At 58.8% G+C, this 57,423-nt stretch carries 52 protein-coding genes, 1 other RNA gene and 2 riboswitches (1 of these 55 only partly in view); of the genes, 37 read left to right on the top strand and 16 right to left on the bottom strand.

Annotation, left to right across the window (positions count from 1 at the left end):
• Positions 1–528 carry the 3' portion of a permease gene (locus AC2FD8_RS00265; protein ID WP_496853935.1) on the top strand. 504 nt of this gene lie to the left of the window's left edge, so only the last 528 of its 1,032 coding nucleotides appear in the window; its start codon lies off the left edge, out of view; the stop codon is at positions 526–528.
• A 53-nt stretch (positions 529–581) separates the two neighbouring features.
• Here the strand turns inward: AC2FD8_RS00265 and AC2FD8_RS00260 are convergent, their stop codons facing one another.
• Complete coding sequence (locus AC2FD8_RS00260) at positions 582–971, bottom strand: hypothetical protein (RefSeq protein ID WP_496853936.1); 390 nt, start codon at positions 969–971, stop codon at positions 582–584.
• A 52-nt stretch (positions 972–1,023) separates the two neighbouring features.
• Complete coding sequence (locus AC2FD8_RS00255; protein ID WP_496853938.1) at positions 1,024–1,785, bottom strand: DUF1013 domain-containing protein; 762 nt, start codon at positions 1,783–1,785, stop codon at positions 1,024–1,026.
• 130 nt (positions 1,786–1,915) lie between these two features.
• Here AC2FD8_RS00255 and AC2FD8_RS00250 point away from each other — a divergent pair, with 130 nt between their 5' ends.
• On the top strand, positions 1,916–2,557 hold the full coding sequence (locus AC2FD8_RS00250; protein WP_496853939.1) for a ribonuclease T2 family protein: 642 nt from the start codon (positions 1,916–1,918) through the stop codon (positions 2,555–2,557).
• Here the strand turns inward: AC2FD8_RS00250 and AC2FD8_RS00245 are convergent.
• The gene (locus AC2FD8_RS00245) at positions 2,554–3,042 is read right to left on the bottom strand and encodes a hypothetical protein (protein ID WP_496853941.1); all 489 of its coding nucleotides are present in this window, start codon (positions 3,040–3,042) and stop codon (positions 2,554–2,556) included. The two genes, AC2FD8_RS00250 and AC2FD8_RS00245, sit on opposite strands and share 4 nt — an antisense overlap.
• 208 nt (positions 3,043–3,250) lie before the next feature.
• Between AC2FD8_RS00245 and AC2FD8_RS00240 the strand changes: the two genes are divergently transcribed.
• On the top strand, positions 3,251–3,748 hold the full coding sequence (locus tag AC2FD8_RS00240) for a lactoylglutathione lyase family protein (RefSeq protein ID WP_496853942.1): 498 nt from the start codon (positions 3,251–3,253) through the stop codon (positions 3,746–3,748).
• A gap of 73 nt (positions 3,749–3,821) precedes the next feature.
• On the opposite strand, the gene recR is transcribed toward AC2FD8_RS00240, so the two are convergent.
• The 3 genes from recR to AC2FD8_RS00225 all read right to left on the bottom strand — a co-directional run bounded on the left by recR (position 3,822) and on the right by AC2FD8_RS00225 (position 6,808).
• Positions 3,822–4,415, bottom strand: coding sequence for a recombination mediator RecR (recR, locus tag AC2FD8_RS00235; RefSeq protein WP_496853943.1), 594 nt, complete (start codon positions 4,413–4,415; stop codon positions 3,822–3,824).
• 61 nt (positions 4,416–4,476) lie between these two features.
• Positions 4,477–4,821, bottom strand: coding sequence for a YbaB/EbfC family nucleoid-associated protein (locus AC2FD8_RS00230; RefSeq protein WP_170706351.1), 345 nt, complete (start codon positions 4,819–4,821; stop codon positions 4,477–4,479).
• Positions 4,822–5,053: 232 nt separating this feature from the next.
• Positions 5,054–6,808, bottom strand: a complete 1,755-nt coding sequence (locus tag AC2FD8_RS00225; RefSeq protein ID WP_496853945.1) for a DNA polymerase III subunit gamma/tau — start codon at positions 6,806–6,808, stop codon at positions 5,054–5,056.
• 169 nt (positions 6,809–6,977) lie between these two features.
• On the opposite strand from AC2FD8_RS00225, the gene AC2FD8_RS00220 reads away from it, so the two are divergent.
• Positions 6,978–7,481: a protein-tyrosine phosphatase family protein gene (locus tag AC2FD8_RS00220; protein WP_496853946.1), complete on the top strand. Its 504-nt coding sequence runs from the start codon at positions 6,978–6,980 to the stop codon at positions 7,479–7,481.
• Positions 7,482–7,581: 100 nt separating this feature from the next.
• Here AC2FD8_RS00220 and AC2FD8_RS00215 read toward each other — a convergent pair whose 3' ends face one another.
• Complete coding sequence (locus AC2FD8_RS00215) at positions 7,582–7,896, bottom strand: hypothetical protein (protein ID WP_496853947.1); 315 nt, start codon at positions 7,894–7,896, stop codon at positions 7,582–7,584.
• Between the two features lie 179 nt (positions 7,897–8,075).
• A riboswitch (cobalamin riboswitch) is annotated at positions 8,076–8,297 on the bottom strand.
• A gap of 159 nt (positions 8,298–8,456) precedes the next feature.
• Between AC2FD8_RS00215 and AC2FD8_RS00210 the strand changes: the two genes are divergently transcribed.
• On the top strand, positions 8,457–9,314 hold the full coding sequence (locus tag AC2FD8_RS00210; RefSeq protein ID WP_496853948.1) for an alpha/beta hydrolase family protein: 858 nt from the start codon (positions 8,457–8,459) through the stop codon (positions 9,312–9,314).
• Positions 9,315–9,357: 43 nt separating this feature from the next.
• On the opposite strand, the gene rsgA is transcribed toward AC2FD8_RS00210, so the two are convergent.
• The 3 genes from rsgA to AC2FD8_RS00195 form a co-directional block, all read right to left on the bottom strand.
• Positions 9,358–10,386 (bottom strand): ribosome small subunit-dependent GTPase A, encoded by a 1,029-nt coding sequence (gene rsgA / locus AC2FD8_RS00205; RefSeq protein WP_496853949.1) that lies wholly within the window; start codon positions 10,384–10,386, stop codon positions 9,358–9,360.
• Between the two features lie 157 nt (positions 10,387–10,543).
• Positions 10,544–10,642: signal recognition particle sRNA small type (gene ffs, locus AC2FD8_RS00200), an RNA gene on the bottom strand.
• 39 nt (positions 10,643–10,681) lie between these two features.
• Entirely contained in the window at positions 10,682–12,508 is a 1,827-nt protein-coding gene (locus AC2FD8_RS00195) for a bifunctional 2',3'-cyclic-nucleotide 2'-phosphodiesterase/3'-nucleotidase (RefSeq protein ID WP_496874278.1), read from the bottom strand.
• Positions 12,509–12,714: 206 nt separating this feature from the next.
• Here AC2FD8_RS00195 and nudC point away from each other — a divergent pair, with 206 nt between their 5' ends.
• Both nudC and AC2FD8_RS00185 read left to right on the top strand, forming a co-directional pair.
• Positions 12,715–13,698 (top strand): NAD(+) diphosphatase, encoded by a 984-nt coding sequence (gene nudC, locus AC2FD8_RS00190; RefSeq protein WP_496853951.1) that lies wholly within the window; start codon positions 12,715–12,717, stop codon positions 13,696–13,698.
• A 39-nt stretch (positions 13,699–13,737) separates the two neighbouring features.
• Positions 13,738–14,205 carry an SRPBCC family protein gene (locus AC2FD8_RS00185; protein ID WP_496853952.1) on the top strand — a complete coding sequence of 156 codons (468 nt, stop codon included), beginning with the start codon at positions 13,738–13,740 and terminating at the stop codon, positions 14,203–14,205.
• A 25-nt stretch (positions 14,206–14,230) separates the two neighbouring features.
• On the opposite strand, the gene AC2FD8_RS00180 is transcribed toward AC2FD8_RS00185, so the two are convergent.
• Entirely contained in the window at positions 14,231–15,064 is an 834-nt protein-coding gene (locus AC2FD8_RS00180) for a prephenate dehydratase (RefSeq protein WP_496853953.1), read from the bottom strand.
• A 120-nt stretch (positions 15,065–15,184) separates the two neighbouring features.
• On the opposite strand from AC2FD8_RS00180, the gene AC2FD8_RS00175 reads away from it, so the two are divergent.
• The 5 genes from AC2FD8_RS00175 to AC2FD8_RS00155 all read left to right on the top strand — a co-directional run bounded on the left by AC2FD8_RS00175 (position 15,185) and on the right by AC2FD8_RS00155 (position 21,540).
• Positions 15,185–15,700 carry a c-type cytochrome gene (locus AC2FD8_RS00175; RefSeq protein WP_496853954.1) on the top strand — a complete coding sequence of 172 codons (516 nt, stop codon included), beginning with the start codon at positions 15,185–15,187 and terminating at the stop codon, positions 15,698–15,700.
• A gap of 167 nt (positions 15,701–15,867) precedes the next feature.
• Positions 15,868–17,775 (top strand): extracellular solute-binding protein, encoded by a 1,908-nt coding sequence (locus AC2FD8_RS00170; protein ID WP_496853955.1) that lies wholly within the window; start codon positions 15,868–15,870, stop codon positions 17,773–17,775.
• A gap of 1 nt (position 17,776) precedes the next feature.
• Entirely contained in the window at positions 17,777–18,859 is a 1,083-nt protein-coding gene (locus tag AC2FD8_RS00165) for a microcin C ABC transporter permease YejB (protein WP_496853957.1), read from the top strand.
• Positions 18,860–19,966 (top strand): ABC transporter permease, encoded by a 1,107-nt coding sequence (locus AC2FD8_RS00160; RefSeq protein ID WP_496853959.1) that lies wholly within the window; start codon positions 18,860–18,862, stop codon positions 19,964–19,966. It begins immediately after the preceding gene.
• Positions 19,963–21,540 (top strand): ABC transporter ATP-binding protein, encoded by a 1,578-nt coding sequence (locus AC2FD8_RS00155; RefSeq protein WP_496853960.1) that lies wholly within the window; start codon positions 19,963–19,965, stop codon positions 21,538–21,540. The genes AC2FD8_RS00160 and AC2FD8_RS00155 overlap by 4 nt, the downstream gene beginning before the upstream one ends.
• A gap of 19 nt (positions 21,541–21,559) precedes the next feature.
• Here AC2FD8_RS00155 and AC2FD8_RS00150 read toward each other — a convergent pair whose 3' ends face one another.
• Together AC2FD8_RS00150 and hemN are read right to left on the bottom strand one after the other, a co-directional pair.
• Positions 21,560–23,488, bottom strand: a complete 1,929-nt coding sequence (locus AC2FD8_RS00150; protein ID WP_496853961.1) for an elongation factor G — start codon at positions 23,486–23,488, stop codon at positions 21,560–21,562.
• A gap of 213 nt (positions 23,489–23,701) precedes the next feature.
• Complete coding sequence (gene hemN, locus AC2FD8_RS00145; RefSeq protein WP_496853962.1) at positions 23,702–25,057, bottom strand: oxygen-independent coproporphyrinogen III oxidase; 1,356 nt, start codon at positions 25,055–25,057, stop codon at positions 23,702–23,704.
• A gap of 61 nt (positions 25,058–25,118) precedes the next feature.
• On the opposite strand from hemN, the gene fnrL reads away from it, so the two are divergent.
• A complete protein-coding gene (fnrL, locus tag AC2FD8_RS00140; protein ID WP_496853963.1) occupies positions 25,119–25,862 on the top strand; it encodes a transcriptional regulator FnrL in 744 nt (247 codons plus the stop codon).
• A gap of 77 nt (positions 25,863–25,939) precedes the next feature.
• Here fnrL and AC2FD8_RS00135 read toward each other — a convergent pair whose 3' ends face one another.
• Entirely contained in the window at positions 25,940–26,779 is an 840-nt protein-coding gene (locus AC2FD8_RS00135; protein ID WP_496853964.1) for a universal stress protein, read from the bottom strand.
• 193 nt (positions 26,780–26,972) lie between these two features.
• Here AC2FD8_RS00135 and ccoN point away from each other — a divergent pair, with 193 nt between their 5' ends.
• The 14 genes from ccoN (at position 26,973) to rplA (ending at position 39,505) form a co-directional block, all read left to right on the top strand.
• Positions 26,973–28,580, top strand: coding sequence for a cytochrome-c oxidase, cbb3-type subunit I (ccoN, locus tag AC2FD8_RS00130; RefSeq protein WP_496853965.1), 1,608 nt, complete (start codon positions 26,973–26,975; stop codon positions 28,578–28,580).
• Positions 28,581–28,594: 14 nt separating this feature from the next.
• The gene (ccoO, locus tag AC2FD8_RS00125; RefSeq protein WP_496853966.1) at positions 28,595–29,323 is read left to right on the top strand and encodes a cytochrome-c oxidase, cbb3-type subunit II; all 729 of its coding nucleotides are present in this window, start codon (positions 28,595–28,597) and stop codon (positions 29,321–29,323) included.
• An 11-nt stretch (positions 29,324–29,334) separates the two neighbouring features.
• A complete protein-coding gene (locus tag AC2FD8_RS00120) occupies positions 29,335–29,541 on the top strand; it encodes a cbb3-type cytochrome c oxidase subunit 3 (protein WP_496853967.1) in 207 nt (68 codons plus the stop codon).
• Positions 29,538–30,401, top strand: a complete 864-nt coding sequence (gene ccoP / locus AC2FD8_RS00115) for a cytochrome-c oxidase, cbb3-type subunit III (RefSeq protein ID WP_496853968.1) — start codon at positions 29,538–29,540, stop codon at positions 30,399–30,401. Before AC2FD8_RS00120 ends, ccoP begins: the two co-directional genes overlap by 4 nt.
• Before the next feature lie 382 nt (positions 30,402–30,783).
• Positions 30,784–31,662, top strand: a complete 879-nt coding sequence (locus AC2FD8_RS00110; RefSeq protein ID WP_496853969.1) for a LysR family transcriptional regulator — start codon at positions 30,784–30,786, stop codon at positions 31,660–31,662.
• 99 nt (positions 31,663–31,761) lie between these two features.
• Positions 31,762–33,189, top strand: a complete 1,428-nt coding sequence (gene ccoG / locus AC2FD8_RS00105) for a cytochrome c oxidase accessory protein CcoG (RefSeq protein ID WP_496853970.1) — start codon at positions 31,762–31,764, stop codon at positions 33,187–33,189.
• Between the two features lie 2 nt (positions 33,190–33,191).
• Positions 33,192–33,650: a FixH family protein gene (locus AC2FD8_RS00100; protein ID WP_496853971.1), complete on the top strand. Its 459-nt coding sequence runs from the start codon at positions 33,192–33,194 to the stop codon at positions 33,648–33,650.
• A 4-nt stretch (positions 33,651–33,654) separates the two neighbouring features.
• Positions 33,655–35,832, top strand: coding sequence for a heavy metal translocating P-type ATPase (locus AC2FD8_RS00095; protein WP_496853972.1), 2,178 nt, complete (start codon positions 33,655–33,657; stop codon positions 35,830–35,832).
• Between the two features lie 5 nt (positions 35,833–35,837).
• On the top strand, positions 35,838–35,996 hold the full coding sequence (gene ccoS / locus AC2FD8_RS00090) for a cbb3-type cytochrome oxidase assembly protein CcoS (protein ID WP_170375394.1): 159 nt from the start codon (positions 35,838–35,840) through the stop codon (positions 35,994–35,996).
• Between the two features lie 101 nt (positions 35,997–36,097).
• Positions 36,098–36,295 carry a preprotein translocase subunit SecE gene (gene secE, locus AC2FD8_RS00085; protein ID WP_050605011.1) on the top strand — a complete coding sequence of 66 codons (198 nt, stop codon included), beginning with the start codon at positions 36,098–36,100 and terminating at the stop codon, positions 36,293–36,295.
• 211 nt (positions 36,296–36,506) lie between these two features.
• Positions 36,507–37,040, top strand: a complete 534-nt coding sequence (gene nusG, locus AC2FD8_RS00080) for a transcription termination/antitermination protein NusG (protein WP_496853973.1) — start codon at positions 36,507–36,509, stop codon at positions 37,038–37,040.
• Between the two features lie 146 nt (positions 37,041–37,186).
• Positions 37,187–37,329, top strand: a riboswitch (cobalamin riboswitch).
• Between the two features lie 53 nt (positions 37,330–37,382).
• Positions 37,383–38,063, top strand: coding sequence for an energy-coupling factor ABC transporter permease (locus AC2FD8_RS00075; RefSeq protein WP_496853974.1), 681 nt, complete (start codon positions 37,383–37,385; stop codon positions 38,061–38,063).
• 292 nt (positions 38,064–38,355) lie between these two features.
• A complete protein-coding gene (gene rplK / locus AC2FD8_RS00070) occupies positions 38,356–38,805 on the top strand; it encodes a 50S ribosomal protein L11 (RefSeq protein WP_113791694.1) in 450 nt (149 codons plus the stop codon).
• 1 nt (position 38,806) lies between these two features.
• Entirely contained in the window at positions 38,807–39,505 is a 699-nt protein-coding gene (rplA, locus tag AC2FD8_RS00065) for a 50S ribosomal protein L1 (RefSeq protein ID WP_496853975.1), read from the top strand.
• A gap of 62 nt (positions 39,506–39,567) precedes the next feature.
• Here the strand turns inward: rplA and AC2FD8_RS00060 are convergent, their stop codons facing one another.
• Entirely contained in the window at positions 39,568–40,527 is a 960-nt protein-coding gene (locus AC2FD8_RS00060; protein ID WP_496853976.1) for a phosphotransferase family protein, read from the bottom strand.
• 434 nt (positions 40,528–40,961) lie between these two features.
• Between AC2FD8_RS00060 and rplJ the strand changes: the two genes are divergently transcribed.
• From rplJ to AC2FD8_RS00030, 6 genes are all read left to right on the top strand, one after another.
• Entirely contained in the window at positions 40,962–41,480 is a 519-nt protein-coding gene (gene rplJ / locus AC2FD8_RS00055) for a 50S ribosomal protein L10 (RefSeq protein WP_496853978.1), read from the top strand.
• A gap of 79 nt (positions 41,481–41,559) precedes the next feature.
• On the top strand, positions 41,560–41,934 hold the full coding sequence (gene rplL / locus AC2FD8_RS00050) for a 50S ribosomal protein L7/L12 (RefSeq protein ID WP_037314964.1): 375 nt from the start codon (positions 41,560–41,562) through the stop codon (positions 41,932–41,934).
• A 250-nt stretch (positions 41,935–42,184) separates the two neighbouring features.
• Positions 42,185–46,318 carry a DNA-directed RNA polymerase subunit beta gene (gene rpoB, locus AC2FD8_RS00045; protein ID WP_496853979.1) on the top strand — a complete coding sequence of 1,378 codons (4,134 nt, stop codon included), beginning with the start codon at positions 42,185–42,187 and terminating at the stop codon, positions 46,316–46,318.
• A 49-nt stretch (positions 46,319–46,367) separates the two neighbouring features.
• Positions 46,368–50,609, top strand: coding sequence for a DNA-directed RNA polymerase subunit beta' (rpoC, locus tag AC2FD8_RS00040; RefSeq protein ID WP_496853980.1), 4,242 nt, complete (start codon positions 46,368–46,370; stop codon positions 50,607–50,609).
• Positions 50,610–50,752: 143 nt separating this feature from the next.
• Complete coding sequence (locus AC2FD8_RS00035) at positions 50,753–51,826, top strand: PLP-dependent cysteine synthase family protein (protein WP_496853981.1); 1,074 nt, start codon at positions 50,753–50,755, stop codon at positions 51,824–51,826.
• A gap of 128 nt (positions 51,827–51,954) precedes the next feature.
• A complete protein-coding gene (locus tag AC2FD8_RS00030) occupies positions 51,955–52,824 on the top strand; it encodes a DMT family transporter (RefSeq protein WP_496853982.1) in 870 nt (289 codons plus the stop codon).
• On the opposite strand, the gene AC2FD8_RS00025 is transcribed toward AC2FD8_RS00030, so the two are convergent.
• Positions 52,809–53,624, bottom strand: coding sequence for a putative rhamnosyl transferase (locus AC2FD8_RS00025; protein WP_496853983.1), 816 nt, complete (start codon positions 53,622–53,624; stop codon positions 52,809–52,811). The two genes, AC2FD8_RS00030 and AC2FD8_RS00025, sit on opposite strands and share 16 nt — an antisense overlap.
• Positions 53,625–54,019: 395 nt before the next feature.
• On the opposite strand from AC2FD8_RS00025, the gene rpsL reads away from it, so the two are divergent.
• The 4 genes from rpsL to AC2FD8_RS00005 all read left to right on the top strand — a co-directional run.
• A complete protein-coding gene (gene rpsL / locus AC2FD8_RS00020) occupies positions 54,020–54,391 on the top strand; it encodes a 30S ribosomal protein S12 (protein ID WP_005621086.1) in 372 nt (123 codons plus the stop codon).
• Positions 54,392–54,406: 15 nt separating this feature from the next.
• A complete protein-coding gene (gene rpsG, locus AC2FD8_RS00015) occupies positions 54,407–54,877 on the top strand; it encodes a 30S ribosomal protein S7 (protein ID WP_008756926.1) in 471 nt (156 codons plus the stop codon).
• An 18-nt stretch (positions 54,878–54,895) separates the two neighbouring features.
• Complete coding sequence (fusA, locus tag AC2FD8_RS00010) at positions 54,896–57,013, top strand: elongation factor G (protein ID WP_496853985.1); 2,118 nt, start codon at positions 54,896–54,898, stop codon at positions 57,011–57,013.
• A gap of 60 nt (positions 57,014–57,073) precedes the next feature.
• The coding region (locus tag AC2FD8_RS00005) for a GTP-binding protein (protein ID WP_496853986.1) at positions 57,074–57,423 on the top strand (350 nt) is incomplete at its 3' end.

Below are 57,423 nucleotides of genomic sequence, written 5' to 3'. Positions count from 1 at the left end.
GTGCGCCTTCTGATGCGCAACGGAGCCTTCGCCCAGCCCCTGCGCGAATACAAACCCGCCGGATGTTGTGGGTGCGGCCCCAAGCTGGATGATAAACCCGTCTGGAAGTTCTGGCAGGAACCCGAACGCCGTCAGCGTTTCCGGTCTGAGTTCGTGCACAATGGCCTGTTCCTGCTGAAATGGCTTGCTCTGGCCTATGTGCTCGAGGCGCTTCTGGTCAGCTATGTCCCCGCAGACCTGATCGCACGCGTTGTCGGCGGAGAAGGTGTTCTGCCCATCGTTGTAGCCGCACTGGTCGGAATGCCCGCCTATCTGAACTCCTACGTTGCGCCGCCGCTTCTGGCGGGGCTGATGGAGCAAGGCATGACAGCAGGTGCCGCGATGTCGTTCATGGTGGCAGGGGCGGTCAGCTCGATCCCGGCCATGGCCGCGGTCTGGTCACTGGTTAAACCGCGCGTCTTTGCCACCTATCTGACCCTCGGGGTCGGTGGCGCGATCGTCGCCGGGATTCTGTTTCAGATGCTCTGAAAAAGAAAACGCCCGGCGCATCCTCCGGGCGTTTTTCGCTGGTTCGCTAGGGGTCAACCGGCCTCGCAGAACCGAGGCAGTTTGAACCGATATCGTGCCTCTCCGCTTTCCACGTAGACGCGTTTTTCCACGCAGGCGCTGGTGCCCACCGATTGGGAAACCGGCGCCTCGGTCGAGGTGATCGACGTGGCCGTCCCATCCGGCAGACGAACCGAAGCAATGATCCCGTTCTTGAAATCGCCGTTGATCGCCGTGGCCGACAAAACCGGGACGGTCATGAAGGAATGATGCTCATGCTTGCCGCCATCCCCCAACAGGAACAGGCCGCCGACGATGAAAGCCATGACCACAGCAGCAGCCAGACCCAAACCCCAGGTTTTCAGGAAGGCGTAGATCGTTACGGCGCGGTGTGGGCCAAAGATGGCAGAAAGAATGCTCAGCATGAGAGGTCCCAAGGAAACGCCCCAGCCAGTTTAGACCGGGGCGGGTCAGAAATCAGGGGCGCAGATCGTCTTCGTCGTCGTCGTCCCCGCCACCTTTGGGCAGGTTGAAGAAGCTGTCGGCGTCCACGATCGGGTCACTGTCTTCCTTGTCGTCCGGCTCATCCGACAGCGAGAAGGTTTCCAGACCCTCAATCGCGGTCGGGATCTTCGGTGCTGCATCCATTTCCAGCGACTGCTCGGTCGAGACCAGCTTGCGGCGCTCGTCATCGCTCATCACGCCGCCTTCGGCTGCTTTCTTCGCAGCGGCCTTCTGTACCACGGCGTCCAGCTCGGACTGTTTACACAGGCCAAGGGCAACCGGGTCGATGGGCTGCATGTTCGAAATGTTCCAGTGCGTGCGCTCGCGGATCGACTGGATGGTCGGTTTGGTTGTACCAACCAGCTTGGCGATCTGACCGTCGCTGAGTTCCGGGTGGAACTTGACCAGCCACAGGATCGAGTTCGGACGGTCCTGACGCTTGGACAGCGGCGTGTAGCGCGGGCCACGGCGCTTTTCCTCGCCCGTTGCCGACGGGTTGAACTTGAGCTTCAGCTTGTGCAGCGGGTTGTTCTGCGCTGCATCGATCTCGTCCTGCGTCAGCTGGTTGTTGGCAATCGGGTCGAACCCTTTGACGCCAGCAGCCACATCGCCATCGGCAATGCCCTGCACTTCAAGCTCGTGCATCCCTACGAAATCCGCGATCTGCTTGAAGCTGATCGTGGTGTTGTCCACCAGCCATACGGCTGTTGCCTTGGCCATAAGCGGTTTTGCCATCAGCCCGTCTCCTATACATACATCTTTCCCGTCGCCGGAATTCGGCGGCCCCGGGGTTTTGGGGCAGGTTTCCGTTGTCGGGGAACTTGGGGAGTATATAGTCGCCGCGACGCAAGAAGGGAAGAGGCGAATGCGCCAAGGTTTGCTAGCGCTGGTTTTGTGGGTCACAAGCGTAATCGCCACGCTGGCCGAGGGCGAAAAGGCAGGTGAGTTCGACTACTACGTCCTGGCGCTCAGCTGGTCGCCCAACTGGTGCGCGCGCGAAGGAGATGCGCGAGGGTCAGACCAATGTGATGCCCGGCATGACCATGGCTGGATTTTGCATGGGCTGTGGCCTCAGTTCCATCAGGGCTGGCCGTCCTATTGCCGCACGCCCGAGGCCCCACCGTCGCGCGCGATGACCCGTGCGATGGAGGATATTCAGGGAAGCGCAGGCCTTGCATGGCATCAGTGGAAGAAACACGGCACCTGTTCGGGCCTGTCGGCGCGAGGCTACATGGATCTGTCGCGCGAAGCGTATGGTCGCGTGGCCCGGCCCGAGGTGTTCCGCCAGCTTGATGCCTCGGTCAAATTGCCCGCGTCGATTGTCGAAGAGGCCTTTCTAAATTCCAACCCTGCGCTTGGGCGCGACATGATCACCATCACCTGCAAACAGGGCTATATCGAAGAGGTCCGCCTGTGCCTGTCCCGCGACCTTGATCCCGTACCCTGCGGCCGGGATGTCATCCGGGACTGCGCGGCCAAGGACGCTCTGTTCGACCCGATTCGCTAGAGCTTTTTGTTCTGACACTCCCGCGCATATTCCAGCGCTTTGGCGGTGCCTTTGAGGTCAATCGCCATCACCACGTCACCCTCCGGGTTGTAAACGGTCATCGTCTTGTTCTGAGCGATTGCGGTGACGAAATTCCGGTCAGTGAAAAAGACGGTCGCGCCGGGGACGTCACGCTCGTTAAAGCCAATGGCGGTGGCGTCATAGCTTTTGCCGTCCAGATCAAATCGGATCGGATAGGTTTTGCCCTGTTCGATATCGCCCCAGGCCTTGTTGTAGACAGCGAAATACCCGCGATTGTCCAGCGCGTCATAACCGATCCGAACGACCGAGAGGTCCTGATACACCGTCTGGATCAGGCACCCATTCCCAAGCGCAGGGTCCATCATGATGTTCCAACCGTCGACAAAGCCTTTGTCGACAAGGTCTTGCGCGAGGGCGGAGGTGGCTGTGAAGGCGGCGAAGGTGAGGGCGAGAAGGCGGGTCATAAGGGCTTCCGATATAAAAAATGATCAGGTCTGAGGCATATTACAACGCGGGTGCTGGAGGCAAAGACCATTCTGGTGTTTTTGGGCGATTTGGGGTTCGATGCGCACCTATGTTCTGGGGTGAACCCCGCTATGAGGGCGCGAGAAGTCGCTTGAAACTCTGTTCCTACCTTATAGTTCTGAGCCCCAGCAGAATAAGGAGCGTTCCATGTCTCAATATCCAAGAACATTTTCACATATTGGGCTGTCGGTTCCAAATGTGGACGAGGCTGTAAAATTCTATTCCGAGGTACTTGGGTTTTACGTGATCATGCCCCCTACGGATGTGGTTGAAGACGACTCGGATATTGGTGTCATGTGTACGGATGTTTTTGGCCCCAAATGGAAAAAGCTGCGTATCGCACATCTTGCGACAGCGGATCGCATCGGAATCGAGCTTTTTGAGTTTGATGGAAATTACGAGCCTGAAAACAACATCGATTTCCGCAGAAACGGGATGTTCCATTTCTGCATTCAAGACCCCGACATTGAGGGCCTGGTTGAAAAGATTGTGCAAGCTGGTGGAAAACAGCGAATGCCGATCCGGCACTATTATCCCGGAGAAAAGCCATACCGCATGGTCTATGTCGAAGATCCCTTCGGCATCGTGTTCGAGGTCTACAGCCATTCGTATGAGCTGACCTATTCGTCGGGTGCTTATACCTGACTCGCGCACTCAAAGTCCGTTTGGCATATTGCGGGGCGAAATGCTTTTGATCGCCCCGTTCTCAATAGGCCGCCTAGATTTCTTTCCGCGCCCGCAATGCCGCTGTGATTGTTCCGTCGTCCAGATAGTCCAGCTCGCCTCCAATCGGAACGCCCTGCGCCAATGAAGTCAGGCGGACCTGTCCCTCCAACTGATCGGCGATGTAGTGGGCGGTGGTCTGGCCATCGACGGTGGCGTTCAGAGCGAGGATGATCTCGGTGATCTCCTCGGCCACGACGCGGTCTTTTAATCGAGGAATGCGCAGCTCGTCCGGACCGACCCCGTCCAGCGCTGAAAGCGTACCGCCCAAAACGTGATAGCGCCCTTTGAACACGCCTGCGCGCTCCATCGCCCAGAGGTCGGCGACGTCTTCGACCACGCAAAGCTCTCCGGTCGCGCGGGCCTCATCATTGCAGATGTCGCAGATGTCGGTGGTGCCCACATTGCCGCAATTCAGGCACTCGCGGGCGGTGATGGCGACCTGCTGCATAACGTCGGACAAGGGCGTTAGCAGCAGAGAGCGTTTGCGGATCAAGTGCAGCACCGCGCGGCGGGCCGAGCGGGGGCCGAGACCAGGCAGTTTGGCCATCAGGTCGATCAGGTTGTCGATGTCGCTGTTGGAGCTCACGGCCTGTCCTGTCTGGCGCCGGAGGGAGTCTCCGGCTGGAGTATTTTTGAAAAGATGAAGATCAGAACGGCAGCTTGATGTCTGCGGGCAGGCCCATGCCTTCGGTCAGTTTGGCCATTTCGGCCTGCGAGCGTTCGGCGGCTTTGGTCTGTGCGTCCTTGATGGCCGCCAGGATCAGATCCTCGACCACTTCCTTGTCGTCGCCATTGAAGATCGACGGGTCGATATCCAGGCCCTTCAGCTCACCTTTGGCGGTTGCGGTTGCCTTGACCAACCCTGCGCCGGACTCGCCGACAACCATCAGGTTGTTCAGTTCTTCCTGCATCTCGGTCATCTTGGTCTGAAGATCCTGCGCGGATTTCATCATTTTGGCCATATCGCCCAGGCCGCCTAATCCTTTGAGCATCTTGCTCCTCCTGTAGGTCCAGTTTGTGCCTAGATACGGGGGTCATCGTGGTGACACAAGAGCAGAGCGTGCTCCCGCCCGTCGTCAAGGTCTTTGGCAAGACCTTTCCTCCCGTTGGGCCCGGCAGCGCTCGGGCATAGCCCGAGCGCTGCCGGGCCCAAGGCCGCTCAGGGTGATCGGCTTTAGCCGATTGCCCGTGGCGGGCGCGGGAGGGTTTGGTTTTGTGGTGCGATCAATCTTCTTCGAAAGGGTCCCATTCATCTTCGACTTCGGGCAGGGCTTCGGTCTCGACTTGGGCGGCGCGTTGTTCTGGCGTTTCGATCTTGGTGATTTTGGCCTTTGGGAAACTTGCCAGAACGGCCTGAACCAGTGGATGTGTGGTGGCCTCTTCTTTCAGCGCCAGTTCGGCCTTGTCGCGGATCTCGGCGATTGTCGGAGCGTCGCCATCCGACACGATGGACACTGCCCATCTGTTGCCGGTCCAGCGCTGCAAGGCCGATCCCAGCCGCGGTGCAAGATCGGTCGGGGCCTGCGGGGCCGGTGTGAATTCGATCCGACCCGGCTGGTAAGACACCAGCCGCACACCGTTTTCGACCTCGACCAGAAGCTTGACGTCTCGGTTCGTCCGGATCAACTCGACCACATGTTCGAAACTCGGGTATCGCGCAAGTGCGGTCTGCGTGTCCTGTGCCAAAGCAGCGACTGGTGCGCCGCCAGACCCTTGGGCAGGGGCGTGGCTTCTAGCGGCGCGTGCTTCGACCGGGGCCGCGCCGTTGCTTTGAATGGGCCTCCCACCGCCTGGTCCGCCATTGGGGGGCGGAGGCGTATCTTGCAGCCGTTTGATCAGTTCCTCCGGGCTGGGCAGGTCGGCCACGTGAGTCAGCCTGATCACAGCCATTTCGGCGGCCATCATGGCGTTGGGGGCGGCTGAGACCTCCTCCAGTGCCTTCAACAACATCTGCCACATCCGGGTCAGCACCCGCATGGGCAGGGCCTCGGCCATTTGCTGGCCGCGGGCGCGTTCATCCGGGGAAACAGTGGGGTCTTCGGCTGCGTCCGGGGTGATCTTCACGACCGAGACCCAATGGGTGATCTCGGCCAGATCACGCAACACGGCTAGCGGATCAGCCCCTTCGGCATATTGCCCGCCAAGCTCGGTCAGCGCCCCAGCTGCATCGCCCCTCAGGATCATGTCCATGAGGTCCAGAACCCGACCACGATCCGCTAGGCCCAGCATCGCGCGCACCTGATCTGCCGTCGTCTCTCCGGCCCCGTGTGAGATCGCCTGATCCAGCAATGAGGTCGCGTCGCGGGCAGACCCTTCGGCAGCACGAGTAATCAGCGCCAACGCGTCCTCGGCAATCTCAGCGCTCTCAGCCGAGGCGATCTTGCGCAGCAGGCCGATCATATCCTCGGGTTCGATCCGGCGCAGGTCGAAGCGTTGGCAGCGTGACAGAACCGTGACGGGGACCTTGCGAATCTCGGTTGTGGCAAAGATGAATTTCACGTGCGCCGGCGGCTCCTCAAGCGTCTTGAGCAGCGCGTTGAAGGCGCTGGTCGACAGCATGTGGACCTCGTCGATGATGTAGATCTTGTAGCGGGCCGAGGCAGCGCGGTAGCGGACACTGTCGATGATCTCGCGAATATCATTCACGCCGGTACGGCTGGCGGCGTCCATTTCCATCACGTCGACATGACGGCCTTCCATGATGGCGATGCAGTGTTCGCATTGGCCGCAAGGCTCGGTCGTGGGTCCGCCATTTCCGTCCGGCCCGATACAATTCATACCTTTCGCAATGATCCGCGCGGTCGTGGTTTTACCGGTCCCGCGAATGCCTGTCATTACAAAGGCTTGCGCGATGCGATCCGCCTCGAACGCGTTTTTCAGCGTGCGGACCATCGCGTTCTGACCCACCAGATCGGCAAAGGTTTCCGGGCGATATTTGCGGGCGAGAACCTGATAGGCGGGGCTGTCTGGGTCGGTCATGTCTACTCTGGCGGATTCGGGACGTCACCGCAGCGTAAAGGCCCGTGCCGCCCGCGTCCACATGAGTTGAAGAACGATTTTGTTTTGGAAACCGGCGCGTCAAGGGTACAGTCTGCGGATTGTGACTCAGGCTTAAAGTCAGGATTAACGCTTCCGGGGGGATGCTGTCATGACGAATTTGGTCATTCATGCTTTGCAAGTGGGTGGGGGCACACTTGCACTGACGTCGATGCCGGGAAAAGGCGGCGACTACGCTGGCGACCTTGAAACGATCGGAGATTGGAAGCCGGGCCTCGTGCTGTCGATGACAACCGAGGCCGAGTTGGTCCAATTCGGAGCCCGCGAGTTTGGCCGCGATATTCAGGGGCGCGCCAGCCGGTGGGTACATCTGCCGATTCAGGATTTCGGCGTGCCCCCGGCAGAGGTTGATGCGCAATGGCCCGATGTCAGTGCCGCGGCGCGTCAGGCTTTGTCGGGCGGAGGGCGCGTTCTAGTTCATTGCAAGGGCGGATGCGGTCGCTCTGGCATGGTTGTGTTGCGGTTGATGATCGAATGTGGCGAGCTTCCAATCCAAGCGCTGGACCGGTTACGTAAGCTACGCCCCTGCGCGGTCGAAACCGACGCGCAGAAGCACTGGGCCACCTTGCCCGCCCGAGCTTTGGCAGACTCCTAAAGCGTTTCGGGTTTTATCTAAAGCAATCTGCGACACTAATGTCCCGAGAACGCCGCAGGCGTGGCAGGGTATTTGTGTCTCAAGCTAAACCCGAAACGCTCTAAGCCGGCAGCTGCAGTTCCGCCGGGGCCGGTTTGCGCGTCGCAATCACTGATGCCTCGAGCATGGCGCAGGGCAGGGATGTCATCGCAGCGGCAGGCAGGCTAGCGGTTTCAGTGCCGAACAAAAGGTCAGCATAGCGATCGAGGGTCTCGCTTTCGGTATCAGGGTCCGCTCCGCAGTAGACCCGCACCTTAGACTGGCTGGCCCGAAACCGGGCGTGGCATCCATCCGAGCAATGGGTCAGGTCGCTACTGCCTTCGATTTCAAAATCCGATGTGGTCGCCGGACCGGCTTGGTCCAGTGCGTCAACCATTGAACGCGCCAGCCGTGCCAATGCAGGGCATGTCTTGCCCGTATGTTGGCAGATGGTTGCTGAGAACCTATGAGTCTTCGTCTTCCAGATCATCCTGCGCCCTCCGCGCGGTGGACAGGGGCTGGGATCAGGTGGGCAGATAGGGTCTGTCACGGCCTGCCCGGACACCCCGCCCGAGTTTGGGTTATGTTGACGATGGCAGGTCTCCTGACTTGCGGGTCATCGCTTTGTCGACCTTCCCGGCCTTTCGGCCAGTGGATCTTCGACATTGCTTGCCGCTTACAGTTGCGGGGGCAGTCGCGGATTTGGTTCATCCCGAGCAAGCCGGGGAAAACCGCACCGTGTTCCCTTTTCATCCCGACCTCTTGTGAAAGCCGGGAACCATCGCACCATCGCTAGCGTTCATATCCATGTTGAGTCAAGTTGAACTTTCTGCGCTGCGGAAAGACAGCGCGCAAAGTGGACGCATAGTCATGCGGGATCGCGGTTGACTAGCATGGGCGGTCTGGGGTCATGTAGCAATATGAACTCATTAGTTCAGTTTTCCGCCGAGGATGCCCATGTTGGATTCAAACCAAACAGTGCTGATCGAAGATGTTCGGATTCCGGTGGGGGATGGTGCCCTGTCCGGGCGGATCTACCGGCCCGTGGCGCAGCCCGAAACCGTTGTGGTGGTCCACAGCGCGACAGGGGTTCCGCGTGAATACTACAAGCATTTCGCACAGTGGTTGGCGTCGGATCGGAATATCGCCTGTCTGATCTATGACTACCGGGAATTCGGTCATTCGAAATCGGGGCCGCAGCGTCGGTCGAAGATATCAATGGAGGATTGGGCGTTGCGGGACATGCCCGCCGCACGGGCCGAGATGCGCCGCCAGTTCCCACTGGCGCAGCAATGGTCGATTGGCCATTCGCTCGGAGGGATGCTGGGGCCGGTGCAGCCGGATATCGACAAGATTGATCGCATGATCTGTGTCTGTTCAGGCCTTGTGAAACTAGGCGATCATCCTTGGCCGTACCGCGCTCTGGCAGGGTTGTTCTGGTATGGGCATGTGCCTCTGATCGTGCGCGGTCTGGGGTATTTACCGGGCAAGGCACTCGGATTCGGTACAGACCTACCGCCTGCGGTCTACTGGCAATGGCGCAAATGGTGCACCGCGCCGAACAGCTATCTGCCCGAGATCGGAGACAACCTGCCGCAAGCTACATGGAAAGAGGCTAATGTTCCCGTCGACCTGTTTGCCTGCACTGACGATGAGATGGTCCCAGAAGCCGCCGTTTGGCGGTTGGCTGAACTTTACGGGCCGAAGGCACGCCGTCACCTGTTGTCACCGGAAGAGTTTGGCGTTCCGGAAATCGGCCATATCGGTGTGTTTGCTCGCCGAAATGCGGCGCTCTGGCCCCGATTGATCGCTTGATGGGGGGCGCCGGCGGACCGACGCCCCTTTTTCAGCCCGTGTTTCAATCGCCGCGCCGCGCGGATTTTCCGTGCATCGCGGTTCGGACCATCTTGCCGAAAGCCTTGTCGCGCGCCCGCGCCTCGGCCACGGTTTCAGAGTTGCGCTGATCCTCGCGCCGTAGCTTGCGCCAACGGTCCAGCCGATCCGCATCCAGCGTGCCCGCTTCTATCGCCGCCTGCACAGCGCAGCCGGGCTCGGCCTCATGCTGGCAATCCGAGAACCGGCAGGTTTGGGCCAGTTCCAGAATGTCCGCGAACACTTCGTCCACCCCGTCCTGCGCATCGAGCAGGCGCAGGGCGCGCATGCCGGGGGTGTCGACCAGCCAACCGCCGTTTTGCATCGGATGCAAGGCGCGAGACGTTGTGGTGTGACGGCCTCGGGCGTCATCCTCGCGGATTGTGGCCGTTGCCTGATCCTGCCCTGTCATCCCGTTGGCGAGCGTTGTTTTGCCAACCCCTGATGACCCTACCAAAGCCGCTGTCTGACCCGCCGGGCACCATGCCAGAACCTGCTGCAGGTCTGACGCGTTGTGCGCATTGACTGTCAGGACTGTCAAAAACGGGGCCAGCGCTTCGGCCTGTTTGGCATAGGCTGCAGGATCCGAGCAGCTATCGGCCTTGGTTAGGACCACGACAGGATAGCACGCAGCCTGATGGGCCAGCGCCAGATACCGTTCGAGTCGGGGCAAATTGAAATCCGCGTTGCATGAGCTGACGATGAACAGCACGTCCACATTGGCGGCGATCAACTGCGCCTCGGCCCCGGTTCCGGCGGCCCGGCGTTGCAGCAGGCTGCGCCGGTCAAGCAGATGCTGAACCCGGTTTTGGTCATCGGCCAGCACCCAATCTCCAACAGCAAAATCGCCAGTGGAGTGACCAGGGACCAACAGAGACGTTTCACCGGCCTCGTTCATCCCGACCAGCCGGTCCCGGTGAACGGCAGTGATACGAAAAGGCATGAGTTGCGTATACGCCGCGTGTTGTGCAGCAAAGTGAGAGGACCATCCCAGGTCCGAAAGAGAAAAAGACATTGGTTTGCCTGTGTTCAGATAGAGCAATCCCATCGAATGGCAGATGCGCATCCGTTGGTGTTGTGTTCAGGCAATCGGAGATTTGGGTTTAGAACCGATCCGCCCGAAGGGTGTTTGCTACAATCATAAAGCCCTCCTGCGGCTGATGGTTTCTTTAAAGTGAGAGGTTGGACATCGACCCAAGCGGGGCTCGTTGTGGCTGCTTCCTTCCGGACCTGACCAGGTTGGCGAGGCGCTCGCCCGCGCCAACCTCTCAGGGCTTGATATAGGGAAGCGATGTAGAAATGACAACCCGTCACAAGGTCAGTCGTATCCTTTCAAAACCCTCAGAATCAGGCCCCAGCAATTCCGGGGCATACTCGCCTAGCTCGGGCAAATACTTCAACGCTCCGTTTCCGGTTCTGAGGATCGTGTGCGCGCCATTTAGCGGAGTTAAGGAGAATGGGTAACGAGCCTGATCCAGAGGGTCTGCGGGAAGTCGATCTGACAGGTAGTCACGCAGTATCCCTTTGATATCTCTGGACGGCAGCGGAATGGCCCGGGCCTTTTCAACGAAAGGGAAATGCCCACCACCGCTGGCACGATAGTTGTTGAGGGCGACGACAAAGCTCTGATCGTCGTGGATTCTTTGCCCGTCAAAGCACAGGTTGCGGATGCGCCGGGCGGTTGGATCGGTCAGGGTGCCGTTGCTGTCGAACCGCGCCGGGCTGGACAGGTCGATCTGATAGGTCACGCCAAACACGACGTCAAAGTTATGCCCCACCCGGTGGGAATCGGTTAGCTCGGCTTCGGCGTCTGGATGGATCTGGTTGAAAACACCCGCCGACATTTCAAGCCAGTCCCGCAGTTGCGCGCCGGTGATGTCGACGGCGCGAAGTTCGTTGGGAAAGACATGCAGGTCAGCGACGTGGCGCAGACAAATCTCGCCCACAGGCACGTCGGTGTAGTTCCTCGGCCCGGCCCGGCCGCCGAATTTATAAGGAGATACCGCAGACAGAAGCGGCACTCCAGCAAAGGCGGTGCCATACAGAAACGGGCGCAAACCCGCCGCTTGCGCCGCCGCGACCAGGGCTAGCCCGCGATCGGGCGCGCAGAAGCTGAAATAGCTGTGCAAGCTCTGCGTGGTATGGCTGACAGGTTCGGCCATCATCTTGCGCGTCGCTAGATGAACGGGTTTCAACTTCTTACTCAGGTCATTGTCTTCGACCTCGTCGGCTGTGGCGACCAGGTTGCACTGGTGATCCTTGATCTGCCAGCGCCCCTCGGGTGCCTTGGTCAGGTGCAGGTCTATGACCCCCAGATAAGACCCGGCAGACCCAGCCATAACCACGGGCTTGCCGTGGATCAGGCCATTGCCTGCATCTACGCCGTCAAGCCCATGATGTACCGGACCCGGGAATGTCAGATGCGTGTGACCGGCAACAATCGCGTCAATGGCTTCAATCTCGGCCAGGGGAATCACCGCATTCTCAAGCCCTGGCTGAGCTGCCGATTGTCCCAACCCCGAATGCGCCAGTGCGACGACCAAATCGCAGTCCTGCGCACGCAACGCCTCAGCCTTTCTTCGGGCGGCGGTCAGGATATCCTCGGCAACCACCGTGTCTTTCAGGTGATGCGCCTCCCAAATCGTGGTTTGAGGTGGAAGCACGGACAGCACGCCGATTCGGATTGTTTCTTCCTGCGCAATGGACCGTGACAGGACAGTGCTGGGCAGCCAGAGCTGTCGGTCGTCCAATTGGGTCAGGTTGCTGCAAATCACGGGGCACGGGGCCTGGGCTAGGACACGCTCCAGCGCGCCCAGCCCGAACCCGAAATCGTGGTTGCCCAAGCCGATTGCATCATACTCCAATTCTTTGAAGGCCTGCATCATCGGGTGTGGGCCGTGGTTCTGCACCGCCCAATCCCCAATCGGTGTGCCTTGCAGTGCGTCGCCATTGTCAAAAAGAAAGGTGACCGCGCCCCCGGCCTGTTGACGGGCGTTTCGGATCGCCGACGCCGTACGAGTCAGCCCGATGCTCGGGTCAGGTTTGTCCGCATAGTAGTCGAACCCGGTCAGGGTCATGTGCAGATCGGTGGTTGCCAGAATGCGGATATGCACTCCTGCGTCCTGCGCGTCTTTCATGCGCGGGGAAATTGCGTTCACGTTTGGTTGTCTACTTTTGCGCTATGAGAGTTAAGAAAATTTACCAAGAGGACAAATAAGTGAAAAATCCGAGGCGGTCATGCGGTGTTTCGGTGGCACCTGTCGATTTGCCACAGTAGTGAATTGACATTGCAACACCTGCGCGGACATGGCAGCCCTAGGCGCAACGGGCCGAGGGGACCTCAATGAAAAATGCAGAGAACGTGACATTCGGCAGCTCGGGCCTTGAACGTGCGGCCCATCTGCGGGGCGATGCGGTCAAGCTGGCAGAGGCGGCCCAAGATCCAAATGCCCGCTGTCTGCTGTTGTGGCGTGGCAAAGTGCTGGTGCAGGGCGAGGCTGTGGATCAACTGGGGCTGGTCTCCATGGCGCATCCTCTGGTCGCCGATGGCCCGGGTGGCGTGGTTGAGGCGCCGATCCTGCTGGGCTGTTCCGATGACGGGGCGGCGGTGTTTGCCGCCGATATCTCTGAATGGCAGGCCGAGGGGCTGGATCTGTCGAGCTTGGGCAATTTCATTGATCCGTCCGAGCAACAGCACCCCGATCTGCCCGTTGGCCATGTGTTTGCAGAGCTGCGCCGGATCATGACCCGCCTGTCCGCCCGCGATGCCGAGCTTGCCGCGACAGCCAAGGCGGTGATCGGCTGGCACGAGACGCACCGTTTTTGTGCGCGCTGTGGTGCGCCAAGCGACGTATCGCAAGCCGGATGGCAGCGCAGTTGCCTAGCTTGCGGCGGTCAGCACTTCCCACGCACCGACCCGGTTGTGATCATGTTGATCACCCATGGCGACAGTGTGCTGATGGGTCGTTCACCGGGGTGGCCCGAGGGCATGTTCTCGTTGCTGGCAGGCTTCGTCGAGCCGGGCGAGACACTGGAATCCGCCGTCCGCCGCGAGGTGATGGAGGAGGCGGGCGTTCCTGTGGGCGCGGTGTCCTATCTGTCCAGCCAGCCCTGGCCGTTTCCGGCGTCGCTGATGTTCGGCTGCGCCGGTGAGGCCCTGTCTCGGGACATCCAGATCGACCCGGTCGAGATCGAAGAGGCGATGTGGGTCAGCAAATCCGAGATGATGCAGGCCTTCGCGGGGGAGCATCCGCGCTTGCTGCCCGCCCGGAAAGGTGCGATTGCGCATTTTCTGCTGCAGAACTGGCTTGCAGATACGCTGGACTAACGAAACACTGGACAGCAAGAACGAGCAGCAAAGGCCCACATGCAGTTTTCAGCGCGCGAAGATATCGAGGCTCCCATTCACTCGGTTTTTGACATGGTTGCCGATTTCGATCGGTTCGAACGTATGGCGATGCGCCGTGGTGTTGACGTGCGCCGCACCATCGGTGGGGCCGCACCTGCCGCAGGCATGGCTTGGGAGACCGAGTTCAAGCTGCGCGGCAAACCCCGCCAGATGTCCGTACTGCTGACCGATTGCGACCACCCCTCACAAATGCGATTCGAGGCCGCAGGCAAGGGCATGACCGGTGTTACAGTGGTTGACTTTCTGGCTCTGTCCCAGCGCTGCACACGTTTGAGCGTGGATCTTTCGCTCAGCGCCAAGTCCCTGCCGGCGCGGTTGTTGCTGCAGTCGATGAAACTGGGCCAGGCGCGGTTTCGCAAACGCTTTCAGATGCGTCTGGCGGAATTCGCCCGAGAACTGGAGCAGCGCCACAGGCATGGCGCCTAGCCTCTCCTTTACCTGAGGCGCGGGCCTAACCGCGTGGCTGGGCTGCCGGGTAGACGCCGAGTATTTCGACATTGGTGGTGAAATGCTCAAGCTCGTCCATCGCCAGCTGTACGTTCCGGTCATCCGGGTGCCCGACGATGTCGGCGTAAAACTGTGTCGCGGTGAACGAGCCATCGACCATATAGCTTTCCAGCTTGGTCATGTTGACCCCGTTTGTCGCAAACCCGCCCATAGCCTTATAGAGCGCGGCCGGAATGTTGCGGACCTGAAAGACAAAGCTGGTGATCATGCCATGATCGCCCCGGCGTGTCAGATCGGCTTTGGGTGACATGACCAGAAAGCGCGTGGTGTTGTCGCCATGATCCTCGATATGGCGGGCCAGGACGTTCAGGCCGTAGATCTCTCCGGCCAGTTCGCTGGCCAGCGCGGCGGAATGAACCTCTCCGGCCTCGGATACCTCGCGTGCGGCGCGGGCGTTGTCGGGGCTGACCCGCCCGTGAATACCGTGCTGGCGCAGGAAGCCTGCGCATTGAGGCAATAGAACCAGATGAGAGTGTGCCTCGGTGATGTCGTCCAGCGTGGCGCCGGGTACGGCCAGCAGGTTGATGTGGACGCGAACAAAGGCCTCATCAATAATCTGCAGACCACTATGCGGTAGCAGGCGATGGATATCGGCCACCCGCCCATAGGTCGTGTTTTCGACCGGCAGCATCGCCAGATCGGCCGCGCCGGACCGAACCGATTCGATCACGTCTTCGAAAGTACGGCAGGGTAGCGCCTCCATTTCCGGGCGCGCGTTGCGGCAGGCTTCGTGGCTGTAGGCGCCGGGTTCGCCTTGAAAGGCAATGTGATTGGTCATTTGGTCGATCCCGTGCAACAAGTTACAAAATTGGGCGTTTCGTCGCGGTGTCTATACCTTGCCTCTCGCAAGGGGAAGCCTTAGACACCTTTCCAGACAGCTGAAATGGACTAGCGATCAATGTTCGACACGATGACAGTTACCAAGGCCGCTGCGGGCCTGTTCGGCACGTTCCTTGTGCTGCTTCTTGCCAAATGGGGTGGTGACATCCTGTACCATTCGCAAGGTGGCCATGGCGATGCACAGGCCGCGTATATCATCGAAACCGAAAGCTCGGGCGAAAGCGCCGATGGCGAAGAGGTGGTCTTTGAAGACCTGCTGGCCGCCGCGGATCCTGAAAAGGGCGCCAAAGTTTTCCGCAAATGTACTGCATGCCACAAGCTGGAAGACGGTGCGAACGGCACCGGCCCTTACCTTTATGGCGTTGTAGATCGGCCCGTTGCATCGGCCAATGGCTTCACCGGCTACTCGGCGGCGATGCAGGCGCATGGCGGCAACTGGACGCCCGAAGCGCTTGATGCCTTCGTCGAAAAACCCAGCGCCTATATCTCGGGCACATCCATGAGCTTTGCTGGCCTGAAAAAACCGCAAGACCGTGCCGATCTGATTGCTTATCTGCAAACTATCGGCAACTGATTGCCTTCACGATTAAGAAATTCGAAAGCCGCTGCCTTGTGCAGCGGCTTTTTTTGTCGACAATCTTCACAAAGCGTTCACGCATTCTAAACTTGAATCAGTCAGCACTGGCGATCTAGCTGGCGGAACCGAAATAGACGAAGACAACAATCCAGAGGATGAGCCATATGAAACCCCTCCTGCCTGCTGCACGCGATATGAGTATTCGGCATTGGGGTTTCGCGTTGTGTCTGTCGTTGGGGCTGTTGGGCGCGGGTGCGTCGCAAGGGCTGGCCGCAGGTGTATCCGAGGAAGAGAATGTCATCGTCAGCCATGGCCTTTCAGTCTTTGGCGACCTAAAATATGGTCCGGATTTCGAACATTTCGACTACGTCAACCCCGACGCCCCAAAGGGCGGAGAGATCGCGACCTGGGCCTTTGGCACCTTCGACAGCCTGACGCCCTTTATCCTCAAGGGGAATGCCGGGGCGCTGTCGACCGTGTTCTATGACACGCTGATGACCGGTGGGCTGGATGAGCCTGACGCGATGTACGGTCTGGTGGCCGAGTCGGCAGAATATCCCGAAAGCCGCGAGTGGATCATCTTCAGCATGCGTCCCGAGGCCAAGTTCCGCGATGGCACAGATGTGACGGCAGAGGATGTTGTCTTTACCTTCGAGACACTGCGCGACAAGGGGAGCCCATCCTACAAACTGCTGTTCAAGGATTTCCAAAGCGTCGAAGCGTTGGACCAGCACAAGGTCAAATTCAGCTTTGATCCAAAAGGTGCCCTGCGTGAGGCCTATCTGACAGCGGCAGGCCTGCCGATTCTGTCCAAAGCCTATTACGAGACGCGGGATTTTGAAGAAACCAGCCTTGATGCGCCGATGGGGTCGGGGGCTTACGATTTGCTCAGCGTCGATCCGGGGCGCTCGATCACCTATCAACGGCGCGAGGATTATTGGGCCAAGGATCTGCCGGTCAATGTCGGTCAGGACAATTTCGACCGAATCAAGGTCGAGTATTTTGCCGATTACACAACCGCGTTCGAGGCATTCAAGGCCGGTGCCTACACGTACCGAGAGGAGTTTCTTTCGCGTCTCTGGGCAACGGGCTACGACTTCCCGGCAATCGAAAAGGGTTGGGTGATCACGGAAACGCTGCCTGATGGACGACCTGCCGGCACGCAGGGGTTCTGGTTCAATCTGCGCCGCGACAAATTCAGCGATCCGCGCGTGCGTGAGGCGGTGGGGCTGGGTTTCAACTTCGAATGGTCGAATCAGAGCCTGTTTCATGGCCTTTACACCCGGACTGACAGTTTCTGGGAAAACTCGGACATGCAGGCCGAAGGTCTACCGACTGAGGCTGAGCTTGCGCTGCTGGAGCCTCTGCGCGGCGAAATTCCTGACACCGTGTTTACTGAGCCGGTCTTCTCACCAGCGGCTTCCAAGCCGGACAACGCGGGGGATCGCCGTGCCCTGCGTCGTGCCAGCAAGCTGCTGGACGAGGCCGGATGGGCCGTCGGCGATGACGGTTTGCGCCGAAACGCAGAAGGTGAGGTTCTGACGATTGAATTCCTCAACGACAGCCCCTCGTTCGACCGCATTATTCTGCCCTATGTCGACAACCTCAAACGACTTGGTATTGATGCGATGGCGCAGCGCGTAGATGCCGCGCAGGCGCAGCAGCGGGAAAAGAAGTTCGAATATGACGTTGTGATTCAGCGCTATGCGATGTCGCAAACACCGGGCACCGAACTGCGGCGCATATTCGGGAGTGAATCGGCAAACATTGAAGGTTCGGGCAATGTTGCGGGTCTTCAGGATGAGGCCGTTGACCACTTGATCGAAAAAATCGAATCCGCTGGCAACCGTGAGGATCTGAAAACTGCGGTTCGGGCACTGGACAGGGTGCTGCGGGCCAAGCATATCTGGGTGCCTCAGTGGTACAAACCCTCTCACAACATTGCGTATTTCGACATGTATGAACGACCTTACACCGACACCCCACCGCCCGGCGGCATGGGAGAGCTTTCGATCTGGTGGTACAACCCCGAGAAAGCGGCGGCGTTGAAGGCAGCAGGCGCGCTGCGATAATATGGGCGCCTATATTCTAAGACGCCTGTTGCTGGTCATCCCGACCCTTCTGGGCATCATGATCGTCAATTTCACACTGGTACAATTCGTGCCGGGTGGTCCTATCGAACAGATCATCGCGCAGGCCCAGGGCCAGGGGGATGTGTTTGAAGGGTTCGCCGGTGGCGGAGAGGCGGGCGTCGACACCAGTGGCAGTGACGAGACCTATGCCGGCGCGCGTGGTCTGCCGCCTGAGTTCATAGCTGAGCTGGAGAAAGAGTTCGGGTTCGACAAACCTCCGCTTGAGAGGTTTCTGAGTATGATGGGCAACTATCTGACGCTGGATTTCGGCCAAAGCTATTTCCGGTCGATCAGCGTGATTGATCTTGTGCTTGAGAAGATGCCCGTGTCGATCTCGCTGGGTCTATGGTCGACCTTGATCGCCTATCTGGTCTCGATCCCGTTGGGCATCCGCAAGGCGGTCAAAGACGGGTCGCGGTTTGATACCGTAACCAGTGGCGCAATCATCGTGGCCTACGCTATTCCCGGTTTCCTGTTTGCCATCCTTCTGCTGGTCCTGTTTGCCGGTGGCTCCTACTGGCAGATTTTTCCGCTGCGGGGGCTGACCTCGGACAATTGGGACAGCCTCAGCCTTTTGGGCAAGATCGCCGACTATTTCTGGCACATCGCGCTGCCGATCATCGCCCTGACCATTTCGGCCTTTGCGACGCTGACGCTGCTGACCAAGAACTCGTTTCTGGATGAGATCAAGAAGCAATATGTCATGACCGCCCGCGCCAAGGGTCTGAGCGAGCGCAAGGTTCTTTATGGTCATGTTTTCCGGAACGCGATGCTGATCGTGATTGCGGGCTTTCCAGCGGTTTTCATCGGTGTCTTCTTCGGAGGGTCAATCATTATCGAGACGATTTTCTCGCTGGACGGTCTGGGTCGCCTTGGGTTCGAGGCTGCGGTGGCGCGGGACTATCCGGTGATCTTTGGCACTTTGTTCATCTTTGGTCTGATGGGGTTGGTTGTCGGCATCATCAGCGACCTGATGTATGTGCTGGTCGATCCTCGCATCGACTTTGAGAAGAGGGAGGGCTAAATGGCGCTTTCCCCCCTGAACCAACGGCGTTGGCGCAATTTTCGACGCAATGGCCGGGCCTTCTGGTCGCTGATCATCTTCTCGGTGCTGTTCGGCCTGTCGCTCTGCGCTGAGTTCATTGCCAATGACAAACCGATCCTGGTGCAATATCGTGGTCAATTCTACACGCCGATCTTCAACTTCTATCCCGAAACTGAATTTGGCGGCGATTTCCAGACCGAAGCGATCTATCGCGACCCCGAGGTCCGCTGCCTGATCGACAGCGGCGGGATCGAAGACTGTTTCGACGACCCCGAAGGTATCATCGAGCAGATCGAGGCCGGGACATATCAGGCCGAAGGGTTTGAACGGGGCTGGTCCATCTGGCCGTTGATCCCTTATTCCTTCAACACCAGCGTTGATCGTCCCGGTGCGGCCCCCTTGCCGCCGAATAGTCAGAACCTGCTGGGAACGGATGACACCAAACGGGACGTGCTGGCGCGCGTGATCTACGGTTTCCGCCTGTCGATTCTATTCACTTTGATGGTGACCGGCGTGGCCAGTCTAGTTGGCATTTTCGCAGGGGCCATTCAGGGCTTCTTTGGCGGCTGGCTGGATTTGATCCTCCAACGGATCATCGAGATATGGTCCGCGACCCCCTCTCTCTATGTCATCATCATCATGTTCGCCATTCTGGGCCGAAGTTTCTGGCTTCTGGTGATCCTGATGATCCTGTTCAGCTGGACCGGATTGGTGAGCGTTGTAAGGGCCGAATTTCTGCGGGCGCGCAATCTGGAATATGTCCGCGCCGCGCGGGCGCTGGGCGTGGGCAACATGACCATCATGTTCCGCCACATGCTGCCCAACGCGATGGTCGCGACGCTGACCTTCATGCCCTTCATCGTGACTGGCACGATTGGCGGGCTGGCCTCGCTGGACTTTCTTGGCTTCGGCTTGCCATCCTCGGCCCCTTCGCTGGGTGAGCTGACCTTGCAGGCCAAACAGAACCTGCAAGCGCCGTGGCTGGCCTTCACCGCCTTTTTCACCTTTGCCATCATGCTGTCGCTGCTGGTCTTCATTTTTGAAGGCGTCCGCGATGCGTTTGATCCCAGAAAGACCTTCTCATGAGCCTTTTGGACGTAAGCAACCTCAAGGTCTCGTTCCGGCAGGACGGGCGGGTTTCGGCTGCGGTCAAAGGCGTCTCGTTCACCGTGGATCGGGGTGAGACCGTTGCGCTGGTGGGAGAGTCCGGTTCGGGGAAATCGGTGACGGCATTGTCGACGGTGTCGCTGCTGGGCGACAGTGCGATGGTAGAAGGCTCGGTCAAATATGACGGGGCCGAGATGATCGGCGCGTCGGAAGACAAGCTGATGGAGGTGCGCGGTAACGATATCAGCTTTATCTTCCAAGAGCCGATGACCTCGCTCAACCCGCTGCACACGATCCAGAAGCAAATGGCGGAATCGCTGGCCTTGCATCAGGGCTTGGCCGGGGATGCCGCGCGCAACAGAATTGTGGAGTTGCTGAACAAGGTTGGCATTCGCGACCCCGAAGATCGTCTGGACAGCTATCCGCACCAGCTTTCTGGCGGGCAGCGGCAGCGTGTGATGATTGCTATGGCGCTGGCCAACAAACCGGATGTTCTGATCGCGGATGAACCGACGACCGCCTTGGATGTGACCATTCAGGCGCAGATCCTAGAACTTTTGGCCGAGCTGCAGAAATCCGAGAACATGGGGATGCTCTTCATCACCCATGACCTTGGCATCGTGCGTCGGATCGCCGACCGGGTCTGTGTGATGAAAGACGGTGAGATTGTCGAAACCGGGATCACGGCTGAGATTTTCGACAACCCGCAGCACCCTTACACGCGCAAACTGCTGGAGGCCGAGCCTTCGGGGCACCCCGATCCCGTCGCGGCGGACGCGGAAGAGGTCGCCCGGACCGATCACCTGAAGGTCTGGTTCCCGATCCAGCGTGGCTTTCTGAAACGCACGGTCGGCCATGTAAAGGCCGTAAACGATGCGACGTTCAGCGTGCGGGCTGGGGAAACTCTTGGGATTGTCGGCGAGAGTGGTTCGGGCAAGACGACGATGGCGCTGGCCATCATGCGGTTGATCGCGTCCGAGGGTGGGATCACCTTCCGCGATCAGGATGTGCGCCGCTGGTCCACGCGAGAGTTGCGGCGCCTGCGCAAGGACATGCAGATCGTGTTTCAGGACCCGTTCGGCAGCCTGAGCCCGCGCATGACATGCCAGCAGATCATCGCCGAGGGGCTCTCTATTCACAAAGTCGACCCACATCGCGCCCCGCGCGAGCTGGTGGCTGAGGTGATGACAGAAGTGGGTTTGGACCCGGCCTCGATGGACCGGTACCCGCATGAGTTCTCGGGCGGGCAGCGTCAGCGGATTGCGATTGCACGGGCTATGGTTCTGCGTCCGAAACTACTGGTTCTGGATGAGCCGACAAGCGCGCTGGACATGACGGTGCAGGTGCAAATCGTTGATCTTTTGCGCGATCTGCAGCGGAAATACGGGTTGGCATATCTGTTCATCAGCCACGATCTGAAAGTTGTGCGGGCGATGTCCCACAAGGTCATCGTCATGCGCAACGGCGACGTGGTCGAAATGGGCGCAGCCGAGGATCTGTTTGAAAACGCGCAAACAGAATACACCCGTGAACTGATTGCGGCGGCGGGCTAAGGCCCGCCTCGCGTTTCCCTCAAACGCTGGCTTTCTCGCGATCGGCGGATTTGGGGACCGGTCCGCGCAACTCTTCATAATGATCGAAGCTCAGATTGACCCACCCCGTTCCCCGCGTGGCACTGGCGAGGGTTCGGTGCAACTCATCTTGCGCCACGGCGGGAAGTTGGGCGTTGAAGATCTCCCAACCTGAGGCATTCGGATTGCCCTCGAACCCTAAAACCTGCCCTTGCAGCGAACTGATCGTTGGAACCAGATCTCCGACGAAATCTGACGGCAGATGAATCTCGGCCGTGAGAATCGGCTGAAGCACGACGGGTTTGGCCTGCGGCAACGCCTCGCGCACCGCGTTCTTGCCCGCCGTCCGGAACGCGTAGTCCGAACTATCGACATTGTGGTGTTTGCCGTCGCTTAGGGTGATTTTGACATCTACGACCGGGAAGCCTTCGGGGCCTTGTGCCAACGCGTCTTTGGCCCCGTGCTCAACGGATGGGATGTAGTTTTTCGGCACCGCACCGCCCTTCACGACCTCTTCGAACTGAAAGCCCGAGCCGCGGGGTAGAGGTGCCACCGAGATCACAACGTCGGCGAATTGTCCGGCGCCGCCCGATTGCTTGCGATGACGGTGGCGATGTTCGATTGGCGTACGGATGGTTTCGCGATAGGCGGTCTCGACGGGGTCGGTTTCGATCTCGATCCCGAAATCTTCCAGTAGCTTGGCCGTCACGCGCCGCATGTGTTGTGGACCCTGAGAGCCGAGTACAGAATGTCCGCTCAGCTCGTCTTGTTCCATATGCAGCCCGGGGTCGATCTCAACCAAGCGACTCAGAGCGTTAGACAGGCGCACGTCGTCGCGCTCATGCGCGGGTGAGACGACTTGCCGGTGCGCAACTGGATGCGAAGACGCCCAATCTGGAAGCGGCGTAGCCGACCGGCTGTCATAGATGTATCCGGGGTTCAGGTGATCAGACTTTACCGCAAGCCCGATCTGTCCGGCCTCTAACGCGCCGATCTGTGTTTTGGCGTCTAGGCTCGTCAAATTGCCGACCGTTTCGCCTCCCAAAGCCTCATGCGCTTTGACGCCATCGCCCAGCCCGCGCAGCACGGTGATCTTGCCGATATGTTTCTTCACATCCGCAAAGCCCGCAATGGCACGCGCGTTGTCTGCGGCCTCATCCCGCCCGGCGGCGATATCGAACTCGGGCGCTTCGTGCCGCAGGGCTTTCATCAAGCGGGTCAACCCGTTGCCACGTTGCGCGGCCCCCAGGCAGGCCGGAATCAGCTGGTGATTTTGCAGGACCTGAGCGGCCAGATCGTAGATCTCGGCGCTGGGCGGCTGCTTGTCTTCGATCAGCTGCCCCAGCAGATGGTCATCGAAATCGGAAAGCGTTTCCAGCAATTCAGTACGCGCTTCCTGTTCGCGGTCCTCGATGGATTGAGGCAGTTCGATCAAGGCCGACGGCTGGCCTTCCTGATACTTCCACGCACGTTCCGAGATCAGATCGACCGCGCCTATGATTGCATCGCCGTCGCGGATCGGGACCTGCCGCAAGGCGATGTGATGGGTGCAATAGGTCTGCAAGGCTGCGATGATGTCGCGGATACGGCCATTGGGGTTGTCCATTCGGTTGATGAACAGAAAACAGGGGATGCCTGCCTCTTCCACCAGCCGCAGGTACGGCGCGCATAGAACGGCGGCGTCCGGGTCGGGCGGGACGACGACCACGGCGGCGTCCGAGATCGCCATGGCTGGTCCAACATAGGCCAGCGCATCGCCGCCGCCATCCACGTCAACCGCGCACCACGGTTCGTCCAAATAAGAAAAACCGTGCAAATGCACGGTTCCGGAGATGTCGAATGTTGTCGGGCGCCCGTCGAGGCGGCTGATGGCCTCGACCAGAGTGGACTTGCCCGATTGACTTGGGCCTAGGACGGTGAAAACGCGCATATGTGCTGTCCCTCTTTCAGGTTGCAGAGTGGCTGCACGAAAGGGGCTGCCTTGCGCAAATGCGTTGGCATGGTCTGTCTGCGGATTGCCTGCCTCGGGCTGTGGACCTGATCGAAGACCCACGCCCCGAGTGTGGAGAAAACACCAGCCTTGCGTCAAGCCCCCGTTCGGGATCGGCTTGGGCCCGCCGAATACCGGGCCGCGTGCTCAAGGTCAGATCGCAGAGCTATGTCCGGCTTTGCTCAGGTCATAGGCATCAAAGCTGCGGGCGATCATTCGGGTCAGTGCTCGCGCCTCGGATGGGATGAACAGCCCGTCTTCGGTGACGCGCAACAGGCCGTCAAATCTTGCGTTCACCTCGGCATACATTTTGTTCAGCTCGGCGCTGGATACATCGTAGCCGCGCAGCATCTCTGCCGAGTCGACGCGGAAATCGCACATCAATGCTTCGATCAGACGGGCACGCAGCACGTCCTGTCCTTTGAACAGGTGCCCACGTGAGGTTGAGAACTGACCGTCGCGGATCGCTTTGGTGTGGGCCGAGGTCGCGGGGTTGTTCTGTGCATAGCCCTGCGGAAAGCGCGAGATCGAGCTTGCGCCGACACCGATCAGAACCTCGGCCTGATCGTCCGTATAGCCCTGGAAATTGCGCTTCAGTTGGCCCGCTTTCAGCGCTTCGGTCAGCCCATCCTGCTGCGTTGCGAAATGGTCGATCCCGATCTCGGCGTAGTTGTCCCACATAAACAGACGGCGCGCGGTTTCGAAAAGGTCAAGACGCTGCTGGGGCGTTGGCAGTGCCTCGGATGGAATGAGTTGCTGCCGTTTCGCCATCCACGGCACATGGGCATAGCCATAAAGCGCGACGCGATCCGGGCTGAGCGACAGAAGCTTCTGCACGCTTTCGGTCATCCGCGCTTTGGTCTGATGCGGCAGGCCAAACAGGATATCGGCATTCAGGCTGGTGATCCCGCGCGCGCGGATCATATCCACCGCATCCCGCGTGGTGTCGTAGCTTTGGATGCGCCCGATGGTTTTCTGGATCTCGTCATCGAAATCCTGCACTCCGATCGAGGCGCGGTTCATGCCCGCTTCGGCCAGGACATCCAGACGCGCTTCGTCAATCTCATTCGGGTCGATCTCGACCGAGAACTCGGCATCCGGTCCCAGCGGCACGATATTCAGAATATACCGCGCCAGATCGCGCATCAGATCGGCATTCAATAGGGTCGGGGTGCCGCCGCCCCAATGCAGGCGGGATAGAACCACCCCTTCAGGCAGGCGTGCGGCCAGCAGGTCCAACTCGGCCTTAAGAACGTCTACATAGGCGACCACGGGGCTGTCGGTTTGCGTGCCTTGCGTGCGGCAGGCGCAGAACCAGCACAGGCGCCGACAGAAGGGCACATGGATATAAAGCGAGATGGCGCTGCCGGGTTCAATACTGGCGATCCAGTCACCAAAAAGATCAGCCCCCACGTCATTGCTGAAATGGGGTGCGGTCGGGTAGCTGGTGTAGCGAGGCACTTTCGCGTCAAAAAGTCCAAGCCTTGCCAATTGTGATTTATCGATCATGGGGATACGGTTAAAGAACTCAATTCTTGGTTGCTTTGATGGAGATCAAGTAGGGAAGCGAATGTCAGTAGAGCTAAAAATTGATCATTCCAATTGTGACGAATGTCCTATTCGCCACCGAGCTGTCTGCGCCCGGTGCGACGCGGATGAGTTGCAAGTTCTTGAGAGTATTAAATATTATCGCAGTTTCGAGGCAGGTCAGACGATCATTTGGTCGGGCGATCAGATGAATTTTGTCGGCTCGGTCGTGTCGGGTATCGCGTCTCTGACCCAGACGATGGAGGACGGGCGGACCCAGATGGTGGGCCTGTTGCTTCCCAGTGATTTCGTCGGGCGACCAGGACGTGATTCTGCGCCATATGACGTTCAGGCCACCACAGATGTTGTGATGTGCTGCTTTCGCAAGAAGCCGTTCGAAGGGTTGTTGAATGAGACACCTCATATCGCGCATCGGTTGTTGCAGATGACCCTAAATGAGCTGGACGCCGCACGTGAATGGATGCTTGTTCTGGGCCGCAAAACGGCGCGGGAGAAGATTGCCAGCCTGCTGTCGATCATCGCGCGCCGGGATGCTTCGATCACCCAGAAAGGGCTGTCAGGCCCGATCGTGTTCGACCTGCCGCTGACGCGTGAGGCGATGGCGGATTACCTCGGTCTGACGCTTGAAACGGTGAGCCGGCAGATTTCTGCCCTGAAAAAGGACGGGGTTATCGTGCTAGAAGGCAAGCGCCACGTCACCATCCCAGATTTGGGTCGCCTTATGGAAGAGGCCGGCGACGACTCGGACGGAGGGTTCCTCGTTTAGCGTCGCCACCTGCCAGTCATCTACCAAAGCGATCGAGCCGCCCCGCAGGGCGGCTTTTTGTTTGGGTCAGCACGCGATCAGTGCGCCATGAAGACCGGTACAGCGGATTGTTCCAGCATGTTGCGCGTCGCACCGCCAAGGATCGCTTCGCGAAAGCGGGAATGGCCGTAGGCGCCCATGACAATCATGTCTGATTCCGTGTCCGTGGCGTGGCGGTTCAGAATGTCCGATACCCGCGTCATGGTTTTGCTGAGGACTTCGATATCGCACCGGACACCGTGCCGGGCGAGCATCTGAGACAGCATGCCACCCGGATCAGAGCGGTCGGGCCCATGGCGTGGCGGGTCGATCACCACTATACGCGCCAGATCGGCGTCTTTTAGAAATGGCAGGGCGCAGCGCACCGCGCGCATGGCCTCGACGCTTTCATTCCAGGCAATCATGATGTTCTTGGGGTTCGAAACAGGTTGGGCATTGTTCGGGACAACCATGACCGGCGCATGGCCTTCGAACATGGCAGCCTCGACAATCGGCTCCGCCTCGGCGCCGCGCCCTTCGCCATAGGGATGCGGCAGTACGACCAGATCCGAGAACCGTGCCCGATGTGCAACGTGGCGTCCGATATCCGCAATCTGGGCGACCCCGTTTTCGGCCGACCAGCGTGCGCCGGTTTTTTCCAGAAGCCCCTGAGCAAAGCTTAGCAGTTCATCGGCTTCGGCGTTGGCCCTGCTGAGGGTTTCCTGAAGGATCAAAGCATTCGCCCCGGCGTAGTAATACCCTGTCTGACTGCGATCGACGCCCAGGCACAAGGCCTCGGCATGACCATCCTGTGCTTCGGCCAATGCCGCTGCCTGAGACAGCGCGGCCTGCGCATTCGTGGTTTCCGTCATGATTGTGAGAATTGATTTGTAAGCCATATCGACCTCGTATTTCGAACAGCCGGTTTAATAGGGTCGGCACCCATCCACATGACCATGGGTGTCACAGAAAACAACGGATTGTCTTGACTCAGATCAAAGCGGCAGTGGGCGTTCTTCTACATTACGGGTCACAGTCAAAAAGGTTCTGTGCGGCACGCAAATCGCGCAGGGCAGGGTAAAGGGACGCAATATGTCGAATTACATCAAGCTGATCGTGCTTGGTCTGGTCGTGCTGTTTGCAGCGATCGGGTCCAATTATGCACGCGATTTGGCGTATCAGGTGCATGCGATACTGGTGATGATCATCGCCGGTGGTCTGTTCATCTGGACGCTTCGAAACACGGATGAGCCAGATATTCTTGTCGATCGCTCGGGCGAGTACATGGATGGCGTGATCCGCTACGGCGTGATCGCAACGGCCTTCTGGGGCGTGGTCGGGTTCCTGGCGGGAACCTTTATTGCGTTCCAACTGGCCTTTCCGACGCTCAACTTTGAATGGGCGCAGGGCTATCTGAACTTTGGCCGGTTACGTCCGCTGCACACCTCGGCCGTGATTTTTGCCTTTGGAGGCAACGCTCTGATCGCGACCTCGTTCTACGTGGTTCAGCGCACCAGCGCGGCGCGCCTTTGGGGCGGAAACCTGGCCTGGTTCGTGTTCTGGGGCTATCAGCTGTTCATCGTTCTGGCCGCGACCGGATATGTTCTGGGCGGCACGCAGTCCAAGGAATATGCCGAGCCTGAGTGGTATGTGGACCTGTGGCTGACCATCGTCTGGGTCGCCTATCTGGCTGTCTATCTGGGCACGGTCATCAAACGCAAAGAGCCGCATATCTATGTGGCCAACTGGTTCTACCTGGCCTTTATCGTAACAGTCGCGATGCTGCACCTGGTCAACAACATGACCATCCCGGTCAGCATCTGGGGTTCGAAATCGGTTATCGTCTGGTCGGGCGTGCAGGATGCCATGATCCAGTGGTGGTATGGCCACAACGCTGTGGGCTTCTTCCTGACTGCGGGCTTCCTGGGCATGATGTACTACTTCATCCCGAAACAGGCCGAACGTCCGGTGTTCAGCTACAAGCTGTCGATCATCCACTTTTGGGCGCTGATCTTCCTGTATATCTGGGCCGGTCCGCACCACCTGCACTATACCGCGCTTCCCGACTGGGCCTCGACGCTGGGCATGGTGTTCTCGATCGTGCTGTGGATGCCGTCCTGGGGTGGTATGATCAACGGTCTGATGACCCTGTCTGGCGCATGGGACAAACTGCGCACCGACCCGATCATCCGCATGATGGTCATTTCAGTCGGCTTCTACGGCATGTCCACCTTCGAGGGTCCGATGATGTCGATCCGTGCGGTGAACAGCCTCAGCCACTACACCGACTGGACCATTGGTCACGTACACTCGGGCGCGCTGGGCTGGAACGGTATGATCACCTTTGGTGCGCTGTACTATCTGGTGCCTGTCCTGTGGAAGCGTGAGCGTCTGTACTCGCTGCAGATGGTCAGCTGGCATTTCTGGCTCGCCACGATCGGCATCGTTCTCTATGCCGCGTCGATGTGGGTCACCGGTATCATGGAAGGCCTGATGTGGCGCGAAGTGGATGCCAACGGCTTCCTCGTGAACTCGTTCGCTGACACCGTTGCCGCCAAATTCCCGATGTATGTGGTTCGCGGTCTGGGTGGGGTTCTGTTCCTCGCTGGCTCGGTGGTCATGTGCTACAACCTGTGGATGACTGTACGTAAGGCACCGGCCAAAGAGGCCAGCCTGACCGTCGCAGTCCCGGCTGAATAAAGGAGGCCGGAGCAATGGCAATTCTTGACAAACACAAAGTGCTTGAGACCAACGCGACCCTTCTGCTGATCTTCAGCTTTCTGGTCGTGACAATCGGTGGCCTCGTTCAGATCACCCCGCTGTTCTATCTTGAGAACACCATCGAGAAGGTGGAGGGCATGCGCCCTTACACCCCTCTCGAGATGGCGGGCCGTGAGATTTACATCCGCGAAGGCTGCTATGTCTGCCACAGCCAGATGATCCGCCCCATGCGGGACGAGGTCGAACGCTACGGCCATTACTCGCTGGCGGCCGAGTCGATGTATGACCACCCGTTCCAGTGGGGATCCAAGCGGACCGGACCTGATCTGGCACGTGTTGGAGGGCGGTATTCGGACGATTGGCATGTACGCCACCTGCGCGATGCGCAATCGGTGGTGCCGGAATCGGTGATGCCGAAATATGGCTTCCTCGAAAACAGCAAGATCGATGGCAAGTATATCGGCGACATCATGGCGGCAAACGCGGTGGTTGGTACTCCGTACACCGACGAGATGCTGGAGAACGCGCAAGCTGACTTCCGCGCGCAGGCCGATCCCGACAGTGACTATGACGGGCTGTTGGAGCGCTATGGTGACAAGGTGAATGTCCGCAACTTCGATGGTCAATCCGACCTGACCGAAGCTGACGCGCTGATCGCCTATCTGCAAATGCTGGGCACGCTGGTCGATTTCTCGACCTTCACGCCTGACGCAAACCGCTGAGGGAGAGTGCAATGGAAGAATATACTCTCCTGAGGCAGTTTGCAGATAGCTGGATGTTGCTTCTGCTGTTTGCCTTCTTTGTTGGCATCATCATCTGGGTGTTCCGCCCAGGCGCCAGCAAGGAATACAGCGACACCGCCAACATCCCCTTCCGGCACGTCGATGCGCCTGCACCGCAGCAAGACCAACCCGCCACATCCAAGGAGGCGCGGCCATGAGCAAGATACCTGATAAACAGCCGGGTGACCCGAATACAACCGGTCACAGCTGGGACGGCATCGAAGAATTTGACAACCCGATGCCCCGCTGGTGGCTGTGGACGTTCTACGCCACGATCTTCTGGGGGGTAATCTACACGATCATGTATCCCGCATGGCCACTGGTTCAGTCGGCAACAGCTGGTATCACGGGCTGGTCATCACGGGCCGAAGTCCAGCAGGAGCTGGTCTCGTTCGAAGAGGCCAACGCCCCGTGGAACGCCAAGCTGGTGGATACCCCGCTGGAGGACATCTCGGCTGACCCTGAGTTGCAGCAATATGCCGTCAACGCAGGCAGCGCCGTGTTCCGCACTTGGTGTGCGCAATGTCACGGCTCGGGCGCGCAGGGTGCGGCGGGCTTCCCGAACCTGTTGGATGACGCATGGCTGTGGGGTGGTACGATGGAGGATATCCATTTCTCCGTCAGCTACGGGATCCGGAATGAGGAAAGCGACGATGCACGCTATTCCGAAATGCCCGCCTTTGGTGAGCTTCTTGAAGAAGAAGAGATCAATCAGGTGGTCCAATACGTGATGTCGCTGACCAATGCGCAGACCGACGATGCGGCCGCACAGGCAGGTAAGGTTGTCTTTGAAGACAATTGTGCCGCGTGTCACGGCGAGGACGGCAAAGGCGATGTCTTCCAGGGCGCGCCGAACCTGACCGATGCCATCTGGCTCTATGGTGGCAGCGAAGAGGCCTTGACCGAGACGGTGAATTACAGCCGCTTTGGTGTGATGCCCAACTGGGACACCCGCCTGACCGAGGCGCAAATCCGCGCCGTGACCGCCTATGTCCACCAATTGGGTGGCGGCCAGTAAGGCGGCAAGAATACCTTCGGGCGGCTTGCTGCCCGAAGGTCCCGGCACCGGCTGTTCCATCTGTTCGCGCGTTTCCTGAACAGCCGGTGCCTATTTCCAAACCTAAACCAGTACAGGCCGCGTTTTAAAGGTTGTCAAGATTGACCGTGCGCGGGTGCTTCTTCCACCAATGATGCTCGGGCAACCAGCGTGTTTTGTTGCGGGTTGGTTTAGGTGCGTCCCTGAGATGGGGCTCGTTGATCCGTGTCGCGGTCATGAACGATTTCGCAAAAACACTCAGCATAGGGGTTTCCTTTCGCGTTTTCTGTGTGCGTTTAGGATGATGTTTCGCTGTACAGGATGCGAGCCAATTGCTATGTCTAAATGTAAGCTGGGATTACATATGAACTGGTTGAAACTGCCTCCGCTCTCGTCCCTTCGCGCTTTTTCGGCCTTTGCTGAGAAGGGGGGTGTGGTGCAGGCAGGCGCTGCGCTGAATGTGAGCCATGCAGCCATAAGCCAGCAATTGCGCGTACTGGAAAAGCATATGGGCGTCGCTCTGGTGCGGCGCGGTGGAAAATCGCTTTCCCTGACACCCGAAGGCACACATCTGGCACGTGCGGTGCAGCTTGGGTTCGGCTCGATCGGCGCAGCCGTGGAAGAGGTAATGAGCGCAGGCGGCGCCCGTCCGGTTCACGTGTCGCTGACACCTACGTTCGCCGCCTCGTGGTTGATGCCGCGACTGCCGGAATTTCAGGCCAAATACCCTGAAATCAGCCTGACGATCGACCCTTCTCCGCATCTGGTGGAGCTGACGCCGGGCGGTGTCGATGTCGCGATCAGGTACGGCTCCGGTGGGTGGCCCGGTGTGGACTGCGAAATGCTGCTTGAAACCCCTTTTGTTGTCGTCGCAGCGCCCAGCCTTCTGGGTGGCCAAACGGCGTGGACGCCGGAAGAGTTGAGCCAGCTGCCTTGGTTGGAAGAGTTCGGCACCACCGAGGCCTCGACCTGGCTGGCCAGACGTGGGGTGGATCATCCACCTCAGGGGCGGCGCATCTCGCTGCCGGGGACCTTGCTGCTTGAAGGCTTGCGGGCCGGGCAGGGCGTTACGGCCACGGTGCGACATTTCGTCGAACAAGACATCAAGGCGGGCCGCCTTGTCGAACTCCATACTGAGCCTGAAAGCAGCGGATACCATGTTTTAACGGCCAAAACGCCTCTTAGACCGGCGGCAAAGACCTTTGTCAGCTGGCTGAGGCGGCAGGCGGGTGACGCGCAGTAAAAGATGATTGTCCGATGCCCGTTTTGACCCATGTCAATGCTTGCACGTCCATGATCTGGAAGAACACACTACCATAAGACCCATCCTTGGAGCCAGCCAGTGAGCGATTCCGACCCCGCCCCCAGTTTATATGCCGCACGAGAGCCAATCTTTCCGAGGCGTGTCTCAGGTCCGTTCCGGAACCTGAAATGGATTATCCTGATTGTAACTTTGGGGATCTACTACATTACCCCATGGATAAGATGGGACCGTGGGCCCAGCCTGCCCGATCAGGCTGTGTTGCTGGATCTGGCCAACCGCCGCTTCTATTTTTTCTGGATCGAAATCTGGCCGCACGAATTCTACTTTGTCGCGGGCCTGCTGATCATGGCCGGTCTTGGCCTGTTCCTGTTCACGTCGGCCTTGGGCCGGGTGTGGTGCGGATATGCCTGCCCGCAGACCGTCTGGACCGACCTGTTCATTCTGGTCGAGCGCTGGATCGAGGGTGACCGCAACGCGCGCTTGCGCCTGCACCGGCAAAAGAAAATGGACCTCCGCAAGGCCCGGTTGCGTCTGACGAAATGGATCGCGTGGTTCCTGATCGGCCTCGCAACTGGTGGGGCCTGGGTGTTCTACTTTGCCGACGCGCCGACCTTGTTGCGCGATCTGGTGACCGGTAACGCGCATCCCGTTGCCTATACGACCATGTTGATCCTGACCGGCACCACCTTCCTGTTTGGCGGCTTCGCGCGTGAACAGATCTGCATCTATGCCTGTCCATGGCCACGCATTCAGGCCGCGATGATGGACGAGGATACTCTGGTCGTCGGCTACCGCGAATGGCGCGGTGAGCCGCGCGGCAAGGGCAAACGTACGGCCGATTCAGAACTAGGCGATTGCATCGATTGCATGGCCTGCGTGAATGTCTGCCCCGTTGGTATCGACATTCGCGATGGTCAGCAGTTGGAGTGCATCACCTGCGCCCTGTGCATCGACGCCTGCGACGACATGATGGCCAAGATCGGCAAACCACGGGGTTTGATCGACTATATGGCGCTGAGTGATGAGGTGCATGAACGCGCAGGTCAGCCCCCTAAGAATATCTGGAAACACATTCTGCGTCCTCGCACCATCATGTATACCGCGTTGTGGTCTCTGGTCGGTTTTGCGCTGCTGTTTGCCCTGTTCATCCGGTCAGATATCGACCTGACGGTGGCGCCTGTGCGCAATCCGACCTTTGTGACGATGTCGGACGGCACAATTCGCAACACCTATGACGTGCGTCTGCGCAACAAACATGGCGAAGAGCGTCCGTTCGATCTGTCACTGACCGGCGATCCGGCCTTGGCTCTGGAAATCGAAGGCGTTGACGGGCAAACTGTGATTGTGGCCCCTGATACCGCGCAGCTGGTGCGCGTCTATATCACGGCGGCGCGTGACACAGGGCCTGCGGGTGCGGATACGTCTGCGGTTCGGATCTGGGTCGAGGATATCGACAGTGGCGAACGCGCCTATAAAGACACAAGCTTCAACGGACGAGGGAACTGATCATGTCCGAGCGGAAATTCACTGGCAAACACGCCCTTGCGGTGTTCGTGTGTGCGTTTGGTGTGATCATCACGGTGAACCTGATCCTGGCCTATAGCGCGGTCAAAACCTTCCCGGGGCTTGAGGTCAAGAACTCCTACGTTGCCAGTCAGGAGTTCAACGACCGTCTCAAGGAGCATCAGGCCTTGGGCTGGGAAGTGCGCGCTGAAAACACGGGCGGTCTGCTGATCCTGCACATCACAGACGCCACCGGCGCCCCGGTACAGGTGGCCGAGTTGCAGGCCGTCGTGGGCCGCGCCACTCATGTACGGGATGATTTCACGCCCGACTTCACCTTTGACGGGCTTGCCTATGCAACGCCTGCGACGCTGGGTAAGGGGAACTGGAACATCCGTCTGGTCGCCCGCGATCATTCGGGGGCCGAGTTCGCTCAGCGGGTTCCTTTGTACGTGAAAGGGTAGGGCGGTGACGGCTCAGCTTTCCTCAGGCACGGCGGCTTGTCCTGGGTGTATCGCCGCCCCGGCGGAACCTGCGCGGCCAATCCCAGAGGATGTGCAGATTGCACTGTCTTTGCCCGGCATCCATTGCTCGGCCTGTATCGCCAATGTCGAGCGGGCGTTGAACGCCCATCCCGGGGTCGAAGACGCGCGCGTCAACCTGACCCTGAAACGTGCGATGATCAAAGCCGCGCCTGAAATGCGCGCTTCTGATCTGATCCCGGTGCTGGAGCGCGCGGGCTATGAGGCGCATGAGCTGGACGCCGGAGCCCTGTCGGCCACCAACGCGGACAAGGCGGGGCGTGATCTGCTGATGCGCCTGGCAGTGGCCGGGTTTGCCTCGATGAACGTGATGCTGTTGTCGGTCTCGGTCTGGTCAGGGGCGACGGACGCGACGCGGGACATGTTCCACTGGATATCTGCTGCTATCGCCCTGCCTGCGATTGCTTTCTCGGCCCAGCCCTTCTTCGCCAACGCGTGGTCCGCTTTGCGTGTGCGCCGGCTGAACATGGATGTGCCGATTGTTCTGGCGATCCTGCTGGCGCTGGTGACGTCGCTTTGGGAAACAGCGCTTAGCGGCGAACACGCCTATTTCGACGCCGCCCTGACGCTGACCTTCTTCTTGCTGGCAGGCCGGTATTTAGACTACCGCACCCGCGCCGTCGCGCGGTCTGCGGCTGAGGAACTGACAGCGCTAGAGGTTCCCCGCGCCCTTCGACTGATCGACGGCACCGAAGAAGAGGTCGCTGTATCCACCCTGGCCGTCGATGACCTGATCCTTGTGCGGCCCGGAGGGCGGATGCCGGTAGACGGCCAGATTGTCTCGGGCCAGTCGGAATTGGACCGCTCCCTGCTGACGGGTGAGACCCTGCCGGTATTTGCCGAGGCAGGCCAGATTGTCAGCGCGGGCGAGGTCAACCTGACCGGCCCTCTGACCATCCGCGCCACAGCGGTTGGCGAAGATACATCCCTGCATCGCATGGCCGATCTGGTGGCCATCGCTGAATCCGGCCGGTCTCGATATACCTCGCTGGCGGACAAGGCAGCCAAGCTCTATGCCCCCGGCGTTCACATCCTGTCGGCGCTCAGCTTTCTGGGTTGGTACATCTATTCCGGCGACTTGCGTACGGCCCTGAACATCGCGGCGGCGGTGTTGATCATCACCTGCCCCTGTGCGCTCGGGCTGGCGGTTCCTGCGGTGACCACGGCGGCCTCGGGCCGGTTGTTCCGCAAGGGGATGCTGATCAAACACGCCACTGCGCTTGAACGTCTGGCCGAGGTCGATACGGTTGTCTTCGACAAGACCGGCACGCTGACCTCAGGCGCGCCAGAGGTGGTGAATCTGGGCGATCAAACCACTGCCGACCTTGAAATCGCGCTGGCTCTGGCCGAGGCGTCAGCGCATCCTTTGTCGGTCGCTCTGGCCAAAGCCGCGCGTGAGGCCGGGATCACACCCGCTAAGCTAGGCAACATCACCGAGGTTCCGGGCTATGGCACCGAGGCCCAGTATCGAAACCAGCGCGTGCGCCTGGGACGCGCGGCTTGGGTCGGTGCGGAACACGGGGTCGAGACCTCTGCCTGGCTGTCCGTTGGACCCAATGCGCCGGTGGCCTTCCGATTCACCGATGCCCTGCGACCGGGCGCGGCCGAGGCCGTTTGTGACTTCGCCAAAGCTGGAAAGCAGGTGATGCTGATTTCGGGCGATTCGACAGGTGCGGTGAAAGCGCTGGCCGAGAAACTGGGGATCGAGAACTGGATTGCCGAAGCGCTGCCTCAGGATAAGGCGCAGTGCATTCAGGACCTCAGCGAACAGGGCCACAAGGTCTTGATGGTAGGTGATGGTCTGAACGATACGGCGGCCCTCGCGGCGGCGCATGTGTCCATCTCACCGGCCTCGGCCCTGGATGCGGCGCGCGTTGCGTCTGACATCGTACTGCTGGGAACTGACCTGTCCCCCATCGCGGATGCCTGCGACACTGCCGTCAAAGCCACGAAACGGATTCGCGAGAACTTCCGCATTGCGACCGTATACAACGTGATTGCGGTGCCGCTGGCGGTGATCGGGCTGGCCACGCCTTTGATTGCGGCGTTGGCGATGTCGACCTCGTCGATTACCGTATCCCTGAACGCCCTACGGCTGAGGTAACTGCCATGGAAGTGCTCGCTTATCTGATCCCGATTTCCCTGTTTCTGGGCGGAATTGGCTTGGTTGCTTTTGTCTACACGGTCCGCTCGAACCAATACGAGGACCCCGAGGGCGACGCGCGCCGTATCCTCAGCGATGAATGGGACGACAAACCCAAGCAATAGCTGGCTGAGGGTGCAATATCACAGTTGATCCCAACCGCCCTTGAAATTGCCGCAATGCCCGGCTATGTCCGGCCTATCCGCAAGCAGAGAGATCCCGCCAAATGGCTACCACCAACCCGATCCAGTTCATTCAGCAAGTTCGAGCCGAAGTTTCCAAGGTCGTCTGGCCGACCCGGCGCGAGGTGCTGTTGACCACGGTCATGGTGTTCATCATGGCTGCTCTGACCGCTGTTTTCTTTGCTCTGGTCGATCTGGGCATTCGTGGCGGCTTGCAACTGATCCTGGGCGCGTTCAGCTAACCGCTCTCAGGCGCGGAAACACCGCAGCCCCCCTTGCACAGCGCTGAATCTCAGAGTAGTTCACACGGGACTATTCGGAATGGGCGTGTGGCGATTCGGGCTGCGCGCCGCTTTTTATTCCGGAACACGCGGGCAGGCCGCGACAGGATTTCAATACAGGGCGAACCCGCGATGCGGGACTTGGCCCAAGACAAACAAGGACGACAGGTTCATGGCGAAACGGTGGTACTCGGTCAGCGTTCTTTCGAATTTCGAAAAGAAGATCGCAGAGCAGATCCGCACGTCGGTGGCTGAACAGGGCCTTGAGGACGATATCGACGAAGTACTGGTCCCCACCGAAGAGGTGATCGAAGTGCGTCGGGGCAAGAAAGTCACGACCGAGCGCCGCTTCATGCCCGGCTACGTGCTGGTGCATATGGAAATGTCGGATCAGGGCTATCACCTGATCAACTCGATCAACCGCGTCACCGGCTTCCTTGGTCCCCAAGGCCGTCCGATGCCGATGCGCGACGCCGAGGTAAACCAGATCCTGAACCGCGTTCAGGAAGGTGAAGAAGCGCCCAAGCTGATGATCAGCTTCGAGGTCGGCGAGAAGGTCAAAGTCAACGACGGCCCGTTCGAGGATTTCGACGGCATGGTCGAAGGCGTGGACGACGAAGCGCAAAAGCTGAAGGTTTCGGTCTCGATCTTTGGTCGGGAAACGCCGGTGGAACTGGACTTTACGCAGGTCACCAAGCAGGGCTGAAACCACTCTCAGCGAATTGCTATCAGCCGCGATGTCCGACACATCGCGGCTTTCTTTTTTTAAAGCGGCATTGCGCGAACGTGCATTCAAAATTCGCTGTCGCACGATCAAATGCCGCAGACATAGCTTGTCCCCGACCTTTGCCCATGTAATGTCGCGCTGATGGTGGCCTTCGAGAGGAGGTCTTAATTGGGAACCGGGTGAAAATCCCGGACTGCCCCCGCAACTGTAAGTAGCCAAAGATTGTTGAGCTACAAGTCAGGATACCTGCCATCTTAGCGCAACCGCCGGGAGATTCCGGCCCTTCTACATGCGTCGGGTGGACGCGAAAGGAACTCTACAATGCATATCGAACCTGGCGTCGTTGATGGCGCAAAAATGGTCTTCGCCTACGGGACGGCTGCGGCCGCCGCAGGTTATTCTTTGAAACTGATTAACGATGATCTCAAAACCCATTCCATAGCCTCATTCTGTGTACGCTGGGTTGTTGCCGCAATCGGCGTTTTCATTTTCTTCGAAGTCTTCCCGCATTTCGCGGTTGGCATCTCAGAGGTGCATTTCATATTGGGCACGACCCTGTTCTTGCTGCTTGGGGCTGGTCCGGCGGCGCTTGGCCTGGCGGGTGGTCTGGCAATCCAGGGCTTCCTGTTTGCGCCGTCTGATTTGCCGATGTACTTCGTCAACATCTCGACCCTGCTGTTCCCGCTATTCGCGGTGGATGCGCTGGCCAAGAAGATCATTCCGCCAAGCGTCAGCTATGTCGATCTGCAGTATCTGGACGTGCTAAAGCTGTCTGCCGTCTATCAGGGCGGCGTTGTTGCCTGGGTCGCTTTCTGGGCAATTTACGGGCAAGGCGTTGGTGCCGAAAACCTCTCGGCCGTGACCAGCTTTGGTATGGCATACCTGTTGGTGATCGTGATCGAACCGGTTGCCGATCTGGCGGTGCTTGCGAGTGCCAAAGGCATGCGGGCCTTGACCGACCGGGGCATCTTCACCCACCGCTTGCACAACGCCGCTGCATAGGTGCAAAACCATTGATCTGTGGCGCACACCGCGCCACAGATCACTTTGACCGGTTAGCGAAACGGTCACACGCATTGGCAACGTGCCCCTTTGCTTGCTCGGCTTCGGACGCGGTCACTCCGACTTCCATCAGTCGCCCCCTTGCCAACCCCTCCGTTCCCCTGTAAACGCCGCCTCTATCGTCTTCGGGCGAGATTCTCTCGTGGGAGGTTTCAGGGATCGCGATCCCGGATCGGACCACGCAACATAAACTGGTCGGGGCGCGCCCCAACCGAGTTGAAAGGAAAACCAAATGGCCAAGAAGCTTGCTGGTACAATGAAGCTGCAGGTTCCTGCAGGTCAGGCGAACCCGTCGCCGCCAGTTGGTCCGGCGCTGGGTCAGCGCGGCATCAACATCATGGAATTCTGCAAGGCGTTCAACGCCAAGACCGCAGACATGGAGCAAGGCGCCCCTTGCCCGACCGTGATCACCTATTATCAGGACAAGTCCTTCACCATGGACATCAAGACGCCGCCCGCGTCTTATTACCTGAAAAAAGCGGCTGGTCTGAAGCCGGTTGGCAAGCGTAACCGCCCCCGTGGTGCGGAAAACCCCGGTCGTGAGACCGTGGCAACCGTGACCACCAAGCAGGTTCGCGAAATCGCCGAAGCCAAAATGAAAGATCTCAACGCCAACGACGTCGAAGGCGCAATGCAGATCATCCTGGGCTCGGCCCGCTCTATGGGCATCGAGGTGAAGTAAGATGGCAAAACTCGGTAAACGTACCCGCGCTGCGCGCGAAGCTGTCGCTGGCAAGGAAAACCTGTCGGTTGAAGAAGCAGTTGCCCTGGTAAAAGGCAACGCGACCTCGAAATTTGACGAGACCATCGAAATCGCGATGAACCTGGGCGTTGACACCCGTCACGCAGACCAGATGGTTCGTGGCGTTGTTGGCCTGCCGAACGGCACCGGCAAAGCGATGCGCGTTGCTGTATTCGCTCGTGGCCCCAAGGCTGATGAGGCGAAAGAAGCTGGCGCAGACATCATTGGCGCGGAAGACCTGATGGAAACCATTCAGGGCGGCACCATTGAATTCGATCGCTGCATCGCGACCCCTGACATGATGCCAATCGTTGGCCGTCTGGGTAAAGTTCTGGGCCCGCGCAACCTGATGCCGAACCCCAAAGTCGGCACCGTGACCATGGACGTGAAAGCGGCCGTGGAAGCAGCCAAGGGCGGCGAAGTACAGTTCAAAGCTGAAAAAGGTGGTGTTGTTCACGCCGGTGTTGGCAAAGCGTCATTTGACGAAGCCAAGCTGGCCGAAAACGTTCGCGCCTTCATCTCGGCTGTTGCAAAAGCCAAGCCGTCGGGCGCCAAAGGCACCTACATGAAGAAAATCGCACTCAGCTCGACCATGGGCCCGGGTGTGACTCTGGACGTGGCGGCTGCTGCGGGCGAATAAGCCTTAGTGCAGACGCAATAATCCTCGAAACCCGAGTAGCGCAAGCTGCTCGGGTTTTTTTGTTAGCGAAAGGCCTGTTGCAGACGCGATTGCAGCCGGTCGCGTTTGCGCAGCTCAAAATCGCTGCAGGTGACGTCAGGTTGCCAGAGGCGCAGCCAGTCTTTCAGCAATCGACCCCGCAAGCAGCAATCGAGGATCTGAGTGTCAATCGGGTGGCGGTACTGGCGGAAGAACATCTCTTTGTTGCGGGCCAGAACGCCGCTGCGGTCGACGTCCTGGTCGGCCCCGTTCCGGAAGATGTCTGCCTTTAGAAAATCGACGATGTCATAGACGGCCAGTTTGTCGCGGGCTTCGGTGAAATCCAGCCCGATGGCGGTGCCTTGGCCCATGATCAGGTTCAGGCCGTGAAAATCCCCATGAGAGAACACACGCAGGTCGGGGCGGTTTCTCAGGGCTGCGGCTTCGGCCAGAAACACCTCGACCATGGGCTGGCTGATCTCTGCGATATGCGAGGGAACGTGGGCGGATTGCTCGCGTATGTTGTCGGTCATCCAGCGCGGTCGAAACGCGTAATCCGTGGCGTTGTGAATCCCGTGAAGGTCATGCAGCCACGACCCTGCGCGTCGGTAGATTTGCGCCACCTGGGCGTCGTCGTCGCTGTTGTAGATGATATCCGTTGCGGTCGGGCGCTCGACAAATTCGGTCACCATGAACGCGCCGCCTGGCGAAAGGTAGACCGGGCGGACGACGCGGCTGTTTTTCGAGGATTTGAACTGCTCGGTCAGTTGCAGCAGCAGGTTGAACTCTTTGCTGAGACGTCCTGTTTCAGGCGACAACGTATCAAGCTTCAACGCGTAGAGGCGGTTTGATGTTTCGACCCTCCACACCAGACGCGTGTCAGGAAAAGCATGAGAGCGGCAGAGAAACCGTACTTGCGTGATGGGCGTGCCCAGACAGTCCTGCGCCAGCTCGTGGGCGCAGGCGCTGGCCTTGTCGAATTCTTGCAGAGTAACGTCTGTCATTTTGCCTCGGGCTGGTGCTGTTTCGGGCACTCATATCGGAGGTGACCGTAGCTGAAACGTACTGTCAATGACATTGCTGACGTCTGTTGACCTTCGGGCGGATGGCCCTGTGTAAAAGGGGCGATTCCCGCCATGAGGCCGAACGCGCAGATAGGGCATTTTACCTCTTGGAAACTCACTCCAACTGCCCTAAGTAGAGCTACGAAATAAAGCGTGCGATTCGTCGTGCGCTTTATTTTGTTTCGTCCAAGACGGTGGGTGGGTCCATATGGCCCCTTAATTCCCTGCCTGAGACGGGTAAGACCAAAGAATTCTGAGGGTTCGGCCCTCGGGCGCATTTTGGCCAATCCCGTAACAACGGACCTAAACGCCGGGGTTTCGACCGCGGCAAATATGAGCCGGGGTGAGATATCGCCCCAAACTTGGAGAGAACTGTGGATAGAGCCCAGAAAGAGAAAGTGGTCGAAGAACTCGGCCAAATCTTCGAAAGCTCTGGCGTCGTAGTGGTTTCGCACTACGCCGGTCTGACAGTTGCCGAGATGCAGGACCTTCGCGCACGTGCTCGTGACGCGGGTGGTGCCGTGCGTGTTGCCAAGAACAGGCTCGCCAAAATCGCCCTTGAGGGTAAGCCGTGTGAAAGCATGGCCGACCTGCTGACAGGGATGACCGTTCTGACCTATTCCGAGGACCCCGTGGCAGCAGCCAAGGTGGCCGAGGACTTCGCCAAGGAGAACAAAAAGTTCGAAATCCTTGGCGGTGCAATGGGCGAGAACGCTCTGGACCGCAAAGGCGTTGAAGCCGTTTCGAAAATGCCGTCTCGTGACGAGCTTATTGCTCAGATCGCAAGCTGCATTGGCGCACCTGCTTCGAACATCGCCGGCGCGATTGGCGCACCTGCAAGCAACATCGCAAGCATCCTTTCCACCATCGAAGAGAAGGCGGAAGCTGCGTAAGCGGTTGGCACTGAATGATCTGCGTAGGGGAATGCCCCTGACGTTGGAACACACACTGTAAACGGAAAGAGCTGATAAAATGGCTGATCTGAAAGCACTCGCAGAAAGCATCGTGGGTCTGACCCTGCTGGAAGCACAAGAACTGAAAACCATCCTCAAAGACGAATATGGCATCGAGCCCGCAGCTGGCGGCGCAGTTGTCATGGCAGCCGGTGGCGACGCCGGTGGCGCAGCTGAGGAAGAAAAAACCGAATTCGACGTCGTTCTGAAGAATGCCGGCGCTTCGAAAATCAACGTGATCAAAGAAGTTCGCGGCATCACCGGTCTGGGCCTGAAAGAAGCCAAAGAACTGGTCGAAGCTGGCGGCAAGATCAAAGAAGGCGTGTCGAAAGACGAAGCCGAAGAAGTCAAAGGCAAGCTGGAAGCAGCTGGCGCCGAAGTCGAGCTGGCCTAAGCCAACCGACAGGCGTATCGCTGATACGCCGCAAAATTTGGCTGGGCCCGGAGAAATCCGGGTCCAGCCGAACCTGTCTTAGAAAGGGCCTCATGATGTGGGGCGTTTTCTAAGACACGGTTTTCGGATCGGGAGGCCGCCTTCGGGACGGTGGCCACGAATTGATCCGGGCGTGTCGTCTCGAATGTGCAAGATGCCGGGGCCCGACGGTGTCTTTGCCCGCTGAGAACATCGAAAGGTGACATCTGACATGGCTCAAACGTTCCTTGGCCAGAAACGTCTTCGTAAATATTACGGCAAAATCCGCGAAGTGCTGGAAATGCCGAACCTCATTGAGGTGCAGAAATCTTCTTATGATCTTTTCCTGCGCTCCGGCGATGCAGAACAGCCCGCAGACGGCGAAGGCATCAAAGGCGTGTTTCAGTCGGTTTTCCCGATCAAGGATTTCAACGAAACCTCCGTTCTGGAGTTCGTGAAATACGATCTGGAAAAACCGAAATACGACGTCGAAGAATGCATGCAGCGTGACATGACCTACAGCGCACCGCTGAAGGTTACTCTGCGTCTGATCGTGTTTGATGTCGATGAAGACACCGGCGCGAAATCGGTTAAAGATATCAAAGAACAGGACGTGTTCATGGGCGACATGCCCCTGATGACGCCGAACGGGACGTTCATTGTGAACGGCACCGAGCGTGTGATCGTGTCCCAGATGCACCGTTCGCCCGGTGTGTTCTTTGACCATGACAAGGGCAAGACCCATTCCTCGGGCAAACTGCTGTTTGCCTGCCGCATCATCCCGTATCGCGGCAGCTGGCTGGACTTTGAGTTCGACGCCAAGGACATCGTCTTCGCCCGTATCGACCGCCGCCGCAAACTGCCTGTGACAACCCTGCTATATGCGCTGGGTCTGGATCAGGAAGCGATCATGGACGCGTATTACAGCACCGTGTCTTACAAGCTGGACAAGAAGAAAGGCTGGATTGCACCCTTCTTCCCCGAGCGTGTACGCGGCACCCGCCCGACCTATGATCTGGTTGACGCCAAATCCGGTGAGGTGATTGCCGAAGCGGGCAAGAAAGTCACCCCGCGCGCGGTCAAGAAGCTGATCGACGAAGGCAGCGTCACCAACCTGCTGGTTCCGTTCGATCATATCGTTGGCAAATTTGTCGCCAAAGACATCATCAACGAAGAAACCGGCGCGATCTATGTCGAAGCCGGGGACGAGCTGACGCTGGAATATGACAAAGACGGCGAACTGATCGGTGGCACAGTCAAGGAATTGGTTGATGCGGGCATCACCGACATTCCGGTTCTGGACATCGACAACATCAATGTCGGTCCTTACATGCGCAACACCATGGCTGCTGACAAGAACATGGGCCGTGATACCGCGCTGATGGATATCTACCGCGTTATGCGTCCGGGTGAGCCGCCCACCGTCGAGGCCGCTTCGGCCCTGTTCGACACGCTGTTCTTCGACAGCGAGCGGTATGACCTGTCCGCCGTTGGTCGCGTGAAGATGAACATGCGTCTGGCACTGGATGCGCCGGACACCCTGCGCACTCTGCGCCGTGAAGACATCGTGGCCTGCATCAAGGCGCTGGTAGAGCTGCGTGACGGCAAAGGCGACGTGGACGATATCGACCACCTCGGCAACCGTCGGGTACGTTCGGTCGGCGAACTGATGGAAAACCAGTACCGCGTTGGCCTGCTGCGCATGGAGCGCGCGATCAAAGAGCGTATGTCGTCGGTCGAGATCGACACCGTGATGCCGCAGGATCTGATCAACGCGAAACCGGCTGCGGCTGCTGTTCGCGAATTCTTCGGCTCGTCGCAGCTGTCGCAGTTCATGGACCAGACCAACCCGCTGTCGGAAGTGACCCACAAACGCCGTCTCTCGGCGCTTGGCCCCGGCGGTCTGACGCGTGAGCGCGCGGGCTTTGAGGTGCGCGACGTACACCCGACTCACTATGGCCGGATGTGCCCGATTGAAACGCCGGAAGGTCCGAACATCGGTCTGATCAACTCGCTGGCCACCTTCGCCCGCGTGAACAAGTATGGCTTCATCGAAACACCCTACCGCGTCGTCAAAGACGCCGAGGTGACCGATGAGGTTCACTACATGTCCGCGACCGAGGAAATGCGTCACACCGTGGCGCAGGCGAACGCGACGCTGGACGGCGATGGCAAGTTCATCAACGATCTGGTGTCGACCCGTCAGGCCGGTGACTACACGCTTGCCCCGCGCGAGAATGTGGACCTGATCGACGTTTCGCCGAAACAGTTGGTCTCGGTCGCAGCATCGCTGATCCCGTTCCTTGAAAATGACGACGCCAACCGCGCTCTGATGGGTTCGAACATGCAACGTCAGGCGGTTCCGCTGCTGCGGGCCGAGGCACCGCTGGTCGGTACCGGCATCGAGGAAAAGGTTGCGATCGACTCGGGCGCTGCGATCCAGGCGAAACGTGCCGGTATCATCGACCAGGTCGATGCCCAGCGTATCGTTATCCGCGCCACCGAAGATCTGGAACTGGGCGATGCTGGCGTTGACATCTACCGTCTGCGCAAGTTCCAGCGGTCGAACCAGAACACCTGCATCAACCAGCGTCCGCTGATCAAGGTGGGTGACACGGTTCAGAAGGGCGAAGTGATTGCTGATGGTCCGTCCACCGATATTGGTGAACTGGCCCTTGGTAAGAACGTGGTCGTCGCGTTCATGCCGTGGAACGGCTACAACTACGAAGACTCGATCCTGATCTCGGAACGTATCGCGCGCGATGACGTCTTTACCTCGGTCCATATCGAGGAATTCGAAGTCGCCGCCCGTGACACCAAGCTGGGCCCGGAAGAGATCACCCGCGACATCCCGAACGTCGGTGAAGAAGCGCTGCGCAACCTCGACGAGGCGGGCATCGTTTACATCGGTGCGGATGTTGAGCCGGGCGATATTCTGGTCGGCAAGATCACTCCGAAGGGCGAAAGCCCGATGACTCCGGAAGAAAAGCTGCTGCGCGCCATCTTTGGCGAAAAAGCATCTGACGTGCGTGACACCTCGCTGCGCGTGAAGCCGGGCGATTACGGTACGGTCGTTGAGGTCCGCGTCTTCAACCGTCACGGTGTGGAAAAAGACGAGCGTGCGCTGCAGATCGAGCGTGAGGAAGTCGAACGTCTTGCCCGTGACCGGGACGACGAGCTGGCGATCCTTGACCGCAACATCTATGCGCGTCTGCAAGGCCTGATCCTGGGTAAAACCGCTGTCAAAGGCCCGAAAGGCGTCAAGGCAGGGTCGGTGATCACCGAGGAGCTGCTGGAAACCCTGACCCGTGGTCAGTGGTGGCAGCTGGCGCTGGAAGGTGAGCAGGACGCACAGATCGTTGAGGCTCTGAACGAGCAGTACGAAGTGCAAAAGCGTGCTCTGGACGCCCGTTTCGAAGACAAGGTCGAGAAAGTCCGCCGTGGCGACGACTTGCCGCCGGGTGTGATGAAGATGGTCAAAGTCTTCATCGCCGTGAAGCGCAAGTTGCAGCCGGGCGACAAGATGGCCGGTCGTCACGGAAACAAAGGTGTGATTTCCAAGGTTGTTCCGATGGAAGACATGCCGTTCCTGGCCGATGGTACGCCGGTTGACTTCTGTCTGAACCCGCTGGGTGTGCCTTCGCGTATGAACGTTGGTCAGATCCTTGAAACCCATATGGGTTGGGCCGCGCGCGGTCTGGGTCTGAACATCGATGACGCTCTGGGTGAATACCGCCGCTCCGGCGACCTGACCCCGGTGCGCGAAGCGATGAAACTGGCTTATGGCGAGAATGTCTATGAAGAAGGCATTGCCGGCATGGACGAAGGTCACCTGATCGAGGCTGCGGGCAATGTGACCCGCGGTGTTCCGATCGCGACCCCGGTCTTTGACGGTGCCAAAGAGGCTGATGTCAACGACGCGCTGGTGCGTGCGGGCTTCTCGGAAAGCGGTCAGTCGGTTCTGTTCGACGGTCGTACGGGTGAGCAATTCGCACGTCCGGTGACCGTGGGCATCAAGTACCTGCTGAAACTGCACCACCTGGTGGACGACAAAATCCACGCGCGTTCGACCGGGCCGTACAGCCTGGTGACCCAGCAGCCGCTGGGTGGTAAGGCGCAGTTCGGTGGTCAGCGCTTTGGTGAGATGGAGGTCTGGGCACTGGAAGCTTACGGCGCCGCCTACACCCTGCAGGAAATGCTGACGGTGAAATCGGATGACGTCGCCGGTCGGACCAAGGTCTATGAGTCGATCGTCAAGGGCGAGGATAACTTTGAAGCGGGCGTACCGGAATCGTTCAACGTTCTGGTGAAAGAAGTCCGTGGCCTCGGCCTGAATATGGAACTCCTGGATGCGGAGGAAGAGTAGGGGCGGCAACGCCCCACACTCATCCCATCCCAATTTGTAAGGACGCAAAATGAACCAGGAAATCACCAACAACCCGTTCAACCCGCTGACGCCCCCGAAGGTTTTCGACGAGATCAAGGTCTCGCTGGCGTCGCCCGAGCGGATTCTGTCTTGGTCCTATGGCGAGATCAAGAAACCCGAAACCATCAACTACCGGACGTTCAAGCCTGAACGTGACGGTCTGTTCTGCGCGCGTATCTTTGGCCCGATCAAAGATTACGAATGTCTGTGCGGCAAATATAAGCGGATGAAGTATCGCGGCGTTGTCTGCGAGAAATGCGGTGTCGAAGTCACCCTGCAGAAAGTCCGTCGTGAGCGTATGGGCCACATCGAACTGGCCGCGCCCGTCGCACACATCTGGTTCCTGAAATCGCTGCCGTCCCGCATCGGCCTGATGCTGGACATGACGCTGCGCGATCTGGAACGCGTTCTGTACTTTGAAAACTATGTTGTCATCGAGCCCGGTCTGACCGACCTGTCCTATGGCCAGATGCTGACCGAAGAAGAGTACATGGACGCGCAGGATGCCTATGGCATGGACGCGTTCACCGCGAATATCGGTGCCGAAGCCATCCGTGAGATGCTGGCCCAGATCGATCTGGAAGCCGAAGCCGAGCAGCTGCGCGCTGATCTGGCCGAAGCCACCGGCGAGCTGAAGCCCAAGAAGATCATCAAGCGTCTGAAGGTTGTCGAATCCTTCCTCGAGTCGGGCAACCGGCCTGAGTGGATGGTGATGACCGTGATCCCGGTCATTCCGCCGGAACTGCGTCCGCTGGTTCCGCTGGATGGTGGCCGTTTCGCGACTTCGGATCTGAACGATCTGTATCGCCGCGTCATCAACCGGAACAACCGTCTGAAGCGTCTGATCGAGCTGCGCGCGCCTGACATCATCGTCCGCAACGAAAAGCGGATGTTGCAGGAATCCGTTGACGCTCTATTCGACAACGGCCGTCGTGGCCGCGTGATCACCGGCGCCAACAAGCGTCCGCTGAAATCGCTGTCGGACATGCTGAAAGGTAAGCAGGGTCGCTTCCGTCAGAACCTTCTGGGTAAGCGCGTCGACTTCTCGGGCCGTTCGGTCATCGTGACCGGTCCGGAGCTTAAGCTGCACCAGTGTGGTCTGCCCAAGAAGATGGCGTTGGAGCTGTTCAAGCCGTTCATCTACTCGCGCCTTGAAGCCAAGGGTCTGTCTTCGACTGTCAAACAGGCGAAGAAACTGGTCGAGAAAGAACGCCCCGAAGTGTGGGATATCCTCGATGAGGTGATCCGCGAACACCCTGTCATGCTGAACCGTGCGCCGACGCTGCACCGTCTTGGCATTCAGGCGTTCGAACCGGTTCTGATCGAAGGTAAAGCGATCCAGCTGCATCCGCTGGTCTGCTCGGCCTTTAACGCCGACTTCGACGGGGACCAGATGGCCGTTCACGTCCCGCTGAGCCTTGAGGCACAGCTGGAAGCGCGTGTTCTGATGATGTCGACGAACAACGTTCTGTCGCCTGCCAACGGCGCGCCGATCATCGTTCCGTCGCAGGATATGATCCTGGGTCTCTACTATGTGACCCTGGAACGCGAAGGCATGCCGGGCGAAGGCAAGTTGTTCGGTTCGATCGACGAAGTTCAGCACGCGCTGGACGCCGGTGAAGTGCATCTGCACACCAAGATCACCGCGCGGATCACGCAGATCGACGACGAAGGCAACGAAGTTCAGAAGCGTTTCGAGACCACTCCGGGCCGTTTGCGTCTGGGTGCCTTGCTGCCGATGAACAACAAAGCGCCGTTCGAGCTGGTCAACCGCCTGCTGCGGAAGAAAGAAGTGCAGCAGGTGATCGACACCGTCTACCGCTATTGCGGTCAGAAAGAGTCGGTCATTTTCTGCGACCAGATCATGTCGATGGGCTTCAAGGAAGCGTTCAGGGCGGGCATCTCGTTCGGTAAGGACGATATGGTTATTCCTGATGACAAGTGGGGCATCGTTGATGATACCCGCAGTCAGGTGAAGGACTTTGAACAACAGTACATGGACGGCCTGATCACTCAGGGTGAAAAGTACAACAAAGTTGTTGATGCCTGGTCGAAATGTAACGACCGCGTCACCGAGGCGATGATGAGCACCATCTCGTCGTCGGAACGGGCAGAGAATGGTTCTGAACAGGAACCGAACTCGGTCTACATGATGGCTCACTCCGGTGCGCGTGGCTCGGTCACTCAGATGAAACAGCTGGGCGGTATGCGCGGCCTGATGGCCAAGCCGAACGGCGACATCATCGAGACGCCGATCATCTCGAACTTTAAGGAAGGTCTGACCGTTCTCGAGTACTTCAACTCGACCCACGGTGCCCGTAAGGGTCTGTCGGATACCGCTCTGAAGACGGCGAACTCGGGTTACCTGACCCGTCGTCTGGTGGACGTGGCGCAGGACTGTATCGTTCGTGAGATCGACTGTGGAACCGAGCGTGCGATCACTGCCGAAGCCGCCGTCAACGACGGTGAGGTTGTTGCCTCGCTGGCCGAACGTGTGCTGGGCCGTGTCTCTGCCGATGACGTTCTGCGTCCGGGTACGGATGAGGTTCTGGTTGCCGCTGGTCAGCTGATCGACGAACGTATGGCAGATACCATTGACGAGGCCGGTGTCGCGTCGATGCGCATCCGCTCGCCTCTGACCTGTGAGTCCGAGGAAGGCGTTTGTGCCACCTGCTACGGTCGTGACCTTGCACGCGGCACCATGGTGAACACGGGTGAGGCTGTCGGCATCATCGCCGCCCAGTCGATCGGTGAACCCGGTACGCAGCTAACGATGCGGACATTCCACATCGGCGGTGTTGCGCAGGGTGGTCAGCAGTCGTTCCAGGAAGCCAGCCAGGAAGGTGTCGTTTCCTTCGAGAACCCGCAGATTCTGGTCAATGCCGCAGGCGAAAGCCTGGTGATGGGTCGGAACATGAAGCTGGTGATCAAGGACGAACACGGCGAAGAGCGGGCCAGCCACAAGCTGGGCTACGGCTCGAAGCTGTTCGTCAAGGACGGCGCATCGGTTGCCCGTGGCGACAAGCTGTACGAATGGGACCCCTACACTCTGCCGATCATCGCCGAGAAAGCCGGTACTGCAAAATATGTCGACCTTGTTTCGGGCATTGCTGTCCGTGATGAGACCGATGATGCAACCGGTATGACCCAGAAGATCGTGATCGACTGGCGCGCGGCCCCCAAAGGCAGCGACCTCAAGCCCGAGATCATTCTTGTGGGCGAAGATGGAGAGCCGGTCCGCAACGATGCGGGCAACCCGGTTCACTATCCGATGTCGGTGGATGCGATCCTGTCGATCGAAGACGGTCAGCAGATCGAAGCCGGTGAAGTTGTCGCGCGTATCCCGCGTGAAGGCGCCAAGACCAAGGACATCACCGGTGGTCTGCCGCGTGTGGCCGAATTGTTCGAAGCACGTCGTCCGAAAGATCACGCGATCATCGCAGAAGCCGATGGTTACGTACGCTTTGGCCGCGACTACAAGAACAAGCGTCGCATCAGCATCGAACCGGCGGACGAGTCCATGGAGACCATCGAATACATGGTACCCAAGGGCAAGCACATCCCGGTCGCCGAAGGGGACTTCATCCAGAAGGGTGAATACCTGATGGACGGTAACCCGGCTCCGCATGACATCCTGTCCATCATGGGTGTCGAAGCGCTGGCGGATTACATGATCGACGAGGTGCAGGACGTCTATCGTCTGCAGGGCGTGAAGATCAACGACAAGCACATCGAGGTTATCGTGCGCCAGATGCTGCAGAAGTGGGAGATCCTGGATTCAGGCGACACCACCCTGCTGAAAGGCGAACATGTCGACAAGCAGGAGTTCGACGCAGCCAACGAGAAGACCCTCTCGCGCGGTGGTCGTCCGGCTCAGGGCGAACCGATCCTGCTGGGGATCACCAAAGCCTCGCTGCAGACGCGTTCGTTCATCTCGGCGGCGTCGTTCCAGGAAACCACTCGTGTTCTGACCGAAGCTTCGGTTCAGGGCAAGAAAGACAAGCTGGTTGGCCTGAAAGAGAACGTCATCGTTGGTCGCCTGATCCCCGCGGGTACCGGTGGCGCAACTCAGGCCGTTCGCCACATCGCGCAGTCGCGTGACAACGTGGTCATCGAAGCCCGCCGGGAAGAGGCCGAAGCCGCTGCTGCTTTGGCAGCACCCAGCTTTGACGACGACATGGTGGGTGATGAGTTGGACGTTCTGGTGGAAACACCGGAAAGCCGCGAGTAACCCTCGGACTTTGGAAACAGAAAAGGCCCTGCGATTTCGCGGGGCCTTTTTCATTTGGGTGCTCCACGAGAACTCTCATAAAGATAGTTATGAATGTGATCTGGTTTGTGGCATGTTTGGTGAAACCAGAGGAGGGGGCCGCCATGACAACCCGACAAACGCAAGGGCGCAAGCGCCTTTATGACAGCATTCTGGACACCGTCGGAGACACGCCCTGCGTGCGCGTCAACAGGATCGCGCCCCCAAACGTGACGGTCTATGTGAAGTTCGAAGCGTTCAACCCCGCCAGTTCGGTCAAGGACCGCCTGGCGCTGAACATCATCGAAGCGGCCGAGCGGGACGGTCGGCTTAAACCGGGTCAAACGGTGGTTGAGGCGACCTCGGGCAATACCGGGATCGGGCTGGCGATGGTCTGCGCGGCCAAGGGCTATCCTCTGGTGGTGACCATGGCTGACAGTTTCTCGGTCGAGCGGCGCAAGCTGATGCGGTTTCTGGGGGCAAAGGTTGTCCTGACCCCGCGCGCCCAGAAAGGGTTCGGCATGTACACCAAGGCCAAGGAACTGGCCGAGCAGAATGGCTGGTTCCTCGCCAGCCAGTTTGAAACCGCCGCCAATGCCGACATTCATGAAAACACCACCGCGCGAGAGATTCTGGCGGATTTCGACGGGCAGAAGCTTGACTATTGGGTGACGGGTTATGGCACCGGCGGAACCGTCTCTGGCGTGGCTCGGGTTCTGAGGAAAGAACGCCCGGAGACGAAGATTATCCTGACGGAACCTGCGAATGCAGCCATTGTCGCGTCAGGCTATGTCAACACCCGCAACGACACGCATCAGCCGATGGAAAGCCATCCGAATTTCGAGCCGCATCCGATTCAGGGCTGGACGCCTGATTTCATCCCCTGGGTCCTGCAGGAGGCTATAGATAACGCCTATTATGATGAGTTGATCCCAGTGCCCGGCGCAGACGGTATTGCCTGGTCGCGCCGTCTGGCTGCGGAAGAGGGGATTTTCACCGGCATATCAGGTGGATCCACATTTGCTGTGGCGATGAAACTGGCTGAGACCGCTCCGGATGGGTCGGTGATGCTCGTGATGCTTCCGGATACTGGCGAGCGCTATCTTTCGACCCCGTTGTTTGAAGGCGTGGAAGAAGAGATGACAGAGGAAGAAATTGCGATTTCGAATTCGACGCCATCGGCGCAGATGACGGATTGAAGCGGCTGGACAACAACCAGTTGCAGTCGCTCTGCGTGGAAATATTTCTGGATTAATCCGCGCGAATTGACTTTGCGTCAGTTTGAAGCGTGAATACTACCATTGTTTAAAGACCGAGTATTGTTTGAATGAGTCCGAATGTTAAAGGCGCACTGTTGATGATGGCCAGCATGGCCGCATTTACAGTGAACGACACGCTGGTCAAAGTCGCGCTGCGAGAGTTGCCCTTGTTTCAGCTGGTTGCGATCCGGGGTGCTTTGGCGACTCTGCTCGTTTACGGTTTGGCGCGTCATCTTGGGGCGTTGCATCTGAACTTTTCTCGGCATGACAAATGCCTGGTCTCGATCCGCTGTGTCGCCGAACTTTCTGCTACGTTTTTCTTCCTGACCGCGCTCAAGAATATGCCCTTGGCAAATGTCACGGCGGTTCTTCAGGTGCTGCCGTTGACCGTAACGCTCGGGGCAGTTCTGTTCTTTTCGGAACATATAGGTTGGCGGCGGATCATGGCGATTGTTGTTGGCTTCATGGGCATGCTGCTGATCGTGCGACCCGGACCTGACGGGTTCAGCGTCTATGCGATCTATGCGTTGCTGGCCGTGGTCTCGGTGACGATCCGCGACCTGATCACGCGGCGTATGTCGCCGCAGGTTCCGTCACTGGTGGTTACACTTGCCACATCGCTGTCGATCTCGGTCGCTGCGGGTTTGGTGTCGGCTTTTGAAGGCTGGGTCATCGTGTCCGGCGACAATGCTGTTTTGGTGGCATCGGCAGCCGTGTTTGTCCTGATCGGGTATTTGTGCAGCGTGATGGTGATGCGAGAAGGCGAGGTCGGGTTCATTGCGCCCTTCCGATACTCCAGCCTGATCTGGGCCTTGGGCTTGGGCTGGGCCGTGTTTGGCGAATGGCCGGATGCGGTGACGTTGTTCGGGGCCGGGCTGGTTGTCGCGGCTGGCTTGTTTACTCTGTTTCGCGAAAGATCCGCTCAGGGCGCGCCGTGAACTTGCCGGACGATGCTTTGGTCAATGGCAAAGCGGGCGATGAACTCTCCCTCAAGTTCGGGGCTGAGGGCTGCAAGTTCACGATCATAGTTGCGCGCCCCGCGCGAATCGTTGAACCCGTTCAGAGACCGCACCCACATCGGCGCATCAGTATAGCTGACAACGGGCATGAAACGCCCCATGCGATGATGGGTAAAGCTGATGATGGTCTGTTTACATCCGCCAGCGATGTGCATTCCAAGGCCCACGCCCAATAGCGATTTATGTGTGGCTTTCGCGGAAATCCCGTCAGCATTCAAACGAGCAAAGAATCCTTGGTTGAAGTCAATGCCGACAATGGTGTTACGCTCCATCAGGCCCTTGCTGTCGCGCGCGGCTTCGCGCAGACGTTCGACGAAATCCACCGATACGGCGTCGTCATCGTCATGGCGGAATTGAATGCAGGGCTGATCCGGGTCTTTGCGGGCCGCGTTCAGGATATCCTTCATGATATGGCGATGTGATTTGTCGGCCTGGGGTGATTCCTGAACGATCCGAACCTGTTTCACATCTGCGGTCAGGTCGTGCAGCCGATCATAGGCGTCTTTGGGCAGGCAGTCCCCGATCACCACCAGCAGCTCGAAATCCTCGTCGGTATGGTCGCGAAAACAGGGCAGGGTCGAGGATTCAAACAACCTGAACCTCTCTTCCAGACGGACAGGGCTGTAGAGGTGGCGACGCCGATCTTCCAGAGTTTCATGTTCGGTCTGAAAGCTGCCAAGGGCCGGAAAGGAAAAGCGGCAAAGGCCGATAACCTGCATCTGTCATCCATCGCTAAGAGGTCTGCGCGCACTATGCCGGGCTATGCCTGCACCCGCAACGCAAGAAGAGGCTGGCCGGTGCGCGCAATCGTTGATAACACAGCGCAATCCGGCCAGCTTGACGCGCTGATGCAAGTGCTGTTGACACTTGGGCCGACTCCCCCTATTACGCCCGTCATCTCGGTACCGGGGGCCGCCCCAAAACCGATCTCAGTAATGAACTGGTCAAGGCCCGGACACTTTTATCGTTCGCGCCCTCTGATAACCAACCGCGACGTTCACCTCGGAATGGGAACGCTCGCGGGTTTTGCGCTTGTGGACGCATAAGTGCAGCGAATTTAACCGCACGCATCCGCGTGCATGTCTATGTGTTGCAAAACGGGGATATAACCGGAATGCCAACGATCCAACAGCTGATCCGCAAACCGCGGCAGCCGAAAGTAAAACGCTCGAAGTCCATGCACCTGGAGCAGTGCCCGCAGAAACGCGGCGTCTGCACACGTGTTTATACCACCACACCGAAAAAGCCGAACTCGGCGATGCGTAAGGTTGCCAAGGTGCGCCTGACCAACGGGTTCGAGGTCATCTCGTACATCCCCGGTGAAAGCCACAACCTGCAGGAACACTCGGTTGTTCTGATCCGTGGCGGCCGTGTAAAAGACCTTCCCGGTGTGCGTTACCACATCCTGCGCGGTGTTCTGGATACTCAGGGCGTCAAAGACCGTAAGCAACGTCGTTCGAAATACGGCGCGAAGCGTCCCAAGTAAGAAGGAGAGGCTGATATGTCACGTCGTCACGCCGCCGAAAAACGCGAAGTCCTGCCTGACGCCAAATTTGGCGATAAGGTTCTGACAAAATTCATGAACAACCTGATGATCGACGGCAAGAAGTCGGTCGCAGAGCGCATTGTCTACAACGCCTTTGATCGCGTTGAAGGCAAGATCAAGCGCGCACCCGTCGAAGTGTTCCACGAAGCACTCGACAACATCAAACCGTCGGTCGAGGTTCGCTCGCGCCGGGTTGGTGGTGCAACCTATCAGGTTCCGGTCGAAGTGCGCCCCGAGCGCCGCGAAGCACTGGCCATCCGCTGGCTGATCACTGCTGCGCGTGGCCGCAACGAAAACACCATGGAAGAACGCCTCGCCGGCGAGCTGCTGGACGCTGTACAGTCCCGCGGTACTGCCGTTAAGAAGCGCGAAGACACCCACAAGATGGCCGAGGCGAACAAAGCCTTCAGCCACTACCGTTGGTAATTCCAGAGGCTTATCAAAATGGCACGCGAATATACACTCGAACATTACCGTAACTTCGGTATCATGGCGCATATCGATGCGGGTAAGACCACCTGCTCGGAACGCATCCTGTTTTACACCGGCAAATCCCACAATATCGGTGAGGTGCACGATGGTGCAGCCACCATGGACTGGATGGAGCAGGAGCAGGAACGCGGTATCACCATTACCTCGGCTGCGACCACCACGTTCTGGGAACGCACCGAAGACGGTGAAACTGCTGACTCGCCCAAGCACCGCCTGAACATCATCGACACCCCCGGCCACGTTGACTTCACCATCGAAGTTGAACGTTCGCTGGCGGTTCTCGACGGTGCCGTCTGCGTTCTGGACGCAAACGCCGGTGTTGAGCCCCAGACCGAAACCGTGTGGCGTCAGGCTGACCGCTACAAGGTTCCGCGTATGGTGTTCGTCAACAAGATGGACAAGATCGGTGCTGACTTCTTCAACTGCGTTCGCATGATCGAAGACCGTACCGGCGCACGTGCTGTTCCGGTTGGTATCCCGATCGGCGCAGAGACCGAGCTGGAAGGCCTGGTTGATCTGGTCACCATGGAAGAATGGCTGTGGCAGGGCGAAGACCTTGGTGCAAGCTGGGTCAAAGCTCCGATCCGCGACAGCCTGAAAGACATGGCTGACGAATGGCGCGGTAAAATGATCGAAGCGGCCGTCGAAATGGACGACGACGCGATGATGGAATACCTGGAAGGCAATGAGCCCGACGTTCCGACCCTGCGCGCCCTGCTGCGCAAAGGCACCTTGGAAATCGCGTTCGTTCCGGTTCTGGGTGGGTCTGCGTTCAAGAACAAGGGCGTTCAGCCTCTGCTCAACGCTGTGATCGACTATCTGCCCAGCCCGCTGGACGTTGTTGATTACATGGGCTTCAAGCCCGGCGACGAAGAAGAAGTTCGTGACATCGCCCGTCGTGCCGATGACAACATGGCCTTCTCGGGTCTGGCGTTCAAAATCATGAACGACCCCTTTGTTGGCTCGCTGACCTTCACTCGGATCTATTCGGGCACCATGAACAAGGGTGACTCGATCCTGAACTCGACCAAAGGTAAGAAAGAGCGCATCGGTCGTATGATGATGATGCACTCGAACAACCGGGAAGAGATCGAAGAAGCGTTTGCAGGCGACATCATCGCGCTGGCGGGTCTGAAAGACACGACAACCGGTGACACTCTGTGTGACGCGAAGGATCCGGTGGTTCTGGAAACCATGACCTTCCCCGATCCGGTGATCGAGATCGCGGTTGAGCCCAAAACCAAGGGCGACCAAGAGAAGATGTCCCAGGGTCTGGCCCGTCTGGCCGCCGAAGACCCGTCCTTCCGCGTGGAAACTGACCTGGAATCCGGTCAGACCATCATGAAGGGCATGGGCGAACTTCACCTGGACATCCTGGTCGATCGTCTGAAGCGCGAGTTCAAGGTTGAAGCGAACATCGGTGCACCGCAGGTGGCCTATCGTGAAACCATCTCGATGCCGGTTGAACACACCTACACCCACAAGAAACAGTCGGGTGGTTCGGGTCAGTTCGGTGAAGTCAAGCTGGAAATCCAGCCGACCGAGCCGGGCGAAGGTTATTCGTTTGAGTCCCGCATCGTTGGTGGTGCTGTTCCGAAGGAATACATCCCCGGTGTTGAGAAAGGCATCAACTCGGTCATGGATAGCGGCCCGCTGGCTGGCTTCCCCGTGATCGACTTCAAGGTTGCCCTGCTGGACGGTAAGTTCCACGACGTTGACTCGAGCGTTCTGGCGTTCGAAATCGCGGCCCGTATGTGTATGCGTGAAGGCATGCGCAAAGCTGGCGCGAAACTGCTGGAACCGATCATGAAGGTCGAAGTGATCACCCCGGAAGAATATACCGGCGGTATCATCGGCGATCTGACATCGCGTCGGGGCCAGGTGTCTGGACAAGAGCCGCGCGGCAACGCCATCGCCATCGACGCGAACGTTCCGCTGGCCAACATGTTCGGCTACATCAACACTCTGCGTTCGATGTCGTCGGGCCGTGCCCAGTTCACCATGCAGTTCTCGCATTACGATCCGGTTCCGCAGAACATCTCGGACGAGATTCAGGCGAAATACGCATAAGCGACGATTTGGGGGAGCGTGGGTATCACGCTCCCTTCATTACCGAAAAAGGAGGCCATCATGGCAAAGGAAAAGTTTGAGCGTACAAAACCGCACGTCAACATCGGCACGATTGGCCACGTTGACCACGGCAAGACGACGCTGACCGCAGCAATCACCAAGTATTTCGGTGACTTCAAAGCGTATGACCAGATTGACGGTGCGCCGGAAGAGAAAGCGCGCGGCATCACCATCTCGACCGCCCACGTGGAATACGAGACCGAGAACCGCCACTACGCGCACGTTGACTGCCCCGGCCACGCCGACTACGTCAAGAACATGATCACCGGTGCGGCCCAGATGGACGGCGCGATCCTGGTTGTGAACGCCGCTGACGGCCCGATGCCGCAAACGCGTGAGCACATCCTGCT

This window comes from Ruegeria sp. YTSC192 (genome assembly GCF_059609705.1).
The sequence above is the reverse complement of the archived record's forward strand: the minus strand, read 5'-3'. Positions and strand labels throughout refer to the sequence as shown.

Bases quoted from the DNA above. Each gene is read 5' to 3' on its own strand.
- AC2FD8_RS00260 (WP_496853936.1), bottom strand. From the start codon at position 971: ATGCTGAGCATTCTTTCTGCCATCTTTGGCCCACACCGCGCCGTAACG.
- AC2FD8_RS00255 (WP_496853938.1), bottom strand. From the start codon at position 1,785: ATGGCAAAACCGCTTATGGCCAAGGCAACAGCCGTATGGCTGGTGGAC.
- AC2FD8_RS00250 (WP_496853939.1), top strand. From the start codon at position 1,916: ATGCGCCAAGGTTTGCTAGCGCTGGTTTTGTGGGTCACAAGCGTAATC.
- AC2FD8_RS00245 (WP_496853941.1), bottom strand. From the start codon at position 3,042: ATGACCCGCCTTCTCGCCCTCACCTTCGCCGCCTTCACAGCCACCTCC.
- AC2FD8_RS00240 (WP_496853942.1), top strand. From the start codon at position 3,251: ATGTCTCAATATCCAAGAACATTTTCACATATTGGGCTGTCGGTTCCA.
- AC2FD8_RS00230 (WP_170706351.1), bottom strand. From the start codon at position 4,821: ATGCTCAAAGGATTAGGCGGCCTGGGCGATATGGCCAAAATGATGAAA.
- AC2FD8_RS00225 (WP_496853945.1), bottom strand. From the start codon at position 6,808: ATGACCGACCCAGACAGCCCCGCCTATCAGGTTCTCGCCCGCAAATAT.
- AC2FD8_RS00220 (WP_496853946.1), top strand. From the start codon at position 6,978: ATGACGAATTTGGTCATTCATGCTTTGCAAGTGGGTGGGGGCACACTT.
- AC2FD8_RS00215 (WP_496853947.1), bottom strand. From the start codon at position 7,896: ATGGTTGACGCACTGGACCAAGCCGGTCCGGCGACCACATCGGATTTT.
- AC2FD8_RS00210 (WP_496853948.1), top strand. From the start codon at position 8,457: ATGTTGGATTCAAACCAAACAGTGCTGATCGAAGATGTTCGGATTCCG.
- rsgA (WP_496853949.1), bottom strand. From the start codon at position 10,386: ATGTCTTTTTCTCTTTCGGACCTGGGATGGTCCTCTCACTTTGCTGCA.
- AC2FD8_RS00195 (WP_496874278.1), bottom strand. From the start codon at position 12,508: ATGAAAGACGCGCAGGACGCAGGAGTGCATATCCGCATTCTGGCAACC.
- nudC (WP_496853951.1), top strand. From the start codon at position 12,715: ATGAAAAATGCAGAGAACGTGACATTCGGCAGCTCGGGCCTTGAACGT.
- AC2FD8_RS00185 (WP_496853952.1), top strand. From the start codon at position 13,738: ATGCAGTTTTCAGCGCGCGAAGATATCGAGGCTCCCATTCACTCGGTT.
- AC2FD8_RS00180 (WP_496853953.1), bottom strand. From the start codon at position 15,064: ATGACCAATCACATTGCCTTTCAAGGCGAACCCGGCGCCTACAGCCAC.
- AC2FD8_RS00175 (WP_496853954.1), top strand. From the start codon at position 15,185: ATGTTCGACACGATGACAGTTACCAAGGCCGCTGCGGGCCTGTTCGGC.
- AC2FD8_RS00170 (WP_496853955.1), top strand. From the start codon at position 15,868: ATGAAACCCCTCCTGCCTGCTGCACGCGATATGAGTATTCGGCATTGG.
- AC2FD8_RS00165 (WP_496853957.1), top strand. From the start codon at position 17,777: ATGGGCGCCTATATTCTAAGACGCCTGTTGCTGGTCATCCCGACCCTT.
- AC2FD8_RS00160 (WP_496853959.1), top strand. From the start codon at position 18,860: ATGGCGCTTTCCCCCCTGAACCAACGGCGTTGGCGCAATTTTCGACGC.
- AC2FD8_RS00155 (WP_496853960.1), top strand. From the start codon at position 19,963: ATGAGCCTTTTGGACGTAAGCAACCTCAAGGTCTCGTTCCGGCAGGAC.
- AC2FD8_RS00150 (WP_496853961.1), bottom strand. From the start codon at position 23,488: ATGCGCGTTTTCACCGTCCTAGGCCCAAGTCAATCGGGCAAGTCCACT.
- hemN (WP_496853962.1), bottom strand. From the start codon at position 25,057: ATGATCGATAAATCACAATTGGCAAGGCTTGGACTTTTTGACGCGAAA.
- fnrL (WP_496853963.1), top strand. From the start codon at position 25,119: ATGTCAGTAGAGCTAAAAATTGATCATTCCAATTGTGACGAATGTCCT.
- AC2FD8_RS00135 (WP_496853964.1), bottom strand. From the start codon at position 26,779: ATGGCTTACAAATCAATTCTCACAATCATGACGGAAACCACGAATGCG.
- ccoN (WP_496853965.1), top strand. From the start codon at position 26,973: ATGTCGAATTACATCAAGCTGATCGTGCTTGGTCTGGTCGTGCTGTTT.
- ccoO (WP_496853966.1), top strand. From the start codon at position 28,595: ATGGCAATTCTTGACAAACACAAAGTGCTTGAGACCAACGCGACCCTT.
- AC2FD8_RS00120 (WP_496853967.1), top strand. From the start codon at position 29,335: ATGGAAGAATATACTCTCCTGAGGCAGTTTGCAGATAGCTGGATGTTG.
- ccoP (WP_496853968.1), top strand. From the start codon at position 29,538: ATGAGCAAGATACCTGATAAACAGCCGGGTGACCCGAATACAACCGGT.
- AC2FD8_RS00110 (WP_496853969.1), top strand. From the start codon at position 30,784: ATGAACTGGTTGAAACTGCCTCCGCTCTCGTCCCTTCGCGCTTTTTCG.
- AC2FD8_RS00100 (WP_496853971.1), top strand. From the start codon at position 33,192: ATGTCCGAGCGGAAATTCACTGGCAAACACGCCCTTGCGGTGTTCGTG.
- ccoS (WP_170375394.1), top strand. From the start codon at position 35,838: ATGGAAGTGCTCGCTTATCTGATCCCGATTTCCCTGTTTCTGGGCGGA.
- secE (WP_050605011.1), top strand. From the start codon at position 36,098: ATGGCTACCACCAACCCGATCCAGTTCATTCAGCAAGTTCGAGCCGAA.
- nusG (WP_496853973.1), top strand. From the start codon at position 36,507: ATGGCGAAACGGTGGTACTCGGTCAGCGTTCTTTCGAATTTCGAAAAG.
- AC2FD8_RS00075 (WP_496853974.1), top strand. From the start codon at position 37,383: ATGCATATCGAACCTGGCGTCGTTGATGGCGCAAAAATGGTCTTCGCC.
- rplK (WP_113791694.1), top strand. From the start codon at position 38,356: ATGGCCAAGAAGCTTGCTGGTACAATGAAGCTGCAGGTTCCTGCAGGT.
- rplA (WP_496853975.1), top strand. From the start codon at position 38,807: ATGGCAAAACTCGGTAAACGTACCCGCGCTGCGCGCGAAGCTGTCGCT.
- AC2FD8_RS00060 (WP_496853976.1), bottom strand. From the start codon at position 40,527: ATGACAGACGTTACTCTGCAAGAATTCGACAAGGCCAGCGCCTGCGCC.
- rplL (WP_037314964.1), top strand. From the start codon at position 41,560: ATGGCTGATCTGAAAGCACTCGCAGAAAGCATCGTGGGTCTGACCCTG.
- rpoB (WP_496853979.1), top strand. From the start codon at position 42,185: ATGGCTCAAACGTTCCTTGGCCAGAAACGTCTTCGTAAATATTACGGC.
- rpoC (WP_496853980.1), top strand. From the start codon at position 46,368: ATGAACCAGGAAATCACCAACAACCCGTTCAACCCGCTGACGCCCCCG.
- AC2FD8_RS00035 (WP_496853981.1), top strand. From the start codon at position 50,753: ATGACAACCCGACAAACGCAAGGGCGCAAGCGCCTTTATGACAGCATT.
- AC2FD8_RS00030 (WP_496853982.1), top strand. From the start codon at position 51,955: ATGAGTCCGAATGTTAAAGGCGCACTGTTGATGATGGCCAGCATGGCC.
- AC2FD8_RS00025 (WP_496853983.1), bottom strand. From the start codon at position 53,624: ATGCAGGTTATCGGCCTTTGCCGCTTTTCCTTTCCGGCCCTTGGCAGC.
- rpsL (WP_005621086.1), top strand. From the start codon at position 54,020: ATGCCAACGATCCAACAGCTGATCCGCAAACCGCGGCAGCCGAAAGTA.
- rpsG (WP_008756926.1), top strand. From the start codon at position 54,407: ATGTCACGTCGTCACGCCGCCGAAAAACGCGAAGTCCTGCCTGACGCC.
- fusA (WP_496853985.1), top strand. From the start codon at position 54,896: ATGGCACGCGAATATACACTCGAACATTACCGTAACTTCGGTATCATG.